This window comes from Stenotrophomonas terrae, assembly GCF_001431465.1.
In the GTDB taxonomy this organism is placed as follows: Bacteria; Pseudomonadota; Gammaproteobacteria; order Xanthomonadales; family Xanthomonadaceae; genus Stenotrophomonas; species Stenotrophomonas terrae.
Window position 1 is genome coordinate 55,676 of record NZ_LDJJ01000010.1, and the last position, 57,095, is coordinate 112,770.

General features: G+C 64.7%; 49 protein-coding genes and 1 riboswitch (2 of these 50 running past the window's edge). Of the genes, 35 read left to right on the forward strand and 14 right to left on the reverse strand.

Translation table 11 applies throughout. The features are described 5' to 3' along the window. From lldP to ABB27_RS04200, 5 genes are all read left to right on the forward strand, one after another. A protein-coding gene (gene lldP, locus ABB27_RS04180) for an L-lactate permease (protein ID WP_057626977.1) crosses the window boundary here: on the forward strand, window positions 1–209 show its end. It extends 1,450 nt beyond the left edge of the window; the window shows 209 of its 1,659 coding nt (coding positions 1,451–1,659); the start codon falls outside the window, past its left edge; its stop codon occupies window positions 207–209. 54 nt (window positions 210–263) lie between these two features. Further along, window positions 264–1,028: a transcriptional regulator LldR gene (lldR, locus tag ABB27_RS04185; RefSeq protein WP_057627043.1), complete on the forward strand. Its 765-nt coding sequence runs from the start codon at window positions 264–266 to the stop codon at window positions 1,026–1,028. Between the two features lie 3 nt (window positions 1,029–1,031). Continuing rightward, window positions 1,032–2,171, forward strand: a complete 1,140-nt coding sequence (gene lldD / locus ABB27_RS04190) for an FMN-dependent L-lactate dehydrogenase LldD (protein ID WP_057626978.1) — start codon at window positions 1,032–1,034, stop codon at window positions 2,169–2,171. Further along, window positions 2,168–3,865, forward strand: a complete 1,698-nt coding sequence (gene dld, locus ABB27_RS04195; RefSeq protein ID WP_057626979.1) for a D-lactate dehydrogenase — start codon at window positions 2,168–2,170, stop codon at window positions 3,863–3,865. The genes lldD and dld overlap by 4 nt, the downstream gene beginning before the upstream one ends. Before the next feature lie 586 nt (window positions 3,866–4,451). Then, entirely contained in the window at window positions 4,452–5,693 is a 1,242-nt protein-coding gene (locus ABB27_RS04200) for an MFS transporter (protein WP_057627044.1), read from the forward strand. A gap of 42 nt (window positions 5,694–5,735) precedes the next feature. Here the strand turns inward: ABB27_RS04200 and ABB27_RS04205 are convergent, their stop codons facing one another. Together ABB27_RS04205 and ABB27_RS04210 are read right to left on the reverse strand one after the other, a co-directional pair. Next, on the reverse strand, window positions 5,736–6,644 hold the full coding sequence (locus tag ABB27_RS04205; protein WP_057626980.1) for a LysR family transcriptional regulator: 909 nt from the start codon (window positions 6,642–6,644) through the stop codon (window positions 5,736–5,738). Window positions 6,645–6,710: 66 nt separating this feature from the next. Continuing rightward, window positions 6,711–7,679: a LysR family transcriptional regulator gene (locus tag ABB27_RS04210; protein ID WP_057626981.1), complete on the reverse strand. Its 969-nt coding sequence runs from the start codon at window positions 7,677–7,679 to the stop codon at window positions 6,711–6,713. Window positions 7,680–7,787: 108 nt separating this feature from the next. On the opposite strand from ABB27_RS04210, the gene aceB reads away from it, so the two are divergent. From aceB to ABB27_RS04230, 4 genes are all read left to right on the forward strand, one after another. Further along, a complete protein-coding gene (gene aceB / locus ABB27_RS04215) occupies window positions 7,788–9,431 on the forward strand; it encodes a malate synthase A (protein WP_057626982.1) in 1,644 nt (547 codons plus the stop codon). A 41-nt stretch (window positions 9,432–9,472) separates the two neighbouring features. Next, on the forward strand, window positions 9,473–10,804 hold the full coding sequence (aceA, locus tag ABB27_RS04220; protein ID WP_057626983.1) for an isocitrate lyase: 1,332 nt from the start codon (window positions 9,473–9,475) through the stop codon (window positions 10,802–10,804). Window positions 10,805–11,060: 256 nt separating this feature from the next. Beyond that, window positions 11,061–11,993, forward strand: a complete 933-nt coding sequence (locus tag ABB27_RS04225; RefSeq protein ID WP_244479132.1) for a GGDEF domain-containing protein — start codon at window positions 11,061–11,063, stop codon at window positions 11,991–11,993. Window positions 11,994–12,024: 31 nt separating this feature from the next. Further along, the gene (locus ABB27_RS04230; protein WP_057626984.1) at window positions 12,025–14,538 is read left to right on the forward strand and encodes a putative peptide modification system cyclase; all 2,514 of its coding nucleotides are present in this window, start codon (window positions 12,025–12,027) and stop codon (window positions 14,536–14,538) included. Here the strand turns inward: ABB27_RS04230 and ABB27_RS04235 are convergent. Further along, complete coding sequence (locus ABB27_RS04235) at window positions 14,524–14,817, reverse strand: NHLP-related RiPP peptide (protein ID WP_057626985.1); 294 nt, start codon at window positions 14,815–14,817, stop codon at window positions 14,524–14,526. The genes ABB27_RS04230 and ABB27_RS04235 overlap by 15 nt on opposite strands. 224 nt (window positions 14,818–15,041) lie before the next feature. Here ABB27_RS04235 and ABB27_RS19230 point away from each other — a divergent pair, with 224 nt between their 5' ends. Beyond that, complete coding sequence (locus ABB27_RS19230) at window positions 15,042–15,353, forward strand: NHLP-related RiPP peptide (protein ID WP_083491138.1); 312 nt, start codon at window positions 15,042–15,044, stop codon at window positions 15,351–15,353. A 153-nt stretch (window positions 15,354–15,506) separates the two neighbouring features. Further along, the gene (locus ABB27_RS04245; protein WP_083491139.1) at window positions 15,507–16,676 is read left to right on the forward strand and encodes a putative peptide maturation dehydrogenase; all 1,170 of its coding nucleotides are present in this window, start codon (window positions 15,507–15,509) and stop codon (window positions 16,674–16,676) included. 28 nt (window positions 16,677–16,704) lie between these two features. Here the strand turns inward: ABB27_RS04245 and ABB27_RS04250 are convergent, their stop codons facing one another. The 3 genes from ABB27_RS04250 to ABB27_RS04260 all read right to left on the reverse strand — a co-directional run bounded on the left by ABB27_RS04250 (window position 16,705) and on the right by ABB27_RS04260 (window position 22,011). Then, the gene (locus ABB27_RS04250; RefSeq protein WP_057626987.1) at window positions 16,705–18,675 is read right to left on the reverse strand and encodes an acetyl/propionyl/methylcrotonyl-CoA carboxylase subunit alpha; all 1,971 of its coding nucleotides are present in this window, start codon (window positions 18,673–18,675) and stop codon (window positions 16,705–16,707) included. Window positions 18,676–19,068: 393 nt separating this feature from the next. Further along, the gene (locus ABB27_RS04255) at window positions 19,069–20,679 is read right to left on the reverse strand and encodes a carboxyl transferase domain-containing protein (protein WP_057626988.1); all 1,611 of its coding nucleotides are present in this window, start codon (window positions 20,677–20,679) and stop codon (window positions 19,069–19,071) included. Window positions 20,680–20,847: 168 nt separating this feature from the next. Beyond that, a complete protein-coding gene (locus ABB27_RS04260; protein WP_057626989.1) occupies window positions 20,848–22,011 on the reverse strand; it encodes an isovaleryl-CoA dehydrogenase in 1,164 nt (387 codons plus the stop codon). Between the two features lie 144 nt (window positions 22,012–22,155). On the opposite strand from ABB27_RS04260, the gene ABB27_RS04265 reads away from it, so the two are divergent. The 3 genes from ABB27_RS04265 (at window position 22,156) to ABB27_RS04275 (ending at window position 25,269) form a co-directional block, all read left to right on the forward strand. After that, the gene (locus tag ABB27_RS04265) at window positions 22,156–22,773 is read left to right on the forward strand and encodes a TetR/AcrR family transcriptional regulator (protein ID WP_057626990.1); all 618 of its coding nucleotides are present in this window, start codon (window positions 22,156–22,158) and stop codon (window positions 22,771–22,773) included. 136 nt (window positions 22,774–22,909) lie between these two features. Next, window positions 22,910–23,428, forward strand: a complete 519-nt coding sequence (locus ABB27_RS04270; RefSeq protein ID WP_057626991.1) for a c-type cytochrome — start codon at window positions 22,910–22,912, stop codon at window positions 23,426–23,428. A gap of 107 nt (window positions 23,429–23,535) precedes the next feature. Further along, a complete protein-coding gene (locus ABB27_RS04275; protein WP_057626992.1) occupies window positions 23,536–25,269 on the forward strand; it encodes an ExeM/NucH family extracellular endonuclease in 1,734 nt (577 codons plus the stop codon). Window positions 25,270–25,524: 255 nt separating this feature from the next. Here the strand turns inward: ABB27_RS04275 and ABB27_RS04280 are convergent, their stop codons facing one another. Beyond that, window positions 25,525–26,385, reverse strand: coding sequence for an EamA family transporter (locus tag ABB27_RS04280; RefSeq protein WP_057626993.1), 861 nt, complete (start codon window positions 26,383–26,385; stop codon window positions 25,525–25,527). Between the two features lie 62 nt (window positions 26,386–26,447). Between ABB27_RS04280 and ABB27_RS04285 the strand changes: the two genes are divergently transcribed. The 3 genes from ABB27_RS04285 to ABB27_RS04295 all read left to right on the forward strand — a co-directional run bounded on the left by ABB27_RS04285 (window position 26,448) and on the right by ABB27_RS04295 (window position 30,006). Further along, the gene (locus ABB27_RS04285) at window positions 26,448–27,119 is read left to right on the forward strand and encodes an alpha/beta hydrolase (protein WP_057627047.1); all 672 of its coding nucleotides are present in this window, start codon (window positions 26,448–26,450) and stop codon (window positions 27,117–27,119) included. Window positions 27,120–27,121: 2 nt separating this feature from the next. After that, on the forward strand, window positions 27,122–28,216 hold the full coding sequence (gene zapE, locus ABB27_RS04290) for a cell division protein ZapE (RefSeq protein ID WP_057626994.1): 1,095 nt from the start codon (window positions 27,122–27,124) through the stop codon (window positions 28,214–28,216). Window positions 28,217–28,545: 329 nt separating this feature from the next. Further along, the gene (locus ABB27_RS04295) at window positions 28,546–30,006 is read left to right on the forward strand and encodes a vWA domain-containing protein (protein ID WP_057626995.1); all 1,461 of its coding nucleotides are present in this window, start codon (window positions 28,546–28,548) and stop codon (window positions 30,004–30,006) included. A 195-nt stretch (window positions 30,007–30,201) separates the two neighbouring features. Here ABB27_RS04295 and ABB27_RS04300 read toward each other — a convergent pair whose 3' ends face one another. Further along, complete coding sequence (locus tag ABB27_RS04300; protein ID WP_057626996.1) at window positions 30,202–31,011, reverse strand: DUF2884 family protein; 810 nt, start codon at window positions 31,009–31,011, stop codon at window positions 30,202–30,204. A gap of 268 nt (window positions 31,012–31,279) precedes the next feature. Then, window positions 31,280–31,503: riboswitch (cobalamin riboswitch) on the forward strand. Window positions 31,504–31,773: 270 nt separating this feature from the next. Between ABB27_RS04300 and ABB27_RS04305 the strand changes: the two genes are divergently transcribed. The 5 genes from ABB27_RS04305 to ABB27_RS04325 all read left to right on the forward strand — a co-directional run bounded on the left by ABB27_RS04305 (window position 31,774) and on the right by ABB27_RS04325 (window position 38,091). Beyond that, on the forward strand, window positions 31,774–34,083 hold the full coding sequence (locus ABB27_RS04305) for a ribonucleoside-diphosphate reductase subunit alpha (protein ID WP_244479135.1): 2,310 nt from the start codon (window positions 31,774–31,776) through the stop codon (window positions 34,081–34,083). 145 nt (window positions 34,084–34,228) lie between these two features. Further along, window positions 34,229–35,248, forward strand: a complete 1,020-nt coding sequence (locus ABB27_RS04310; protein ID WP_057626998.1) for a ribonucleotide-diphosphate reductase subunit beta — start codon at window positions 34,229–34,231, stop codon at window positions 35,246–35,248. 382 nt (window positions 35,249–35,630) lie between these two features. Further along, window positions 35,631–36,035 carry an acyl-CoA thioesterase gene (locus tag ABB27_RS04315; protein ID WP_057626999.1) on the forward strand — a complete coding sequence of 135 codons (405 nt, stop codon included), beginning with the start codon at window positions 35,631–35,633 and terminating at the stop codon, window positions 36,033–36,035. A gap of 53 nt (window positions 36,036–36,088) precedes the next feature. Continuing rightward, on the forward strand, window positions 36,089–36,907 hold the full coding sequence (locus ABB27_RS04320; protein WP_244479136.1) for an NAD-dependent protein deacetylase: 819 nt from the start codon (window positions 36,089–36,091) through the stop codon (window positions 36,905–36,907). Between the two features lie 74 nt (window positions 36,908–36,981). Continuing rightward, on the forward strand, window positions 36,982–38,091 hold the full coding sequence (locus tag ABB27_RS04325; protein WP_057627001.1) for an NADH:flavin oxidoreductase/NADH oxidase: 1,110 nt from the start codon (window positions 36,982–36,984) through the stop codon (window positions 38,089–38,091). Window positions 38,092–38,137: 46 nt separating this feature from the next. Here ABB27_RS04325 and ABB27_RS04330 read toward each other — a convergent pair whose 3' ends face one another. Continuing rightward, on the reverse strand, window positions 38,138–39,076 hold the full coding sequence (locus ABB27_RS04330) for a LysR family transcriptional regulator (RefSeq protein ID WP_057627048.1): 939 nt from the start codon (window positions 39,074–39,076) through the stop codon (window positions 38,138–38,140). Between the two features lie 141 nt (window positions 39,077–39,217). On the opposite strand from ABB27_RS04330, the gene ABB27_RS04335 reads away from it, so the two are divergent. After that, window positions 39,218–39,484 carry a DUF2798 domain-containing protein gene (locus ABB27_RS04335; protein ID WP_057627002.1) on the forward strand — a complete coding sequence of 89 codons (267 nt, stop codon included), beginning with the start codon at window positions 39,218–39,220 and terminating at the stop codon, window positions 39,482–39,484. Window positions 39,485–39,576: 92 nt separating this feature from the next. After that, a complete protein-coding gene (gene purU / locus ABB27_RS04340; RefSeq protein ID WP_057627049.1) occupies window positions 39,577–40,428 on the forward strand; it encodes a formyltetrahydrofolate deformylase in 852 nt (283 codons plus the stop codon). Here the strand turns inward: purU and ABB27_RS04345 are convergent, their stop codons facing one another. Together ABB27_RS04345 and ABB27_RS04350 are read right to left on the reverse strand one after the other, a co-directional pair. Then, window positions 40,429–41,049, reverse strand: a complete 621-nt coding sequence (locus tag ABB27_RS04345) for a nicotinamidase (RefSeq protein ID WP_057627003.1) — start codon at window positions 41,047–41,049, stop codon at window positions 40,429–40,431. 366 nt (window positions 41,050–41,415) lie between these two features. Further along, window positions 41,416–41,748 (reverse strand): SMR family transporter, encoded by a 333-nt coding sequence (locus ABB27_RS04350; RefSeq protein ID WP_057627004.1) that lies wholly within the window; start codon window positions 41,746–41,748, stop codon window positions 41,416–41,418. Window positions 41,749–41,925: 177 nt separating this feature from the next. Between ABB27_RS04350 and ABB27_RS04355 the strand changes: the two genes are divergently transcribed. The 4 genes from ABB27_RS04355 to ABB27_RS04370 are packed head-to-tail and all read left to right on the forward strand — an operon-like array spanning window position 41,926 to window position 47,774. Beyond that, window positions 41,926–43,344, forward strand: a complete 1,419-nt coding sequence (locus ABB27_RS04355; RefSeq protein ID WP_161809608.1) for a tetratricopeptide repeat protein — start codon at window positions 41,926–41,928, stop codon at window positions 43,342–43,344. 11 nt (window positions 43,345–43,355) lie between these two features. Beyond that, the gene (locus ABB27_RS20420) at window positions 43,356–45,164 is read left to right on the forward strand and encodes a FecR family protein (RefSeq protein ID WP_083491141.1); all 1,809 of its coding nucleotides are present in this window, start codon (window positions 43,356–43,358) and stop codon (window positions 45,162–45,164) included. Next, window positions 45,164–47,389, forward strand: a complete 2,226-nt coding sequence (locus ABB27_RS04365; RefSeq protein WP_057627006.1) for a CHASE2 domain-containing protein — start codon at window positions 45,164–45,166, stop codon at window positions 47,387–47,389. Before ABB27_RS20420 ends, ABB27_RS04365 begins: the two co-directional genes overlap by 1 nt. 37 nt (window positions 47,390–47,426) lie before the next feature. After that, window positions 47,427–47,774, forward strand: a complete 348-nt coding sequence (locus ABB27_RS04370) for a DUF3307 domain-containing protein (RefSeq protein WP_057627007.1) — start codon at window positions 47,427–47,429, stop codon at window positions 47,772–47,774. A gap of 18 nt (window positions 47,775–47,792) precedes the next feature. On the opposite strand, the gene ABB27_RS04375 is transcribed toward ABB27_RS04370, so the two are convergent. Further along, the gene (locus ABB27_RS04375) at window positions 47,793–49,619 is read right to left on the reverse strand and encodes a cyclic nucleotide-binding and patatin-like phospholipase domain-containing protein (protein WP_152984436.1); all 1,827 of its coding nucleotides are present in this window, start codon (window positions 49,617–49,619) and stop codon (window positions 47,793–47,795) included. A 324-nt stretch (window positions 49,620–49,943) separates the two neighbouring features. On the opposite strand from ABB27_RS04375, the gene dusA reads away from it, so the two are divergent. The 4 genes from dusA to ABB27_RS04395 all read left to right on the forward strand — a co-directional run bounded on the left by dusA (window position 49,944) and on the right by ABB27_RS04395 (window position 53,747). Continuing rightward, window positions 49,944–50,957 carry a tRNA dihydrouridine(20/20a) synthase DusA gene (gene dusA / locus ABB27_RS04380; protein ID WP_057627050.1) on the forward strand — a complete coding sequence of 338 codons (1,014 nt, stop codon included), beginning with the start codon at window positions 49,944–49,946 and terminating at the stop codon, window positions 50,955–50,957. Between the two features lie 198 nt (window positions 50,958–51,155). Then, window positions 51,156–51,542 (forward strand): PepSY domain-containing protein, encoded by a 387-nt coding sequence (locus ABB27_RS20290; RefSeq protein ID WP_057627009.1) that lies wholly within the window; start codon window positions 51,156–51,158, stop codon window positions 51,540–51,542. A 73-nt stretch (window positions 51,543–51,615) separates the two neighbouring features. After that, entirely contained in the window at window positions 51,616–52,299 is a 684-nt protein-coding gene (locus tag ABB27_RS04390; RefSeq protein ID WP_057627010.1) for a response regulator transcription factor, read from the forward strand. A 20-nt stretch (window positions 52,300–52,319) separates the two neighbouring features. Continuing rightward, window positions 52,320–53,747, forward strand: a complete 1,428-nt coding sequence (locus ABB27_RS04395) for an ATP-binding protein (protein WP_057627011.1) — start codon at window positions 52,320–52,322, stop codon at window positions 53,745–53,747. 310 nt (window positions 53,748–54,057) lie between these two features. On the opposite strand, the gene ABB27_RS04400 is transcribed toward ABB27_RS04395, so the two are convergent. Together ABB27_RS04400 and ABB27_RS04405 are read right to left on the reverse strand one after the other, a co-directional pair. Continuing rightward, the gene (locus tag ABB27_RS04400) at window positions 54,058–54,804 is read right to left on the reverse strand and encodes a M90 family metallopeptidase (RefSeq protein ID WP_057627012.1); all 747 of its coding nucleotides are present in this window, start codon (window positions 54,802–54,804) and stop codon (window positions 54,058–54,060) included. A gap of 8 nt (window positions 54,805–54,812) precedes the next feature. Next, entirely contained in the window at window positions 54,813–55,097 is a 285-nt protein-coding gene (locus ABB27_RS04405) for a hypothetical protein (protein ID WP_083491147.1), read from the reverse strand. 126 nt (window positions 55,098–55,223) lie between these two features. Between ABB27_RS04405 and birA the strand changes: the two genes are divergently transcribed. The 3 genes in view from birA to ABB27_RS04420 are tightly spaced (at most 9 nt apart) and all read left to right on the forward strand, a layout consistent with a single transcriptional unit that may run on beyond the window. Beyond that, entirely contained in the window at window positions 55,224–56,189 is a 966-nt protein-coding gene (gene birA / locus ABB27_RS04410) for a bifunctional biotin--[acetyl-CoA-carboxylase] ligase/biotin operon repressor BirA (RefSeq protein WP_057627014.1), read from the forward strand. Next, the gene (locus ABB27_RS04415) at window positions 56,186–56,923 is read left to right on the forward strand and encodes a type III pantothenate kinase (protein WP_057627015.1); all 738 of its coding nucleotides are present in this window, start codon (window positions 56,186–56,188) and stop codon (window positions 56,921–56,923) included. Before birA ends, ABB27_RS04415 begins: the two co-directional genes overlap by 4 nt. A 9-nt stretch (window positions 56,924–56,932) precedes the next feature. Then, window positions 56,933–57,095, forward strand: partial view of an SPOR domain-containing protein gene (locus ABB27_RS04420; protein WP_057627016.1) — the start only. 647 nt of this gene lie beyond the right edge of the window; only the first 163 of its 810 coding nucleotides appear in the window; the start codon lies at window positions 56,933–56,935; its stop codon lies off the right edge, out of view.

Sequence of the window (57,095 nt, forward strand, 5' to 3'; positions counted from 1 at the left end):
TGCTGCTGGTCGCCGCCAATACCACCGGTGGCGTCACCGGCAAGATGATCTCGCCGCAATCCATCGCCATTGCCTGCGCGGCCGTGGGCCTGGCCGGCAAGGAATCGGACCTGTTCCGCTTCACCGTCAAGCACAGCCTGATCTTCACCGTGATGGTTGGCCTGATCACCACCGCGCAGGCCTATTGGCTGACCTGGATGATTCCCTGAGCCATGGCCGCGCGCATCCGCCAACGCCGCGCAGCTTCGGGCCACAATGTCGGCATGAGTACGCAACGCATTTCCGACAAGGTGGCCGCGCAGTTGCGCGTGCTGGTGGACGAACAACAACTGCAGCCCGGTGACCGGCTGCCTTCCGAGCGCGCCCTGGCGGTACAGCTTGGGGTCTCGCGTACCGCGCTGCGTGAGGCGATTGCCCAGCTCGGCAGCCAGGGCCTGCTGGTGGCGCGGGTGGGCGGCGGCACCTATGTGGCCGAGCCGGCCGCGCGCGCCCGGCTTGCCCTGGATGAGCCGCTGGCGCCGTATCTGCCGCTGTTCCAGGGCGATCCGGAGTACCGCTTCGACGTGCTGGAGATCCGCCACGCGCTGGAAGGCGCTACCGCCTGGCATGCCGCGTTGCGGGCAACCGACGAGGACCGTGCGCGCATAGCGCAGGCCTTCCAGACCATGATGGATGCGCACGGCAAGGATGATCCGGCCGGTGAGGCGCGTGCCGATGCCGCCTTCCATCTGTCCATCGCCGAGGCCTCGCACAATCTGGTGCTGCTGCAGGTGATGCGGGGTTTGTTCGAGCTGCTGCAGACCAACATCTCGCAGAGCCGCGAGAAGCTTTACACCGCCTCGGCCACGTTTTCCCCCTTGTCCGACCAGCACCGCGAAATGATGGATGCGGTATTGGCCGGCGACCCTGAGCGTGCGCGTGCCGCCGCGCATACCCATCTTGAGTTCGTGCACACCACGCTGCGCACGCTCGATGAAGACGAAGCCCGGCGTGCCCGTGCTTCGCGGCTTCCTTCCCCCCACGGTTGACCCATGATCATCTCCGCCTCCACCGATTACCGTGCGGCCGCGCAGCGTCGTCTGCCGCCGTTCCTGTTCCACTACATCGATGGCGGCGCGTATGCCGAACACACGCTCAAACATAATGTTTCCGACCTGTCCGACATCGCGCTGCGCCAGCGCATCCTGCGCAACATGTCCGATCTCAGTCTGGAAACCGAGTTGTTCGGCGAAAAGCTGGCCATGCCGGTGGCACTGGCACCGGTCGGCCTGACCGGCATGTATGCGCGCCGCGGCGAAGTGCAGGCCGCGCGTGCGGCTGACAGCCGCGGCATTCCGTTCACGCTGTCGACCGTTTCGGTGTGCCCGATCGAGGAAGTAGCACCGGCGATCAAGCGGCCGATGTGGTTCCAGCTGTATGTATTGCGCGACCGTGGCTTCATGCGCAACGCGCTGGAGCGCGCGCAGGCAGCCGGCGTCACCACCCTGGTGTTCACCGTCGACATGCCGGTGCCGGGCGCGCGCTATCGCGATGCGCATTCGGGCATGAGCGGTCCGAATGCCGGCATGCGCCGTATTGGTCAGGCCATGACCCATCCGCGCTGGGCCTGGGATGTGGGCTTGCGTGGGCGCCCGCACGACCTGGGCAATATCTCCGCCTATCGCGGCAGCCCAACCGGCTTGGAGGACTACATCGGTTGGCTGGGCAGCAACTTCGATCCGTCGATTTCGTGGAAGGACCTTGAGTGGATCCGCGAATTCTGGAAGGGCCCGATGGTGATCAAGGGCATCCTCGATCCAGATGACGCCCGCGATGCAGTGCGCTTTGGTGCCGATGGCATCGTGGTGTCCAACCATGGTGGTCGCCAGCTCGATGGCGTGCTGTCCACCGCGCGCGCCTTGCCGGCCATTGCCGACGCGGTGCAGGGCGATCTGAAAATCCTGGCCGACTCCGGCATCCGCAATGGCCTGGACGTGGTGCGTATGCTGGCGCTGGGCGCCGACAGCGTGCTGCTGGGCCGCGCCTTTGTCTATGCGCTTGCCGCCCAGGGCGAGGCCGGTGTTGCCAATCTGCTCGACCTGATCGCCAAGGAAATGCGCGTGGCGATGACACTGACCGGCGCACGCCGCATTGCCGATATCAGCCGGGACTCGCTGGTCAATCTGGCATGAGTACGAATGAAACGCTGTTGACGCAGTTGCGCGCCGCCGTTGGCGATGCGCAGGTACTGACCGGCGACAAGGCGACGCGACGTTTCCGCAAGGGCTATCGCTTCGGTGATGGCGCGGTGCTGGCGGTGGTGCGGCCGGGCAGCCTGCTGCAGATGTGGCAGGCATTGCAGGCTGCCGTGCAGGGCGGGGCGGCGATCATCCTGCAGGCAGCCAATACCGGCCTGACCGGCGGCTCCACGCCGGACGGTGACGACTACGGCCGGCCGATTGTATTGATCAGCACCTTGCGGCTGAGCGGCGTGCAGCTGCTTGATGAAGGGAGGCAGGTGTTGTGCCTGCCTGGCGCAACCCTGGATCGGCTGGAGCAGACCCTGGCGCCGTTGGGGCGGGAGCCGCATTCGGTGATTGGCTCCTCCTGCATTGGCGCCTCGGTGCTAGGAGGCGTGTGCAACAACTCCGGCGGCTCGCTGGTGCGGCGCGGCCCGGCCTATACCGAGATGGCGCTGTATGCGCAGGTCGACGCGCACGGTGAGCTGCAGCTGGTCAATCATCTCGGCATCGCCCTGGGCGATACGCCGGAGGAAATCCTGCAGCGCCTGCAGGCAGGCGACTACACGGCCGCCGATGTGCAGGTTGATGGGCAACGTGCGGGCTCCGATCCGCGCTACGCCGAACAGGTGCGGCAGGTGGATGCGGCAACGCCGGCGCGCTTCAACGCCGATCCCAGCCGCCACTATGAAGCGGCTGGTTCGGCCGGCAAGCTGGCGGTGTTCGCGGTGCGTCTGGATACCTTTGCCAAGGAAGCGGCCGAGGTTTTCTATATCGGCAGCAACCGCACCGACAGCCTCACCGCCATTCGCCGGCAGCTGCTGACCGGCTTCGAGCGGCTGCCGATTTCCGGCGAATACATTCACCGGGTTGCCTATGACATAGGCGAGCGCTACGGCAAGGATACCTTCCTGCTGATCGACAAGCTGGGCACCGCGCGGGTGCCGGCGGCGTTTGCGCTCAAGAGCAGGGTCGATGGCTGGTTCGAACGGCTGGGCCTGCGTGCGGTCACCGACCATGCACTGCAGCTGCTGACCGGCTTGTTGCCTGCGCATCTGCCCAAGCGCATGGGTGAGTTCCGCCAGCGTTATGAGCATCATCTGCTGGTGAAGGTATCGGCGCAGGATGCCGCGGCAACCGAAAGCTGGTTGCGTGGCTTCTTCGCCGAGCACGAGGGCGGCTATTTCCATTGCACACCGGACGAAGGCCGCAAGGCCTTCCTGCACCGCTTTGCGGTTGCCGGTGCGGCGGTGCGTTACCGCGAAGTACACCGCGCACAGTTGCAGGACATCGTCGCCCTGGATATCGCGCTGCGGCGCGATGACCGTGATTGGTTCGAGCAGCTGCCCACCGAACTGGATGCGCGGTTGTTGCACAAGCTCTATTACGGCCACTTCCTGTGCCATGTTTTTCACCAGGACTACATCGCCCGCAAGGGCGAAGACCCGATGGCGATCGAGCATGCCATGTGGGAGCTGCTGGATGCGCGTGGCGCCGAATACCCGGCCGAGCACAATGTTGGCCATCTGTACCCGGCCAAGCCGGCGCTGGCGCAGTTCTACCAGCAGTTGGACCCCAGTAATACCTTCAATCCCGGCATTGGCCAGACCAGCAAGCAGCCGGGTTGGAAGGGTTGTGATTGCTGAGGCGCAAAGCGCCTGCTGAGGCTTTTGATCAGGCTGAGGCTTTTGTTCTTGCTCTTGCCTTGCTCAAGCTTTTGCTCAGGTTTTTGCTCGGGCTTTTGCTCAGGCTTTTGCTAAAGCCCCTCTCCCGCTTGCGGGAGAGGGGCTGGGGTGAGGGGAAGCTTCTAGCTAAAAGAGCCAAAAGCCAAAGCAAGAAACCAAAAGCCAAAGCTCCCCTCGTCCGCCCTTCGGGTACCTCGCTCCGCACCCCGGCCCCGCGCAGTGCGCGTGGCGTACGAACAGCCACGAGCTTTCAGCTCGTAAACGACTGTTCTTAACCCCGCAGGCGGGAGAAGGGATGCTTCTCGCCCCGCTGCTTGACTGCGGCGGCTGTGCAGTTCCATGCAGGTTCTTCCGGCAGCGCTCTCCTTACCCGCCGAATCGATACATTCAAAGTATCAATCAGTACACAGCAGGTTATGGATCGACTCGTTCCGCAGGTTCAAGCTTTCCCGCATCTCCACTCAAGCGGCCCGCCAACGCAGGCCCAGATGCAATGCAACGCGAACCGAACAACACACCGGCCTGCAATGAATCCCTTGCGCCGGTCATGCCGCCAAGCGCGATAAGCGAACAAGCCCACATCCGCCAAGGCAGCCCCGAATTCCGGCGTGCCGTGCTGGCGCTGTTCATGGCCGGCTTCGCTACGTTCGGTGTGTTGTATTGCGTGCAGCCTTTGCTGCCGGGCTTCAGCAGCCACTTCGGTATCAGTGCCGGCAACAGCGCGCTGGCGCTATCGGTCAGCACGGGCGTGTTGGCGGTTGCGATGCTGGTCGCGGGCATGGTTTCCGACCGGGTGGGGCGGCGCCCGGTGATGGTGGTTTCGCTGTTGAGTTCGGCGTTGCTGACGCTGGCCATCGCCCTGGTCGATGACTGGAGCACGCTGCTGGTGCTGCGCACCTTGCTGGGCCTGAGCCTGAGTGGCGTGCCGGCGGTGGCGATGACCTGGCTGGTCGAGGAGATGGACAGCCGTTCGCTGGGCCTGGCCATGGGTTTGTATATCGGCGGCAATGCGGTCGGCGGCATGAGTGGGCGTTTGATTGCCGGGGTGGTGGCCGATCATTGGGGCTGGCGTGCGGGCATTGCCGCGGTCGGCGTGATCGCGTTGTTGGCGACGCTTGCACTGTGGACCCAGCTGCCCGCCTCGCGTCACTTCCGTGCACAGCGTGCCGAGCCTATGCAGATGCCGGCGCGCTTTGCCGGCGTGTTTGCCGATGCAGCGCTGCCCTGGCTGTTTGCCTGCGGCTTCCTGCTGTTGGGCGTGTTCGTGACGCTCTACAACTATCTTGGCTATCACCTGTTGGCGCCGCCGTATGGGCTGAGCCAGACCGTGGTGGGATTGATTTTCAGCGTCTACCTGGTGGGCAGTGTCAGCTCGGCGTGGATGGGGCAGTTGGCCGGGCGGGTGGGGCGCGGGCCGGTATTGGCGCTGTCATTCGGCTTGGTGCTGGCGGGCATCGTCTTGCTGACGATGCCGTGGTTGCCGGCGATGGCGGCGGGTATCGCGCTGGCAACGTTTGGATTCTTCGGCGGCCATTCGGTGGCCAGCAGTTGGGTGGGTGTACGTGCTGGCGCGCTGCGTGCGGAAGCCTCGGCCTTGTATCTGTTTTCGTATTACCTGGGTTCCAGCGTGCTCGGCGCCGCAGGCGGGGTGTTCTATACGCATTGGGGCTGGGCGGGAGTTTGTGTTTTCTGCCTGCTGCTGACGTTGGGTGGGTTGGCTGCGGCTTGGCGTTTGTGGCATCTGCTGGAAGGGGGTGCGCGTTCGGAGCTGCTGGAGGCGAAGGGCTGAGCACCTGGCTGTTGTCGTTAGTCCTTGCTGTTGCCCTGGCCCTCAACCGCCCACTTCCCGCTTCAACAACGCAATGAACTGCCGCAACAGCGGCGTCACCGCCTCGCGTCGCCAGGCAAGTTGAATCTCCGATGCAGCGCCGCGGTCGGCCAGGGCGACAAAACATGCGCCATCAACCTGGATATGGCTGCACGAGGAAGGCAGCACGCAGACACCCAGGCCGGCTGCGACCAGGCTGATCAGGGTCGAGGACTCGCCGGCCTCCTGCACGATGCGCGGGTTGAAGCCGGCGTTGCGGCAGAGGCTGATCACATGGTCATGGATGCCCGCGCCCGAGTCGCGCGAGAAGCCGACGAAGGGATCCAGCGCGAACGGCTTCAAGGACAGGCGCGCCGTTGCCGGGTCCTTGCCGCGCAGTGCCGGGTGACTGGCATGTACCACCAGGGCCAGCGGGTCATCGAACAGGTGCTGGGCAACCAGTTCGTCCGGCAGTACCCGTTTGCGGATGATGCCAACGTCCAGCTCATCGGCCAGCAGGGCGTCGATCTGGCGCAGGCTGTTCATTTCGCGCAGCTGCATCTGCACCTGCGGGTGTTGTTGGCGGTAGGCGTAGATCGCGCGCGGAATCTGCGGTGACAGCGGGGTGGCGCGGGTCAGGCCAATGCGCAGTTCGCCGCTCTCGCCGCGTTGTGCGCGTTGCACCGTGTCGACGGCCTTGTCCATGCGCTGCAGGATGTCGCGGGCCTGCTCCAGCAGTACCTCACCGGCGGGGGTGAGCTGCACGCGGCGGTGGCTGCGCACGAATAGCTGCGCGCCGAGCAGGCTTTCCAGTTGCCGGATCTGCTGGCTGAGTGGCGGCTGCGACATGCCCAGGCGCTCGGCGGCGCGGCCGAAGTGCAGGGTATCGGCGACGGCCAGGAAGTAGCGCAGGTGGCGGAGTTCCAGAGACATGACGGCAGTCTAGGCGGCTGCGGTGGTGTCGACCAACTGCGGTGCTGCCCGTTGCCGATGCAAAGTCTAGCGCTCCGAATGCCCGGTATCGTCATACTGCCGTGGTGCGAACAGGTCCGGCTGGATCAGCTCGACAAACGCCCGCGCCTGCGGCGACAGCACCTTGCCTCGCCGCACCACCACGCCGTAGCTGCGCGCCGGAAAGTAATCACTCATCGCCCGCGTGGCCAGCTTGTCGCGGTCACTGTCGTTCAAGCACAGCGCGGTGACGATGCTGATGCCCATGCCCATCGCAACGTATTGCTTGATCACCTCCCAGCCGCCCACTTCCAGCGCCACGGTGTAGGGCACGCGGTGCTGCTGGAATACCAGGTCGACCAGCCGCCAGGTGATCTGCCGGCGCGGCGGCAGGATCAGCGGCCACGGCGATAGATCCTCCAACGTCAGGTTCTTCTTCTTGGCCAGCGGGTGGTCGGGTGGGGTGATCAGCACCTGGTCGAAGCGGTAGACCGGCGCGTAGCTGAGGTCGGCCGGCACATCCATCATCGAGCCGATGGCCAGGTCGGCGGCGTCGCTGCGCAGCAGGTCGGTGCCGTCGGCGCTGATAGCGTTGTGCAGGGTCAGGCGCACATCAGGATGCAGCTTGCGGAAGTTTTCGACGATCTTGGGCAGGAGATACAGGATGGTCGACGAATTTGCGGCGATATTGAGCTCGCCTGCGTCCAGCCCGCTGACTTTCTCGCGGAACCGCGGCAGCAGCCCGTCCAGGCTTTCCACCAGTGGCTGGGCCATGTCGTACAGCAACTGGCCTTCGCGGCTGGGCACCAGGCGGCGCCCGCTGCGCTCGAAAAGCACCACGCCCAGCTCCCGTTCCAGCGCCTGCAGCTGCAGGCTCACTGCCGGTTGGCTGACAAAAAGCGCCTCCGACGCACGCGAAACCGAGCCCAGACGCACCGTCTGCAGGAACGCCCGCAGCGGCTTGAGCCGGTCAGACTTGTAGGAAAAACGTGGGGTTACGGGCGGTTTGCTGGGCATGATGTGGCAAGTATTAGCACAACTTATAGATAACATTGCAAAAACTGTTTTGTTAAATAAGATCCCGCGGCCGCACGTTGGAGTCCCCGACACCCGCAGGAACTTCCGATGTCCGCCGTCGCCCACGCTGTCGCTACGCCGCAGTCCGCCCCCCGCCCGACCCCGGGCATCACCCTGACCACCCAGCTTGCCGGCCAGTCCGCGCTGCTGCCGGCCGGCGTGCTGGGCCTGCTTGTATCGCTGCACCGTGCGGTCGAGCCGGGTCGCCAGGCCCGTTTGGCCGCCCGCCGCGAGCGGCAGGCCTTCTTCGACCAGGGCGGCCTGCCGGACTTCCGCACCGATACCCGCGCCATCCGTGAAGAGGACTGGAGCGTGGCGCCGATTCCGGCCGCGCTGCAGGATCGCCGCGTCGAGATCACCGGCCCCACCGACCCGAAGATGGTCATCAACGCGCTGAACTCCGGCGCCAAGGTGTTCATGGCCGACTTCGAGGATTCGACCTCGCCGACCTGGCGCAACGTGCTGGCCGGCCAGCAGACGATGAAGGCGGCGGTGCGCGGTGACCTGGACTTCACCGCGCCGGCCACCGCCAAGGGCCCGGGCAAGCACTACACGCTGCGCCCGGCTGACGAGCAGGCCGTGCTGATCGTGCGCCCGCGTGGCTGGCATCTGGACGAGAAGCACGTGCTGATCGATGGCCAGCCGATTGCCGGTGGCCTGTTCGACGCGGCGCTGTTCGCCTTCCACAACGCGCAGACCCTGATGGACAAGGACCGCGGCCCGTACTTCTACCTGCCCAAGCTGCAGTCGATGGAAGAGGCGGCGCTGTGGGAGACTGCGCTGTCGCATATCGAGGGCATGCTCGGCCTGCCGCATGGGCAGATCAAGGTCACCGTGCTGATCGAGACGCTGCCGGCGGTGTTCGAGATGGACGAGATCCTGCATGCGCTGCGCGAGCGCATCGTCGGCCTGAACTGCGGCCGCTGGGACTATATCTTTTCCTACCTGAAGACCTTCCGCCGGCACGCCGACAAGGTGTTGCCCGAGCGCGGCCAGGTGACCATGACCCAGCCGTTCCTGAAGGCGTACTCGGAGCTGCTGATCAAGACCTGCCACCGCCGCGGTGCGCATGCGATGGGCGGCATGGCTGCGCAGATCCCGATCAACAACGACGCCGCCGCCAATGAGCAGGCGATGGCGCGGGTTCGCGCCGACAAGCTGCGCGAAGTCACTGCCGGGCATGACGGCACCTGGGTGGCGCACCCGGCGCTGATCCCGGTGGCGCGGGCGATCTTCGACGAGCATATGCCCGGTGCCAACCAGCACAACGTGCTGCGCCGTGATGTGCAGGTCAGCCGTGGTGACCTGATCGCGCCGTGCAGCGGCACCGTCACCCGCGCAGGCTTCGAGAACAACGTTGAAGTCTGCGTGCGCTACCTGGCCGCCTGGCTGGACGGTAACGGCTGCGTGCCCATCCACAACCTGATGGAAGACGCCGCCACCGCCGAGATCAGCCGTAGCCAGATCTGGCAGTGGCTGCACGCCGGCAACCAGCACCTGGACGACGGCACCGCGATCGATTTCGCCCTGTTGGCAGCCACCCTGCGCGCGCTGCCGACGCGGCTGGGCGATACCTCCGCGCTGCCAGGTGGCGGCCGCATCACCCAGGCCATTGGCCTGCTCGACCAACTCAGCCGCGCTGATGAGCTGGCCGAGTTCCTGACCTTGCCGGCCTACCGGCAGATCGATTGACCCTCCCCTTGGCACCGACTATTTCTTTCGAGGACGACACGATGAGCACCTACCAGCAACAGATCGACGCCCTGCAGCAGGACTGGGACAGCAACCCGCGTTGGAAGGGTTTGGAGCGCACCTACAGCGCCGCCGACGTGGTGCGCCTGCGCGGCAGCGTGCAGCCGGAACATACCCTGGCCAAGCGCGGCGCCGAGCGCCTGTGGGAGCTGGTCAATGGCAGCTCGAAGAAGGGCTACGTCAACGCCTTCGGTGCGATCAGCGCCGGCCAGGCCATGCAGCAGGCCAAGGCCGGGCTGGAAGCGGTGTACCTGTCCGGCTGGCAGGTGGCGGCCGATGGCAACACCTCCGAAACCATGTACCCGGACCAGTCGCTGTATGCCTACGACTCGGTGCCGACCATGGTCCGCCGCATCAACAACACCTTCCAGCGCGCCGATGAAATCCAGTGGAAGAACATCATCGACGGCAAGGTCAAGGCCGAGGACGCGATCGATTTCTTCCTGCCGATCGTTGCCGATGGCGAGGCTGGCTTCGGCGGCGTGTTGAACGCCTATGAGCTGATGAAGAACATGATCGTGGCCGGCGCCGCCGCGGTGCACTTCGAGGACCAGCTGGCGGCGGTGAAGAAATGCGGCCATATGGGTGGCAAGGTGCTGGTGCCGACCCAGGAGGCGATCCAGAAGCTGTCGGCCGCGCGCCTGGCTGCCGACGTGCTGGGTGTGCCGACCATCGTGCTGGCCCGTACCGACGCCGAAGCCGCCAACCTGCTGACCAGCGACTTCGACCCGAACGACACCCCGTTCATCACCGGCCAGCGCACCGCCGAAGGCTTCTACAAGGTCAAGAACGGCTTGGAGCAGGCGATCAGCCGCGGCGTGGCCTATGCCCCGCATGCCGACCTGGTGTGGTGTGAAACCGGCACCCCGGACCTGGGCTTCGCCCGCGAATTCGCCCAGGCCGTGCATGCCGCCAGCCCCGGCAAGCTGCTGTCCTACAACTGCTCGCCCTCGTTCAACTGGAAGAAGAACCTGGACGACAAGACCATCGCCAGGTTCCAGGACGAGCTGGCCGCCTTGGGCTACAAGTACCAGTTCATCACCCTGGCGGGCATCCACATCAACTGGTTCAACACCTTCAAGTTCGCCCACGACTACGCCCGCGGCGAGGGCATGCGCCACTACGTGGAGCAGGTGCAGGAACCGGAATTCGCCGCCCGTGAAAAGGGCTATACCTTCGTCTCGCACCAGCAGGAAGTGGGCGCGGGCTACTTCGACGATGTGACCACGGTGATCCAGGGCGGCGCGTCCAGTGTGACCGCGCTGACCGGCTCCACCGAGGAGGAGCAGTTCCAGGCTGAAAAGGCTGCCTGAGGGCGCTTATAAGGTCGTTTCAAAGGGGCTCTTACGAGCCCCTTCTTTTTTGCGCCCGGGTCCAGCCAAAAATGCCTGTGTGGGTCACAAAACCATTAATTTTGGTGATAGGCTCGTGAGATTACTCGTCTGCCATGACGAGCAGTCCATGAGGCAGGGAATGAGCGGCATGGGAACAGGGGGTCTGGCACTGGAGTCTGAACTTCCCGCCGCTGCGTCGGCCGGGGGGGCCGTACTGCGTGCGCAATTGTCACCGGTGGAATTTGCACTGTTTGCCCAGTACGGCGTCCGCCGCACGCTGCAGGCCGACCAGGTGCTGTTCCGCCGTGGCGATCTGGGCAGCTCGATGTTCATCATTGTCAGTGGCACCGTCAGCCTGGACTTCGGCGCCGGCCTGGCGCCCAAGCCCATGGGCTGCAACGACTTCTTTGGCGAGCTCGGCCTGTTGATCGAGCGCCACCCGCGTTCCTGTGATGCGCGCGCCAACTGCGACAGCGTGCTGCTGGAAATCACCCATGCCAACTTCCACCGCCTGATCGACCAGGATCCGGCGATGGTGGTGTTCTTCCTGCGCCGGACCCTGTCGCGGGTGGTGTCCAGCGAACAACGCCTGATCGCCCAGCTCAGTCGCCGCAACCACGAGCTGGAAACCGCGCTCGGCAATCTCTACAGCGCCAACCACGAGCTGCACCACACCCGTGAGCTGGTCTATGGCGATGACCTGACCGGGCTCAGCAACCGGCGTGCGCTTACCGCCTACCTGCAGAAATCACACCGTTCCGGTCACCGCCCGCGCGGCCTGTTGCTGATCGACTGCGACGACTTCAAGGGTTTGAACGACTCTTACGGTCACCTGGCTGGCGATCATGCGCTGCAGTGCTTCGGCCGCATCTTGGCTTCGGTGACCGGCAAGGACGATATCGCCTGCCGGCTGGGTGGCGATGAGTTCTGCGTGCTGCTGATGGACGCCGATGCCGAGAGCCTGCCGCGCACTGCCGATTTCGTGCTCGAAGCGGTACGCCACCTGATCGCCTACCCGGGCGCAACGGTGGGCGCCTGCTCACTCAGCATCGGCATGGTGTTGATCAATGAAGACCATCACTGGAACGATTCGTATTCCCGTGCCGACCAGGCCCTGTACGAGGCCAAGCGCGAAGGTGGCAATCGCGCGCATTGGTGGCAGGGCTGATCCGATGACCGCGGCTTGCCCGGTGTAGTGCATGACCAACGAGACTGACGCGCTCTCATCCGATCGCCAGCTCAAGACGCTGGTGCTGACCGATCTTTGTGATTCGGTGGCACTGACGGCGCGGATTGGCGATGCGGCAGCGGCTGAACTGTTCCGGACCCTGGACGTGCGCGCACTGCAGCTGCTGCAGCGCTGGAAGGGGCAGTTGATCGACCGCTCCGATGGCATGTTCCTGCTGTTTGACGTGCCTGCGCAGGGGCTTGGTTTTGCCCTGGATTACCTGGACGCGTTGGCGGAGATAGGCAAGCAACGGGAGCTGCCGCTGCAGGCACGGGTCGGCATCCATGTCGGCGATGTGTTGTTCTGGCGCAACGATGAGGATGCGGTTGCGGCCGGCGCCAAACCGCTGGATGTGGAAGGCGTGGCCAAGCCCACTGCCGCCCGCTTGATGGCGCTGGCGCGACCCAATCAGATTCTATTGTCGGCGGTTGCCGAAGCCTTGTTGCGTCCGAGCCAGCGAGAATTGGGCGAACGCGGTGCACACCTGCAATGGAAATCGCACGGGCGCTGGTACTTCAAGGGCCTGCCGACGCTGCAGGAAGTGTTCGAAGTGGGCGTAGCCGGCAACGCACCGTTGCGCATGCCCGCGCGTTCCAACAAAGCCTGGCGACGCCTGCCATTGTGGCGGCGGCCGGTGGCGCTGGTCGCCGAGTTGCTGTTGGTGGTTGCGGTGGGGGCGATGGCGTGGATATTGGTACGCCCTGAGCCGGCGATCGCTTTTGCCGAGCGCGATTGGGTGGTGTTGGGAGACGTCAATAATCTGACCGATAACCAGCTCCTGGGTGACGGCTTGAATCGTGCGTTTCGTATCGGCCTGGAGCAATCGCGCTATGTGAACATCCTGAGCGAGCTCAAGGCGCGCGATACCTTGACCCGGATGCTGTTGCCCGAGGGGAGCGCGATTGATCGAGTGACGGCATCCGGTATTGCGGTGCGTGAGGGCGCGCGTGCAGTGCTGATACCTGTGGTGCGCGAGTCGAGTGGAAAGCTGCAGGTATCGGTGGACGTGGTTGAACCCGAGTCCGGCAGGGTTGTTTATACGGTGCATTCCAGTGGCATTGGAACGTCCACAGTGTTGCAATCGATGGACGATGTCATCGGGCAACTGCGTGGTCGTCTGGGTGAGGCACTTGCCGATGTGGAGAAGTCCTCCGCTCCGCTGCCAAAGGTAGCTACCGCCAATCTTGACGCATTGCATGCCTATGCCGCCGCGCAAGCTGCCTATGCAAGCGGCGAGGCAGAAAAATCAATTCAGTACTTTGATGTGGCGACGCGCGTCGATAGTGGCTTCGCCATGGCGCGTCTTGGCAAGATGCGCGCGCTGGTCAATCTCGGTAGATACGAAGAGGCACGCCACGAGCTTGAGTCGGCGGCGGAGTTTCGTAGCCGTTTGACGACGCGTGAGGCGCTTTACATGGATGCATGGAGCGCCGACCTGCTTTCGGGAAGTGATAGTGAGGCGTTCCAGGCATGGGCAGTGCTGGCTGAACTGTATCCGGATCATCAGGGCGCCAGCGTCAACGCCGCGGCTGCGGCACTATTGTTGGGGCGCTATACAGAAGCTGCGAAGTTCGCCTCCAGGGCTGATATTCCTCAAAGTGGACAGCGGGGTGGCGTTCTGCGGTTGTTGGGCCGGATCCGTTTGGCGCAGGACCAGGTTGATGCGGCGCTGCTGCTGCTGCGTGACCCGGATGCGCTTCCAGCTGCTGGCATGAGTCGCTATCTGGTGACCGCGATGGCGGCCAGCGGGGACAAAAATGGCGCGCACGAGGTGCTGCGCTTGCTTCCAACCGGGGATCCTGGGCTCAAGTTGGATGCGGCTGCGCTTGCTTTGGACCAGGGACGGAATGCGGATGCGTTATCCATTTCGGAAGCGGCAGCTGCGGCTTGTCCAGGATCGTCCTTCATGTGTGATTTCATGCACGTTGCCGGCTTGGTGACCAAGGCTGCAGCTGGTAGCTGTGCCTCAAGCAGGGAAGTTGGGCGGATACTTGATCGTGTCGTACAAGGACGTGGTGACGGAGATGCAGGAGATGCCTCCGGGCGGCGTTTTCTCGCTGGTGCTGCCATCTACGCGGCCCAGCGCATGGGCAGCGGTATCAATGTCACGGAGAAGCTGCCATTGCTGAAGCGTGCTGCACGAGAGTCCAATGACGCATCAGCACTTCGAATTATTGAGTTGGTCGAAATCAATCAGCTGAGGATGTCTGGTGACGCGGCAGGGGCTGTCGCGCGGCTTCAGCCCTTGGTCAACGGCGAAGAGCTATTCCAGGTGCACAGTTTGCTGGCTCAGGCATATGCCGATGCGGGGGACAAGGGTGGGCAACAGCGTGAAGCGTCCTGGATGCAAAAACATCGCGGGCGCGCCTATGCCGAGTGGATAGGATCCGCGCCCTTGCAGGCTTTGAATGTCAGGGACAGTCTGGGGACGCCGTTGGCCGGAGGATGCCTGCGGCCAACGGCAGAAAAATCAATTCTGCGGTGACTTCGGCTCTGCCGCAAACATGTAAGGCTGATAGAACAGGCCGCGTTCGGTCAGCTCGGATGCAATAAGAAGTTTGGTCGAAGAAAGCTTCTCTGCTGATGCCAGGCGGCCAGGTACTTTGCACAGTTTTCCGGCTTCAGCGGCCTCAGCGCTGACCTTGAGCAACGCGGTTGCAGGATCCTGTTCAAACTGCGAGCGGAAGTCTTCGTCGCTGATCAGTAAGTCAAGGAGCTTGATCGCGTCGAGGTGTGAAAGCGGGCTCTTTTCATTGGATGTCATGGAGCGACCTCGGTTGATGGTGATATCACAAAGAATGACGATGGCTGGCTTGCGTTAACAACGGATTGGTAGCGGCAGCATGGAGGCTAACTTTAGGTGGGGCCCGGGCGTTTGAATCCAGTCTGCTTGGTGCCCGTGTTCGAGCGTATGTCACGCGTTGCCGCTGGTCGACTCATGCGAGTTGAATGATTTGACACTCTATCCAAAGCGAAGGAAAAGTGAGCATGCATCTGGTCATGATGGGAAAGTCACCACTGAGCTTTATCGACGCGACGAAGCTGATGGATCTGTTGACGTCCGATGAGGGTTTTCGCGAGACTTTCCAACGGTGTCCATCGGAAGCCATGCTGAGGATCAGTCCAGAGGCAGCGGCCGCCACAAGCCACTGTTCAATGCCGGGAAATATCGCTTCCATTGAAGTGCTTTCCAGTACGAGAGATCGAATGATGGAGTCTCTGACGTCAAGCAGCATCTTTTCGATCGCGTTCTGTTTCGTTGATGGAGCGCCTGAGCGGAAGCTTGCAGCTGTTGCCTGAGTTCCGATGGCGGCACCATGGGCGTAGTCCGGTGTTGCTTTGTCGCAGCAACTTGCCAGAATGCCGCGTTCGCTATCCAGTTTGGAGCTGGCGAACCGAGGTGTTTCGTTGGCTGAAGTTGTTAAAGACGCAAGAAGCGAAAGAAGAGAACCAATGAAGTATCGTCGTTGTCATGCAGTCGCTGTTCTTCCGGAAGAGCAGACAGTGTTCTCATTGGAGTCGCTGATATCCGGAGGCGATGGTATCGAGTACGAGCGTCGTATTCGTATCTATGCCGCACATCTGGATGCTATATGCACGTTGGAGCTGCCAGCATGTATGTTGCTGCTTGAGAGCAGTGCCGAGGAATGGGCGCCAATGCCGGAAGATCCAGAGCGCGGTGCACTGGTAGCGCACTTGGTTGAACTCGGGTTGTTGATGTTGGATGAAGAGCCTGACGATAGCGCAGTCGAGTCCGATCGTCACATCCGCAACAACCATTGGTGGCCGCTATCAGCCATTCATTACCGGCACTCCAGGTGGGATGGAATAGATAGCGTCGGTGAGATGGAAAGCAATCAGATGCTCACCGCACAGGATCTTGTGCGTAAGCTTGGCGCACCACCGCCAGAGGCGCCGTCCAGGCAACCTGGAGCTGTCGCATTGCCGCGTCTGCCTGATGATGCTGTGTGCATGTTGCCGGCGCAGCGGGTCACCTGTAGGAACTTCGACCGTTCGCGCGCGCTATCTTTGAGTTTGCTCGCAGAAATGCTGCAGAGCGTACTGATGGCCCAGGCGGTGGTTGAGAGCGGATACGACGCGCGGTTCCTGAAAAAGAATGTTCCCTCAGGTGGAGGCTTGCATCCTTTGGAGGCTTACATCATCGCCCGTGATGTCGAAGGACTGGCGCCAGGCATCTATCACTATCATGCAGTTGCTCACGAACTCGCGCGGATTGCAGCGCAGCCGGCTGATCTGGATGGCTTCTCGCAGCGCCTGCTTGCTGGACAGCACTGGTTTGTCAACGCCCCGGTGATGGTTGTGCTGGTGTGTCGCTTCGAGCGCAACTTCTGGAAGTACCGCAGGCATGTAAAGGCCTATCGCGCTGTAACCCTGGATGCTGGGCATATATCTCAAGCCTTTTATACTGCGGCAACCGAACGCGGCTTGGGCGCGTTTGTGACAGCTGCCATCAACGAAGTTGAGATGGAACAGGCACTGGCATTGGATCCGATGGAGCAAGGGACTCTGGCTGCGTGCGGATTCGGCTGGCGCGCCCCGGTAATGAGCATGGCGGAACTGGATCCTGCTCAGCATGTCTGGAGGAGCGCGCCGGCTGCTTGATAGCGGGTGCTCGCGTTGTTGACGTAGCTCAGTCCGCCTCGAAATCCACCAGCACTGCGCCATCGGCCACCTGATCGCCGGCCTTGGCGCGGAAGCCGTGCACGGTGCCGTCGGCTGGCGCCTGCAGGGTGTGCTCCATCTTCATCGCCTCCATCACCAGCAGCGGCGTGCCGCGACTGACCGTGCTGCCCGGCTGCACAAGCAGGGTGACGACGCGGCCGGGCATCGGTGCCAGCAGGCTGCCACCGTGATCGTTGCTGCTATCGGCTTCGGCGACCGGGTCATGGATGTTGAAGCGCTGTTGCTGTTCGGTGCCGAACACATACAGCGTATTGCCTTCGCGGATCGCCTGGCCGCGCTGCAGACGCTGGCCAAGCTGCAGGGCGTAGTCGTCGTTGTCAGCCTTGCCGACAAGCTCGATCAGCGCGTCGCCGAGCCGTACCTGCCAGCCCTTGGCGGTGTCGCGGACGTGCAGTTGCTGGCGCTGCTCCAGATGTTCGAGCGTCACCGCCCGTGCCGCCGGTCCGGTAAGCCGCCAGCTGTCGGCGATTGCCCAGGGTGAAGCGTCACCACTGCGTGGCTGCTCGCTGCTGACGGCAAGCACGGCGGCCAAAGCCCAGTCTTCGTCACTCGCCGCGATGTGATGGATATCCAGCGCCTCACGCTCGCGCTCGATCAAGGCGGTATCGAGGTTGGCGCTGCGGAAAGAACCGGTCAGTACCAGCCGGCGCAGGAAGGCGGCATTGGTGGTCACGCCGACCACCTGGCATTGCGCCAAGGCCTGCTGCATGCGCTGCAGGGCGCTGTCGCGGTCCACGTCCCAGACGATCAGCTTGGCGATCATCGGATCGTAGTACGGAGTAATTGCGTCGCCCTGCTCAACACCTGCATCCACACGCACATGGGCGCTGGGCTGTGGCAGGCGCAGATGGCGCAGGGTGCCAGTGGAGGGCAGGAAGCCGCGGTCGGCGTCTTCGGCATACAGGCGCGCTTCGATCGCGTGACCGTGGATCTGCAGCTGCTGCTGGGTCTTTGGTAGCGGCTGGCCTGCGGCCACACGCAGCTGCCATTCAACCAGATCGGTGCCGGTGATCAGTTCGGTGACCGGGTGCTCAACCTGCAGGCGGGTGTTCATTTCCATGAAATAGAAATCGCCATCCGGCCCGGCAATGAACTCCACCGTACCCGCGCCGACATAGCCAACCGCACGCGCCGCATCGGTAGCGGCCTTGCCCATCGCAGCGCGGCGTTCAGAGGTCATGCCGGGCGCGGGGGCTTCTTCCAGCACCTTCTGGTGACGGCGCTGCACCGAGCAGTCGCGTTCGAACAGATAGACCACGTCACCGTGACTGTCGCCGAACACCTGGATCTCGATATGACGCGGACGCTCGACGTACTTTTCCACCAGCACATGCGCATTGCCGAACGATGCCTGCGCCTCGCGCTGACAGCTGGCCAGCGCAGCTTCGAAATCGGCGCTGGCCTCGACCTTGCGCATGCCCTTGCCACCACCACCGGCGCTGGCCTTGATCAACACCGGATAGCCAATCGCGTCGGCCTGCGCCCGCAGAAACGCCGGCTCCTGCCGCTCACCGTGGTAACCCGGCGTCAGTGGCACGTTGGCCGTCTGCATCAGCGCCTTGGCCGAACTCTTGTCGCCCATCGCATCGATGGCACTGGCCGGCGGCCCGATGAAGACGATGCCGGCCGCATCACAGGCACGCGCGAAGCCCGCGTTCTCGGAAAGAAAGCCATAACCCGGATGAATGGCCTGCGCACCGCTGCGCCGCGCAGCATCGAGAATGACCTCGGCGCGCAGATAGCTCTCGGCAGCCGGCGCTGCACCAATATGGATGGCCTCGTCAGCCAGCCGCACATGCCGCGCATTGCGATCAGCATCCGAGTACACCGCGACGGTAGCGATGCCAAGGCGACGGCAGGTGGCAATAACGCGGCAGGCGATTTCACCGCGATTGGCGATCAGGATCTTGTTGAACATTGTCTTATCCACGATGTGCCGCGCGGGCAGGGAAGGAGCCGAGGGCTTTCGCCGTTGCTGTTGCGGTTGCTCTTGCTCTTGCATTGGTTGTACGGGCCCCTTCCGCAGCGACGGAGCCGGTCGGAAATACCCGAAGGGCGACGTGCAAGGATGCACGTCGTTTTTCCCCACGACAGGGATGTCGTGTCGAAAAATCCCATCGGTGGAGTGAACCCGGCGCGCGCAGCGTGCTGGGCGCGGAGGCAGGGTGTGCTTGACCAGCTATTCGGCTGTTGAACAAGCGCTTCTTTTGGTTACTTCTTCTTTGCACAAGCAAAGAAAAGTGACTCGCTCCCCGTAGGGGAGTGAAAGCTCTTGTTCCTGGCATTGTCTTGAGAGGAGACTGCATGTGCATCACATACGGAACACACCAAACCGTGTGTCCTGCACCGGCGCATTGAGACTTGCCGCCAGCGCCAAACCAAGAATGCGGCGCGTATCAGCCGGATCAATCACCCCGTCATCCCACAACCGCGCACTCGCGTAATACGGATGCCCCTGCTGCTCGAACTGATCACGGATAGGCTGCTTGAACGCATCCTCTTCCTCGGCCGACCACGCACCACCCTTGGCCTCGATACCATCGCGCTTGACCGTGGCCAACACACTGGCCGCCTGCTCACCGCCCATCACCCCGATGCGCGCATTCGGCCACATCCAAAGGAAGTGCGGCGAATAGGCCCGCCCGCACATGCCGTAGTTGCCAGCACCGAATGAACCGCCAATCACCACCGTGTACTTGGGCACCCGCGCATTGGCCACCGCCATGACGAGCTTTGCACCGTCCTTGGCAATGCCGCCGTGCTCGTACTTGCGGCCGACCATGAAGCCGGTGATGTTCTGCAGGAACAGCAGCGGGATGTTGCGCTGGCAGCACAGCTCGATGAAGTGCGCGCCCTTGAGCGCCGACTCCGAGAACAGGATGCCGTTGTTGGCAATGATGCCGACCGGATGACCGTGCACATGGGCAAAGCCGGTGACCAGGGTGTTGCCGTAACGCGGCTTGAACTCATCGAAGCGCGAACCGTCGACGATGCGTGCGATCACCTCGCGCACGTCGTAGGGCTTGCGCGTGTCGCTGGGAATCACTCCGTACAGTTCCTGCGCATCGAACAAGGGTGCCTCGCTTGCCTGCAGCGCAACACCTGCATCCGGCTTGCGCCAGTTCAAATTGGCGATGATGGCGCGCACCCGTGCCAGCGCCTGCAGGTCGTTGTCGGCCATGTGGTCAGCCACGCCGGAGATGCGCGTATGCACATCGGCACCGCCCAGTTCTTCGGCGCTGACCACCTCGCCGGTCGCCGCCTTCACCAGCGGCGGGCCGCCGAGGAAGATGGTGCCTTGCTCCTTGACGATGACGGTTTCATCGCTCATCGCCGGCACATAGGCGCCGCCTGCGGTGCAGCTGCCCATCACGCAGGCGATCTGCGGAATGCCCTGCGCCGACAGATTGGCCTGGTTGTAGAAGATGCGGCCGAAATGATCACGGTCGGGGAAGACTTCATCCTGCAGCGGCAGGAAGGCACCACCGGAGTCGACCAGATAGATGCAGGGCAGGCGGTTCTGCTGGGCAATTTCCTGCGCGCGCAGATGCTTCTTGACCGTGACCGGATAGTAGGTGCCGCCTTTGACGGTGGCATCGTTGGCGACGATCAGGCATTCCACCCCGGACACGCGACCAATACCGGCAACCATGCCGGCACCGGGCACCGGATCGGCGTACATGCCGTGCGCGGCCAGCGGTGCAACTTCCAGGAAGGCGCTGCCCGGATCGAGCAGAGCATCGATGCGCTCGCGCACCAGCAGCTTGCCGCGCGCGGTGTGCTTGGCCCGGGCAGCATCGCTGCCGCCGCGGGCGGTGGCGTCGAGGGTTTTACGCAGATCATCGACCTGCAGCTGCATCGTGGCGCGGTTGGCTTCGAAGCTGTCACTGCCGGGTTGCAGCTGGGAGGTGAGTATGGTCATGGCGGCCAGGTCCTGGGTTTTTATCTTCCCTTCTCCCTTTGGGAGAAGGTGCCCCGGAGGGGCGGATGAGGGTAAGTGCGAAGCACTGCGAACATAAGGTTCTGCAGTGGCTTCGCCGCTAGCCCTCACCCCAACCCCTCTCCCGGAGGGAGAGGGGCTCAAGCGGATTCATGCGGTCTTCTGGAACAACTCCCGCCCGATCAGCATGCGGCGGATTTCCGAAGTGCCCGCGCCAATTTCATACAGCTTGGCATCGCGCCACAAACGGCCGGCCGGGTACTCGTTGATATAGCCATTGCCGCCAAGGATCTGGATGGCTTCGCCCGCCGCCCAGGTCGCCTTCTCGGCCGAATACAGGATGGCACCGGCGGCGTCCTGGCGGGTGGTGCGGCCCTGGTCGCAGGCCTTGGCCACCGCATATACATAGGCGCGGCAAGCATTGAGGCCCACATACATATCGGCCAGCTTGGCCTGGATCAGCTGGAAAGTGCCGATCGCTTCGCCAAATTGCTTGCGCTCGTGCACGTAGGGCAGCACCACATCCAACGCCGCCGACATCAAACCCAGCGGGCCGCCGGACAAGACCACGCGTTCGAAGTCCAGCCCGGACATCAGCACCTTGACCCCACCACCAACGCTGCCCAGCACGTTCTCGGCCGGCACTTCGCAATCCTGGAACACCAGCTCGCAGGTGTTGGACGAGCGCATGCCGAGCTTGTCCAGCTTCTGCGCGGTGGAGAAACCCTTCATGCCCTTTTCGATGATGAAGGCGGTGATGCCGCGCGAGCCGGCGTCCGGGTCGGTCTTGGCATAGACGATCAGCACGTCGGCATCGGGACCGTTGGTGATCCACATCTTGTTGCCGTTGAGCACGTAGTGATCGCCGCGCTGCTCGGCGCGCAGCTTCATCGACACCACATCCGACCCTGCGCCCGGTTCGCTCATCGCCAGCGCACCGACGTGTTCGCCGCTGCACAGCTTGGGCAGGTATTTGTGCTTCTGCGCCTCGCTGGCATTCTTGCGCAGCTGGTTGAGGCAGAGGTTGGAGTGCGCGCCATAGGACAGGCCGATGCCACCGGAGGCGCGCGAGATCTCCTCCATCGCCACCACATGTGCCAGGTAACCCATGCCGCTGCCGCCGTATTCTTCTTCCACGGTCATGCCCAGCAGGCCTTGTTCGCCGAGCAGGCGCCAGAGCTGGTTGGGGAAGTGGTTGCTGGCGTCGGCTTCGGCAGCGAGCGGGGCGATGTGCGCGGCGGCAAACTGCGCCACGCTCTCGCGCAGCATGTCGATTTCTTCGCCCAGATCAAAGGACAGGGTAGGGACGTGCATGACTGGCTCCGGTACGGCGTGGCAATAGGGGTCGCACCGGGATGGGGTGACGGGCAGGCCGTCGGCACGGGCGTTTGCCCGCAGCCTAGCGGCTCCCGGGTAAAAAGTGAATACAAATTCAAAAATTGAACATAGAATCAACAAATGGCTTACAAGCGCTCGGAATTGATGGAAAAACGGCTGGCGGGCAACCGCGAGCGGATCTTGGTGGCGGCCCGCCGGCTGGTCGCAGCCGGTGGCTACAGGAATGCGCCGATCACCGCGGTGGCAGCCGAGGCGGGGGTGTCTACCGGCCTGATTTACCGGCATTTCCCGTCCAAGGCCGAGCTGTTCGTGGAGGTGCTGACCTTCGCCGTGGAGCACGAGCTGGAGATCCTGGCCGCCATCGCCGGCGAGCCCTTGCCGGCACCGCAGCGCCTGCAGCGGGCGGTGGCCTCGTTCGTGCGCCGTGCCATGGCCGGCCCCGGGCTGGCCTATGCCTTCATCGCCGAGCCGGTGGACCCGGAAGTGGAAGCCGAACGTATCCGTTGCCGGCGTCTGTTCGGCGATGTGTTCAAGCGCATTCTCGAAGACGGCGTGCGCGCAGGCGAGCTGCCGGCGCAGGATCTGGACATCAGCGCTGCCTGCATCGTCGGTGCCTTCACCGAAGCACTGGTCGGCCCCACCGCGCCCAGCCGTGATGGCCTGCGCGATGGCGAACACTTGGTCACTGCAATCAGCGCACTGTGCCTGCGCGCTGCAGGTGCCACGCTGTCGCACTGAGTGCCTGCAGCGGCGTCGGATGGTGCGATGCCGCAGATGTGCGCATGTTGAAGGGCATTGCGGGGGCGGGCGGACGCTGGTCTATACTCGCCCAGCAGCTGCTGGTCCACCGACAACTCGCCCGGGGTGATGAGACGTGCGGAATTACGACCTTGAATTTCTGAAGCGCTTTTCCATCGTGATCGCCATCCTGGCCATCATCACGATTGGCTTGATCATCTTCGCGTCTTTCCTGCAGCACGCCATTCCCAAGGAAGTCTCGCCGACCGCGACCAAGCGCATCGAGCAGCGCATCGCGCCGATCGGTGCGGTATACGCCGGCGCTACCGGTGCCTCTGCGCAGGCCGCCGCCTCCGCTGCGGCCGCCGCTGCAGCTGCAGCCAGCGGCGCCTACGGCGGCACCCTGGACGGCAAGACCATCTTCGACAACCTGTGCACCGCCTGCCATACCAGTGGCGTCGGCAACGCCCCCACGCTGGACCACAGCCATTGGGACAAGCGTCTGGCGCAGGGCAAGGACACCCTCTACAAGCACGCCATCGAGGGCTATACCGGTCCGGACGGCGGCATCATGCCGCCCAAGGGTGGCAATGCCGGGCTCAGCGAGGAGCAGATCCACGCCGCCGTGGATTGGATGACCTCCAATCTGAAATAGAAAGCCGCCAGACTCACGCAGCTGGCAACCGACCCGATTGCTGCAGAATAGCCAGCGCCGCCCGAGCAGGGCGGCGCTTCTGTTTCCGTCTTTCCCGGAGTGCGTCCATGCGTTGTACCCGTACCCTGCTTGCCCTGGCCTTGGCTGCCGCTTGTTCCGGCGCGGCGCTGGCAGCCCCTTCCAAGCCCGTCGTGCTGCCGATCGGCAGCGTGCAGGGCGCCACCGAGCGCAGCCCCTACGCGGGCAAGACCGTCACCATCGAGGGCGCAGTGACTGCCGACATGCGCGATGGGCTGGGTGGCATCTTCGTGCAGGACGCCGGTGACGGCGATAGCAACACCTCCGACGCCGTATTCGTGCGCGTGTCCAAGGAACAGGCGCTGCAGGTAGGGCAATGGCTGCGCATCACCGGTACCGTCGAAGAGCAGGCCGCCGGCAAGAGCGAGCAGAGCCTGACCACGCTGCAGGCGCAGAACATCCAGCCGGCCACCGCGCGGCCGCTGCCGGCAGCGCTGGTGTTGAGCGAGGCGCCGGCCAACTGGGAGGCGCTGGAAGGGATGCAGGTGCGCATTCCTGGCGGGCTGACCCTGGCCGGGCAGGACCAGCTGTCGCGTTACGGCGAGCTGACCGCGGCCTTCGGTGGCCGCCTGTGGCAGCCCAGCGAAGTGGCCGCCGCCGGCAGCCCCGAGCAGGCGGCGGTGATCGCCGACAACAACCGCCGCCGGCTGCGTTTGGATGATGCCAACGGCAAGCGCGAGCCGGGCGCGGTGTCCTATCTGCCGGCGCAGGCGCTGCTGCGCAGCGGCGCCCAGCTGCGCGACGTGCAGGGCATCGTCGACCAGCGTTTTGACGGTGGCTACCGGCTGCAGCTGACCGCGCCGCTGCAGGTGGATGCAGAGCGCCCGCAGCAGGCGCCGAGCGTACCGGGCGGCCTGCGTATTGCCGCCTTCAACCTGGAGAACTATTTCAATGGTGACGGCAAGGGGGGCGGCTATCCGACCCTGCGCGGCGCCAAGACCGCCGAGCAGCAGGCCGCACAGCAGGCCAAGCTGATCACCACCATCGGCAGCCTCAATGCCGACGTCGCCGCGCTGATGGAACTGGAGAACGACGGCTACGGCCCGGGTTCGGCGATCGATCAGCTGGTGCGTGCGCTCAATGCGGCGCAGGGCAAGGACGGCGACTGGCGCTTTGTCGATGCCGGCCAAGGCCCCGGCGACAATCCGATCCGCGTCGGCATCATCTACCGCGCTTCAAAAGTAAGCCCGCTCGGCAAGCCGGCGGTGCTGGAGCGCGAACCCTTCGGTGAGCGCAGCCGCGTACCGCTGGCGCAGGCCTTCCGCATGGGCCGCAAGGGCACGCCGTTCGTGGTGGTGGCCAACCACTTCAAGTCCAAGGGCTGCTCGGAAGCAAGCGGCGCCGATGCGGATCGCAATGATGGCCAGGGCTGCTGGAATGCGACCCGGGTCGAGTCGGCCAAACTCTTGCACACCTGGTTGCAGGGCGACCCCACCGGCAGCGGCAGCCGCGACGCGGTGTTGCTGGGCGACTTCAACGCCTATGCGATGGAAGACCCGATCCGCACCTTGAATGCCGACGGTTGGCAGGATGCGTTCAAGGTGGCCGGCGTGCAGCAGCCTTACAGCTATGTCTACAACGGCCTGACCGGCCGCCTCGATCATGCCTTGTTGAGCCCTGGCATGGCCGCGCGGCTGAAGGGCGCAGCCGAGTGGCATATCAATGCCGATGAGGCCGACGAGATGGGTTACCAGGGCCGCAACGTGCCGGGTCCGTGGCGCAGCTCGGATCATGATCCGCTGTTGCTGGGATTTGAGCCTTGATGGCAGGAAGTTGAGGGTAGGAGCCAGGAACGAGTGGTGATTCTGGCGACGTGTTCGTTTTCGCTGGCTTGATGGAAGTGCCAGGAGAGGGTGAGCAGATGGGCTTTGCCCCCTCTCCCCTTGCGGGAGAGGGTTGGGGAGAGGGGTAGCTCTTCGCAGGCAACCTTACTCAAGCAAGCGGCTACGCCGCCCCCTCTCCTGCCTTCGGCATCCTCTCCCACAAGGGGATAGGAGAAGATCCGCAGCTGCAGTCCCTCAAAGTGTCCCGCGTGCAATCAAGGCAATCGCCAGCACCGCCAATGCCAGACCCACGCGGTTCCACATGCTGGTCTTCTCACCGAACACCAGCACGCCGACCAGTGCGCCCAGGCACACCACACCGATATTCATGCTGGCAAAGATCGTTGCCGGGCTATCCGGCAGCGCCTGGTGCGCGCGCACGTAGAACAGGATGTTGCCGAAGTTGAGCAGGCCGAGCAGCAGGCCGTAAACCAGATTGGCCGGGGTCAGCTGGCTGCGGCCGCTGAGATGCCGTTGCAACTGCCAGCCCAGCATCAGTACGAAGGCGATGCCGAAGCTCACCAGCAGCGCGGCAGTGGAAGGCGTCCCGGCCGCAGCCACCTGCTTCAGCAGGATGTCGATCAAGGCAAAGCCTGCCCAGACCCCAAGCAACCAGCGCCAGCCTTGTGTCGCAGCGGCCTTGCCGTCGCCGCTGCGCGCGCTCACGCCAACAATGGCCAGCAGGCCCAGCCCGAGGCCGGCCAGCTTCCAGCCATTGGCCTGTTCGCCGAACAGCAGGAAGGCGGCCGCCAGCGACAGCAGCAGGGACAGCCGCTGGGCCACGTCGCTGCGCACGATGCCGGCCTCGCGCACCGCGCCGGCCAGCACCAGGAAGATGCCGGGCAAGGCCACGGCCAGGCCAAGCAGGGCCAGCCACGGTGTATGCGCGCTCTGCAACGACTGCAGCGAAGGTTTGAGCAACAACAGCGACAGCACCGTGGCGGCCAGATAGTTCCAGGTCACCGCCTGGGGGATGTCGATGCCTTGGCGCGGCGCCAGTTTCAGCAGCACCGATACCAGAACGCTGCAGATCACACTCAGGACAAGGAAATGCATGGATTTGGACAGTTGTGAAGGGCAGGCGTGAAGCCGCCGGACGGGGCCGCTATTATGGCCGCATGCAAACTCTCCCATTCCCCCACGAATCGGCGACGCTGATGTTGGACGGCCCGGCCGGTCCTCTGGAAGTCGGTGTCGACCTGCCTGATGGCGAGGCCGCTGCCCGTCCCATCATCGCGGTCATCTGCCACCCGCTGTCCATCGAGGGCGGCAGCATGCACAACAAGGTGGTCACCATGGTCTCGCGCGCGCTGCGCGACCTGGGCATCACCACCGTGCGTTTCAACTTCCGCAGCGTCGGCGCCTCGGCCGGTACCTACGACAACGGTGAAGGCGAAGCCGACGACCTGCGCGCGGTGGTCAACTGGGTGCGCAGTGAGCGCCCGGACGCCGCGCTGTGGTTGGCCGGCTTCAGCTTCGGCGCCTATGTGTCGCTGCGTGCCGCCGCACAACTGCAGCCGCAGGCGCTGATCTCGATCGCGCCGCCGGTTGGCCGCCGCACCTGGGATTTCTCCGAAGTACAGCCGCCGGCCAACTGGTTGGTGGTGCAGGGCGATGCCGACGAGGTCGTGGATGCACACAGCGTGTACCAATGGCTGGAGTCGCTGCCCAATCCGCCGCAGCTGGTGCGCATGCCCGATACCTCGCATTTCTTCCACCGCAAGTTGATCGACCTGCGTGGCGCGATCCAGCATGAAGTGCGGCGTTGGCTGCCCGACGGCAGCAACTGAGCATGGATGCAATGACCCCCTCACAACGCTACGCCGCCGGCGTGGCCCGCGGCGACTGGCGCGATGATGTTGCCCAGCATGCGGCCCTGGCCGAACTGGACCGCATCCACCTGGCCATCGTCGACAGCGCGCAGGAAGGCTGGCTGGACCGGCTGTCGGCGTTCTGGAAGAAGCCCGAGCCGGTAAAGGGGCTGTACTTCTGGGGTGGCGTAGGCCGCGGCAAGACCTTCCTGGTCGACCTGTTCTACGACGGCCTGCCGATCGAGCAGAAGTACCGCACCCACTTCCATCGCTTCATGCGCGGCATCCATGAGCAGCTGCACCTGCATCAGGGGCAGAGCGATCCGTTGGCCAAGATTGCCCAGCAGTGGCGCGACAAGCTGCGCGTGCTGGTGCTGGATGAGTTCTTCGTCACCGACATTGGTGATGCGATGTTGTTGGGGCGGCTGCTGGAGCGCCTGTTCGCCGAGGGCGTGACCCTGGTGACCACGTCCAATACCGCGGTTGAAAACCTCTACCTCAACGGCCTGCAACGCGACAGCTTCCTGCCGGCCATTGCGCTGCTGCAGAAGCATTGCGTCGAGCTGTACGCCGAAGGCACCGAGGACTACCGCATGCGCGCGCTGACCCGCTCGCCGGTGTACCGCGCACCGCTGGATGAAGACAGCGATGCCTGGTTGGCCGGGCGCTGGAAGGAGCTGAGCGGTGCCGAGGAGGCACGTGGCGGCAATATCCAGATCGAAGGCCGCAAGATCCCGGTGCGTGGCCGCGGCAAGAGCATCGCCTGGTTCGATTTCGCCGCCCTGTGCGAAGGCCCGCGCGGTCCTGCGGACTACATCGAGATCGCGCGTGAGTTCACCACGGTGCTGCTGGGTGGCATCCCGCATTTCGATCGCATGAACGAAGACGCGGCACGTCGTTTCGTCAACCTGATCGACGAGCTGTACGACCGCCAGGTCAACCTGGTCTGCACCGCGCAGGACGCACCGCCCCTGCTGTACAGCGGTACCCGCCTGGCCGGCGCCTTCGAACGCACCGCCAGCCGCCTGATCGAGATGCAGAGCGCCGAGTACCTGGGCACCGCCCACCGCCACTGAGCCGGTAGTGCCGAGCCATGCTCGGCAAGCAAGCCCCTGTAGTGCCGAGCCATGCTCGGCAAGGGGCATTCCCGATAAAGCATCCCTGTAGTGCCGAGCCATGCTCGGCAATGGGCATTACCGGGAATGCTTCTGCCGAGCATGGCTCGGCACTACCATGGGCTATCGGTAAAGCCTCTGCCGAGCATGGCTCGGCACTACGGAGTGCCTGCTTTAACCCCACTGCCCATCCACATCCGTTCCTATCCGCGTACGCCGCATCACGCGGCTCGCATGGAGCAGGAATCATGGGTAGCTCGAAGCTTGTAAACAGGCCGGCAGTTCGCAGCATGGCGCTGGCCGCCGCAGTGACGTTGTTGCTCGGCCTGCCGGTGGCAGCGGCGGTTCGCCATACCCCGTTCCCGGTCGCGGAGAGCAGCGGTGATCTCAAGGCGCCGGCCACGCAGCGCGCTCGCCAGACTCAACCCAACTTCCACGCGCCCGCTGCCACCATCTGCAGCGATACGCCGGTACTGCGCGAGGTCGCCGATCCCAGCCCGAAGCCGCAGCAGCACAACATCGCTGCGGGAGAATCCCGGCTGCGGCGTGGTGATGGCACCCATGCGGTGGCGAAGATGATCGCGCCACCTTCTCCACCGGCACCGCCCGCACCTTCGCCTGTTGCAGCCGTCGTCGAAGCGGCCGCTGACGCCAGCTACGCCGCTGCGGAAATGCCGATGGCGCCGGTTTCCGGCAGCAGTGCCGTGCGCCAGCAGCAGGTGGCGGTTACCGCCGGTGTGGTCGACGACAACGCCGACTTCGCCGCCTTCCAGCAGTTCCTGCAAGGTCACGAGGAAGCAAACAACCTGGGCCGTGATGTCAGCGTGCGCCAGCGCCTACAGGTGGTGGATGCGCAGGGCCGCCCAGTGCCGGATGCGGAGGTGGCGGTAAGCGCCCGCAATGGTGCACGGATGTGGGCGCGCACCGACGCCGGTGGCCAGGTGTGGGTGCACCCCAACGCTTTCGATGACCGTGATTCGGACAGCTATCAGGTGCAGGTGCGGCGCGCCGGCAGGACGGTGACCGCAGCCCTGCAGCGCGGGCAGAAGAATGCATTGCAGGTGATAGTGGCCGATGCGCCGTTGCCAGCGCGGGCAAAACTCGATCTGGTGTTCATGGTCGACGCCACCGGCTCGATGGCCGATGAAATCGACAAGCTGCGTGACTCCCTGCAGGGGATCGTGCGCGATATCGCGAAGCTGCCGTCCAATCCGGATATCTGCCTGGGACTGGTGACCTACCGTGACCGTGGCGACGAATACTTCGTGCGCGGTTGGGACCTGAGCAACAACGTGGCTGCCTTCCAGAAGGCGCTGGATGGCGTGCAGGCCAATGGCGGTGGCGACTATCCGGAAGCGATGAACGAGGCTTTTGATCATGCGGTGCAGTCGATGAACTGGCGCGGCACCTCGACCACGCGTCTGCTGGTGTCGCTGGCCGACGCGCCACCGCATATGGATTACCCGCAGCCGCGTTACGAACAGACCATGCTGGCGGCGTTGGGCAAGGGCATCAAGGTGTTGAGCGTGGCCGCATCGGGCCAGGACACGACCGGCGAGATCGCGCAGCGGCAGATCGCCCAGTACACCGGTGGTCGTTTCATCTTCCTCACCTACAAGGATGCAAGTGACCCCTCAAGTGGGCCGGGCAGTGAGACCGTGCATGAGGTGGAGAACTATTCGGTCGATACCCTGGACACGCTGGTGGTGCGGCTGGTGCGTGAGGAGCTGGCGCAGTTGCCGAAGGGGTGAGGCTGCGCTCCCTCCCTTTGGCGTAGCCAAGGGGAGGGTTGGGGAGGGGTTGGCTTTTTGCGGCCTCTCAGGCAATGCCAGCTTCGCGGCTTACGCCGCTCCTACAAGACCAGGCCCTGTAGTGCCGAGCCATGCTCGGCAGGGGCTCTACCGGTAACGCCTCTGCCGAGCATGGCTCGGCACTACGGTGGGTCTTCAGCGCGATGGCGGTGCGATGCTGTTGTCCTGGACATCTTCACTCGCCGTCATCATCGTGGCATCACCAGTCAGGCGCATCATCTGCAGCGCCTGTCCCTGCAGGCGGAACTCCAATGCCGATTGCAGCCGGTCCAGCGCCTGCACTTGCGCGCACAGCGACAAGGCGTGCTGCTCCAATGCACGGGTGCGGCCCTGCAGCCGCTGTTCCAGTTCTGCATCGAGCTTGTCGGTGCGCCGTTCCAGCTTGTCCTCGCCACCGGTGAACACCGCCCACAACACGCTGCGGGCAATCGAGCCGCTCAGGCTTTCGGCCGCTTCCTCCACCCGTGCGTCGAAGCCTTCGTCGAACAGGTCCTGCTCCCAACGGCCACGGCCGATGGTGTTGTCGACAAAACGCTCGGCTTCCCTGCGCAGCTTGCGCACCTTGCGTGAGTTTTTGTCGCCGGTCAGTGCGGCGTAGACCGCATCCAGCGTGTCGAAGCTGATGCCCACCGATTCCCTGGCGATGCCGGTTACCGCCGGCATCAGTTGGCGCACGCCGTTCTCCAGTGCGCGCAGGCGTTGTGCATCAGCGGCCGATACCGTCTGCATGTGGTTGTCGATGCTCAGCTGGCCATCGTGGAACACGATCTCGCGCATCGGCAATGCATCGCGGCGCAGCCAGATGCCGCCGCCGTCGACCAGTACGTTGTAGTCGGTGGACACACCGCATTGATCGGCGGACAGGTCCGGTGCCTTGACCGGGCCGGCCTGTACGGCCAGCGGCAGCAGCAGGGCCAGTGAACTGGCAATGGGCAGCAGGCGCATGGCGGGAATCTCGTGCCGGGGATTGTGTCCAGCTTGGCCATTCGCGCGGCTGACGGCGTCGGCCGGAAGTCACGTCGGCCGATTTCATCTGGAATTTACGTTGTTCAGGCAGTCACGACGCCGGCAAAAAAACTGCGCGGAACGCTTGACTGCGCAGTCCAATCCGGCAGTTGGTCCGGCCGCTTTGGCAGCCCGCGACAGCCAGCCCTTGTGCCGCAAGGCTTGGCGCATTTTTACTAGATTTGGTGTTGACCCTGTCATACACCCCCACTATCTTGTGCCTCGTCGGTTCCAGCGGGGCGTGCCTCGTTGGATTGAAAGGGAAGCCGGTGACGCCGTTAAGGCCATTCCGGCACTGCCCCGCAGCGGTAATTGGGAACGACCCCGCCACACAGCACTGAGGCAAGCGGCCTTGGGAAGCGGCGGAGTAGGAAGAAGGCCACGGCCTTCGCGCCCATGAGTCCGAAGACCTGCCGACAGCCACGCGATGCACACCGCGTGGTGCCGGCTGCGGTGTCTTCGAGGGGAAGACGGCTGGTGACGTGGTGCCGTGGCTGCTGCGACCGTCGGGTCGTGGGCCGTCGCGGCTGCTGCGACGCCGTCCTTCCATGCTCGCGTCTCCGTACCGGCTCTGCTTTCTGCGCGGGCAGGAGCTGCGTGCATAACGTTTGCAAGGACACCATCGTCGTGACTGCCACTCATACTGAAGTCGCTCCGGCTGAAGCCGGTTTTGAACTGACCCCGCCGCCGACCGCCACCGCCATGAGCGTGACCAAGCGCAATGGCAGCACCGAGCCGGTAGACCTGAACAAGATTGTCCGCGCCATCCAGCGCTGCTGCGAGGGCCTGCATGCGGTGGACCCGATGCGCGTGGCCACCCGCACCATCTCCGGCCTGTACAACGGCGCCAGCACCCAGGAACTGGATGAGCTGTCGATCCGTACCGCCGCGCTGCTGATCGGCGAAGAGCCCGAATACGGCCGTCTGGCCGCGCGCCTGCTGGCCAACTTCATCGGCAAGGAAGTGTCCGGGCAGGAGATCCATGCGTTCTCGCAGTCGGTCGGCCGTGGCCACGAAGTGGGCCTGATCAACGACCGCCTGCTCAACTTCGTGCAGGTCAATGCACGCAAGCTCAACGATGCGATCGATCCGGGCTACGACCTGAACTTCGATTACTTCGGTCTGCGCACCATGTATGACCGCTACCTGCTGCGTCACCCGCATACGCGCAAGGTCATCGAGACCCCGCAGCAGTTCTTCCTGCGCATCGCCAGCGCGCTGAGCGAGGACGTGCCCGAAGCATTGGCGCTGTACCAGCGCCTGGGCAGCCTGGACTATCTGCCGTCCAGCCCGACCCTGTTCAACGCCGGCACCAGCCACGAGCAGCTGTCCTCGTGCTTCCTGCTGGATTCGCCGCAGGATTCGCTGGAGTCCATCTATGACCGCTATGCCGATATCGCGCAGCTGTCCAAGTTCAGCGGCGGCATCGGCGTCAGCTATACCCGCGTGCGTTCGCGCGGCTCGCTGATCAAGTCGACCAACGGCCACTCCAACGGCATCGTGCCGTGGTTGAAGACGCTCGATTCCTCGGTGGCTGCGGTCAACCAGGGTGGCAAGCGCAAGGGCGCGGCCTGCGTGTATCTGGAAACCTGGCACGCCGACATCGAGGACTTCCTCGAGCTGCGCGACAACGCCGGTGACGATTCGCGCCGCACCCACAACCTCAACCTGGCCAACTGGGTGCCGGACCTGTTCATGCAGCGCGTGGAAGCGGACCAGGAATGGTCGCTGTTCGATCCGCGCGTGGTGCCGGAGCTCACCGACTTGTACGGCCCGGCCTTCGAGCAGGCCTACCTGCAGGCTGAAACCCAGGGCAAGGCGCGCAAGAGCGTGTCCGCGCGCAAGCTGTATTCGCGGATGATGCGCACCCTGGCCGAGACCGGCAACGGCTGGATGACGTTCAAGGACAAGTGCAACCTGGCCAGCAACCAGACCCTGCGCGCCGGCAACGTGATCCACCTGTCCAACCTGTGCACCGAGATCCTGGAGATCACCTCCAACGATGAGACCGCGGTCTGCAACCTGGGCTCGATCAACCTGGGCAACCACCTCGACGCCCACGGCGACTTCGATTTCGAGAAGCTGGCCGAGACCGTGCGCCTGGCCGTGCGCCAGCTCGACCGCGTCATCGACCTGAACTTCTATCCGATTGAAACCGCCCGCCGCGGCAACCTGCGCTGGCGCCCGGTCGGGCTGGGCTGCATGGGCCTGCAGGACGTGTTCTTCCGCAAGCGCATGGCGTTTGATTCGGACGAAGCCCGCGCGCTGTCGGCCAGGATCGCCGAGGCCATCTACTTCCACGCACTGGAAGTGTCCTGCGAACTGGCTCAGGAACGTGGCAAGCATCCCTCGTTCAACGACACTCGTGCCGCCCATGGCGAACTGCAGTTCGACGCCTGGAACGTGGTGCCGGCCGACGTCGAGCGCTGGGACGCGCTGCGTGAGCGCATCAAGCAGCACGGCCTGCGCAACTCGCTGATGATCGCCATTGCGCCCACCGCCACCATCGCCTCGATTGCCGGTTGCTACGAATGCGTGGAACCGCAGGTCTCCAACCTGTTCAAGCGCGAAACCCTGTCCGGTGACTTCCTGCAGATCAACCGTCATCTGGTAGGCGAGCTGAAGCAGCTGGGTATGTGGACCGCGGAGATGCGCGATGCGATCAAGCTGGCTGACGGTTCTATCCAGAACCTGCCGCAGATCCCGGAAACGCTGCGGCACATCTACCGCACCGCTTGGGAACTGCCGATGCGTTCGCTGATCGACATGGCCGCTGACCGCGGCGCCTTCATCGACCAGTCGGCCTCGCTCAACCTTTTCATGGAAAGCCCGAACATCGGTGCGATGTCGTCCATGTACATGTACGCGTGGAAGAAGGGCATCAAGACCACCTATTACCTGCGTTCGCGTCCGGCCACCAAGATCGCCAAGACCACGGTCAGCAGCTACACCCCGGTTGAGGCCGTGGCCTGCTCGCTGGAAAACCCGGAAGCCTGCGAAGCCTGCCAGTAACCGCTCAAGCCCCTCTCCCGCCCGCGGGAGAGGGGTTGGGGTGCGGGCGCTCTGCAAGCAAGCAAACCCAAGCCTCCCAGTACCAACCCTCATCCGGCGCTACGCGCCACCTTCTCCCGCAGGGAGAAGGGAATGGAGATCCAATATGTCCGAGTCCCCCCGTCAAATGCTGCTCGATCCCGGTTTCGAGCTGACCCTGCGTCCGATGCGTTACCCGGACTTCTACGAGATGTACCGCAACGCCATCAAGAACAGCTGGACGGTGGAGGAGATCAATTTCCAGATCGACATCACCGACCTGCACCAGAAGATGTCGCCGGCCGATCAGCACCTGATCCATCGTTTGGTGGCGTTCTTCGCCACCGGCGATTCCATCGTGTCGAACAACCTGGTGCTGAACCTGTACCAGCACCTCAATGCGCCGGAAGCGCGCATGTACCTGTCGCGCCAGCTGTATGAAGAAGCGCTGCACGTGCAGTTCTACCTGACCCTTCTGGACAACTACCTGCCGGACCCTGAAGAACGCTTCAAGGCCTTCGCGGCGGTGGAGAACATCGACTCGATCAAGAAGAAGGCCGACTTCTGCTTCAAGTGGATCGACTCGCTGCAGGAAACCAAGCGCCTGGAAACCCGTGAGGACCGCCGCCAGTTCCTGCTCAACCAGATCTGCTTTGCCGCCTGCATCGAAGGCCTGTTCTTCTTTGCCGCCTTTGCCTACGTGTACTACTTCCGTTCGCGCGGCCTGCTGCCGGGCCTGGCTTCGGGTACCAACTGGGTGTTCCGCGACGAGAGCTGCCACATGGAATTCGCGTTCGAGTGCGTGCGCAAGATCCGCGCCGAGGAACCCGATCTGTTCGACGCGAAGATGGAGCAGGAGGTCTACCAGATGCTGGAAGAGGCGATCGAGTGCGAAGTGCAGTTCGCCGAGGACGTGCTGTCCGGTGGCGTGGCTGGCATTTCCACCCGCGACATGCGCCAGTACCTGCAGCACTGTGCCGACAACCATTTCCTGAAGCTGGGCATGGCCAAGAAGTACAACGTGCGCAACCCGCTACCGTTCATGGAATTGCAGGACGTGCAGGAACTGACCAACTTCTTCGAACGCCGTGCGTCTGCCTACCAGGTCGGCGTGCAGGGTGAAGTAGCGTTCGATATGGCGTTTTGATTTTCTCCCTCGCGTGCGCCAAGCGCGCTGGTCTCCCTCCCTTTCACCGCAGGTGAAGGGGAGGGCTGGGGAGGGGTGCTTCAGGCTCTACACGCAAAGCCTGTTCGCTTTTTTCAGGATGCTCAGGCAACAGCAACAGCATCGCTCCCCAACCCTCCCCTGCGCGTTGCGCAAGGGAGGGGGTAGAGCGGAGCGTCGCGGCTGCGCTTGTCTCCCTCCCTTTCACCGCAGGTGAAGGGGAGGGTTGGGGAGGGGTGCTTCTGAGCTTCTGAGGCTTTATCGGCTTCGCGGCTTGCGCCGCTCCTGCAAAGCCTTGGCTGCATACACAAGCCGCACAGCTTGGCGGGCGTATCATCGGCGCCAACTTACAGGTGATACCCCCATGACCCCTATCGTCGAAACCAATCCGCCGGTCGAAGTCCGCATGGCGGAAATCGTATTCCCCAACCACACCAACCATATGGGCACGCTGTTCGGCGGCCAGGCGCTGGCGTGGATGGACAAGGCGGCCTTCCTTGCCGCAGCCCGTTATTCGCGTTGCACCGTGGTTACCGCGCGCTCGGACCAGGTCGATTTCAAGCTGCCGATCCGCATCGGACAGATGGTGGAAACCATCGGCCGGGTGGTCAAGGTCGGCCGCAGCTCGATGCATGTGGAAGTGGAGCTGATTGCCGAAGACCTGCACAACGGCGAGCGTGCGCTCTGCACCAAGGGTACGTTCGTGATGATCGCGCTCGATGGCGAAGGTCATCCGACCACCGTGCCGGCGTTGCCGACGCAGGCCTGAGCCGCACGGCGATGAGCACTTCTTCGGTACAGGCCGGGCGTTTGTCACCTGCAGTGATCACCGAGCTGCCAGAGTTCATCGCCGGCCATCGGCGCCTGTTCGTGGTCACTGGCGCCGGTTGCAGCACCGACTCCGGCATTCCCGATTACCGCGACAGCGACGGCCAATGGAAGCGCACGCCGCCGGTGACCTACCAGGCCTTCATGGGCGAGCAGGCAACCCGCCAGCGTTACTGGGCGCGCAGCCTGCTGGGTTGGCCGCGTTTCGGCCAGGCCCGGCCCAATGCCACCCACCACGCGCTGGCGGCGTTGGAGGCCGATGGTCGTATCGAGTTGCTGCTGACCCAGAACGTGGACTGCCTGCATCAGCAGGCCGGCAGCCATACCGTGATCGACCTGCATGGTCGCCTCGACCAGGTACGCTGCATGGGCTGCGAAGCCCGCTCCTCACGGGCATTGCTGCAACAACGGCTGCTGGACGCCAACCCGGGCTGGGAGACCTTGCAGGCCGGCATCGCGCCGGACGGTGATGCGGACCTGGAGGCCGATTTCTCCAGCTTCAACGTGCCCACCTGCGAGGTCTGTGGCGGTGTGCTCAAGCCGGATGTGGTGTTCTTCGGTGAGAACGTGCCGCGCGAACGTGTGGCGGCCGTGCATGAGCATCTACAGCGCTCGGATGCGGTGCTGGTGGTGGGCTCGTCGCTGATGGTGTATTCGGGTTTCCGCTTCGTTGATGCTGCCGCCAAGGCCGGCCTGCCAATAGCAGCGGTCAATCTGGGCCGGACCCGCGCCGATGCCTTGCTGTCGTTGAAGGTGCAGATGCCGTGCGCGCAGGCGCTGGCCTTCCTGCTTGATGGTGCCAAGACGCAGTGATCCATCACACCGGTTGAATCGGCGGCTGCGGCAGCGTGCAATGGGCGCCTTTCCCGTTTGATGGAACGCCCCACGTGAGTCAGCTTTTCTCACCGTTGTCGCTAGGCCCGCTTGCCCTATCCAACCGTATCGTCATCGCGCCGATGTGCCAGTACTCGGCCGATGAGGGCGATGCCACCGATTGGCACACCATCCATCTTGGCCAGCTGGCGCAGTCCGGCGCCGGCCTGCTGATCATCGAGGCGACTGCGGTGTCGCCACGCGCACGCATCAGCTGGGCCGATCTGGGCCTGTGGGACGATGCCACCGAAGCCGCGCTGGGCAAGGTGCTGGCATCGGTACGGCGCTGGTCGCCGATGCCGATCGGTGTGCAGCTCGCGCATGCCGGACGCAAGGCATCTACTGCCCGGCCATGGGAGGGTGGCGGTGCCATCGCGCCGGAGCAGGCGCATGGCTGGCAGGTGCTGGCGCCATCGCCGCTGCCGTTCAAGGCCGGCGATCCCACGCCCGAGGCACTGGATAGCGCGGGCATCGATGCGGTGGTGGAGGACTTTGTCGCCGCCGCCCAGCGCGCCGTGCGGCTGGGATTGCAGTTGATCGAGCTGCATGCCGCGCATGGCTACCTGCTGCACCAGTTCCTGTCGCCGCTGAGCAACCAGCGCGATGACGCCTATGGTGGCTCGCTGGAAAACCGCATGCGGCTGCTGCTGCGGGTATTCGATGCGGTACGCGCGGTGTTGCCGGCGGATGTCGCGCTGGGCGTGCGCATCTCCGCCACCGATTGGGTGGAAGGCGGCTGGGATGTTGCGCAGAGCATTGAGCTGGCCAAGGTGCTGGAGGCGCGCGGCAATCACTTCCTGCATGTTTCCAGCGGTGGCTTGGACCCGCGTCAGCAGATTCCGCTTGGCCCGGGTTACCAGGTGCCGCAGGCGGCGGCGATCAAGGCCGCGATCAGCACGCCGGTGATCGCGGTGGGCTTGATCACCGAGCCAGCGCACGCCGAAGCCATCCTGGTTGAAGCCAAGGCCGATGCCATTGGTCTTGCCCGCGGCATCCTGTACGACCCGCGTTGGCCATGGCATGCCGCCGCCGCGCTGGGTGCTCAAGTGAGCGCATCGCCGCAGTACCTGCGCTGCGAGCCACACGAGCTGCGTGGCCTGTTCAAATCCGCCGAGCAGGGCTGAGCGGGCTTGTCATGGCAAGCGTCGGCGGGCATGTCGCAGCCGACGCTCAGGCGTGGTCGCTGTCGGCGCGCCACGCCGGCGGCAGGGCGGTAACGATGTGCTGCAGCAGCGAGCGTACTTTCGGGGTCAGGTCACGGCGGTCGCTGACGCACAGGAACAGGTGCATCGGCTCAGGTGAGGCATGTGCATCACCGGCCGCCTCGCTCTGGAACAAGGCCTGCAGCTCGCCGCGCGCGATATAGGGCGCGGCGACGAAGGCGGTCAGGCGGGTGATGCCGCCGTCGTTGGCGGCCATGGCCGCCAAGGCATCGGCATCGTCGCTGACCATGGCCGGGCGGACGTCGGCATTGAAGCGCAGGCCGTCGCGGACGAAACGCCAGGGCAGGTAGCGGCCATCGGTGGGGTAGCGGAACAGCAGGCAGCGGTGCTCGTGCAGCTCTTCCGGTGCCTGCGGAGTGCCCGCACTGGCCAGGTAGGCCGGCGAGGCACAGAACAGCAGCGGCACCTGCGCGAGTGGGCGTGCCACCAGCCCTTCCTCCAGCTGCGGTTCGATGCGGATGCTGACATCCACGTTCTCGTGGGCGTGGTCGACACTGCGGTCGGCCAGCAGCAGTTCCAGTTCCAGGCGCGGATAGCGCTGCTGCAGGCCGGGCAGCAGCGGCGCCAGCACATGCCGCCCGAAGGCGGCGGTGCTGGCGATGCGCAGGCGGCCGCTGGGCTGCGCGTCGGGGTCGGTCACCGCCGCGTGCGCCCGCTGCAGGTCGCGTTCGATATGACGCACCTGTGCCAGGTACAGCGCGCCGCGCTCGGTCAGTGCCAGCTGGCGGGTAGTGCGGTTGAACAGGCGCACGCCCAGATGGGCTTCCAGGCGGGCGATGTTCTGGCCCACGGCGGCGGCGCTGATGCCCAGGGTGCGGGCAGCACCGGCCAGGCTGCCGGCGTCCGCGGTGCGGATGAAGCTGCGAATGGATTGGAGGCTATTCATGCTGACCGGCATTTTCCGGGTTGATTGCAAAGAAATTCTTTATAAAGCGCCAAGCCTGCCCTGCCTAGCCGAGCGGCGGGCCGCTGCCTATGATGCCGGCCCTGCAATCGCCTGATTGCGTCGATGAATGGAGGCCGCCGAATGAGCGCATCATCCCGCCCAGCTGCCGTGGGACGCAGGAAACTGCATGTCCGCGCCACCCCCTATGTGTTCGCCTTCTTCATGTCCTCGATCATGGCCATGCTGATGTGCATCGTGATCACCGCCGCCAATTCCAATATTGATGGCCAGTTCGTGCGACGGGTGTTGTCTTCCTACAGCCTGGCGATGCCGATCGCCTTCTTCTGCGTGCTGCTGGTACGGCCGCTGGTGATGCGGCTGGTGGCGCTGACCGTGCATCCGCACTGAGCCGGAGGCGACGGTGTCAGCTGCAACTGTCTTTGGCGGGTAGTGACCGGAACGGTTACTTTCCACGACCCGCCTGTTAGATGTCGTTGACCATGCGTCCTGATTTCATCCTCACCCTTTCCTGCCCGGACCGTACCGGTATCGTCTATGGCGTGTCCGGCCTGCTGTTCGAGACAGGCTGCAACATCCTCGATGCCCAGCAGTTCGGTGACGATGAAAGCGGTCGGTTTTTCCTGCGCGTGCACTTCGACATGCGCAGGGCCGGTGATGAGCCGCTGGTACGCGCGCGCCTGCAGGAGCTGGGCGCATCGTTTGCGATGGACTGGCAGCTGCATGATGCACGCCGGCGTGCGCGCCTGCTGGTGCTGGTCAGCAAGCAGGGCCATTGCCTCAACGACCTGCTGTTCCGCACCCATAGCCGCCAGTTGAAGGTGGATATCGCCGCGGTGGCCTCCAACCACAACGACTTCGCCGCCCTCTCGGGTTCCTATGGCGTGCCGTTCCATCACCTGCCGGTGGATGCCGACAACCGCGAGCAGCAGGAGCAGCAGATCATCGACCTGGTGGAACGTGAGCGTATCGATCTGGTGGTGCTGGCGCGCTACATGCAGATTCTGTCGCCACGGCTATGCCAGGCGCTGTCGGGCCGCGCCATCAATATTCATCACAGCTTTCTGCCCAGCTTCAAGGGCGCCCAGCCGTATCACCAGGCGCATGCGCGCGGGGTCAAGATCATCGGCGCCACCGCGCATTACGTTACCTCGGACCTGGACGAAGGCCCGATCATCGAGCAGGACGTGGCGCGCGTGGATCACGCCATGACGCCGCGTGACCTGGTGCAGCTGGGCAGCGATACCGAATCGCAGGTACTGGCGCGCGCGGTACGCCGGCACGTGGAGCACCGCATCCTGCTCAACGGCCACCGCACGGTGGTATTCCGCTGATCAGCCGATCTGGATCCCGCATTCGCCCAGGGCAATGCGGGTGACGGCATCGTTGTCGGCGCTTACCGGGCGGGTCAGATCCCACAGGAAGCGCACGGCAAAGCCGCTGATGGCGGCGTCCTGCGCGCTCCACAGCACGCAGTAGTCGCGCGCCAGGCCGCAGACATGCACCTCGCGGATGCCGCGTTCATGCAGCCAGCCGGCCAGTCCGGTGGGTGCACGCGTAGCCTGTGGGCCGATGTTCTCGCGGAACGCGCTATACGAATCCACGTCGCGCTGCGTGCCTTTGCGCAGGATCAGGTCGGCATGCTTCCAGTCCACGCGCGCGTCCAGGCTGGCCCGGGCGCTGCCTTGCACGCAGTGGTCCGGCCACAGCGTCTGCGCCTGGCCATGCAGTTCAATACTGTCGAACGGCTTGCGGCCGGCATGCTGACTGGCAAACGAGGCGTGATCGGCCGGGTGCCAATCCTGGGTGGCCACCACGGTGGCGTAGTGGCGCGCGTCCAGCAGCGCGGCAATGGCGGGCACGATCGCATCGCCGTGTTGGCAGGGCAGGGCGCCGCCGGGCATGAAATCCGGTTGCAGGTCAATGACCAGCAGCGCAACGTCTGTTCCGTACATCGGCAACTTCCTGACGCGGGGGATGCACAGTTTACGGCAGCGGCAAAAAACCAAGGTAATGTCGAGCCGTGCTCGGCAGAGGGAGCGGAACTGTAGTGCCGAGCCATGCTCGGCAAGGGGCGTTCCCGGCAATATCGATAGGAGCGGCGTAAGCCGCGAAGCGAGCAGAGCCAAAGCACCCCTCCCCAACCCTCCCCTTGGCCTTCGGCCAAAGGGAGGGGGCGAAGCTGTAGTGCCGAGCCATGCTCGGCAGGGGCTTTCCCAACAAAACGCGTAGGAGCGGCGTAAGCCGCGAAGCAGACAGAGCCAAGGTGCTCCTTCCCAACTCGCCTCTTCGCTACGCGAAAGGGAGGGAGCGAATGCAGATCAATGCGCTGACGAACGCGAGAACAGGTTGATCACCAGCACCCCTGCGCAGATCAGGCCGATGCCGACGACAGCGGCCAGGTCGAGCTTCTGCTTGAACACGAACAGGCCGATCAGCGAGATCAGCACGATGCCCACGCCGGACCAGATCGCATAGGCGATGCCGGTAGGTATGGTTTTCATCACCAACGCCAGCAACCAGAAGCACACGCTATAACCCAGCAATGCGCCAACGGTGGGCCACAGCCGGCTCATGCCGTCGGAGGCCTTGAGCAGCGAGGTGGCGGCCACTTCCAGGGCGATGGCGCAGGCCAGCAGGGCATAGGCGTTCATTGAACAGGCTCGGTGGGGCGGACGGGGCATGGATTCTAGCGGGGACGGTCTTCGGCCTGGGTGATGCGAGCGGGCTGGCGTCTTACGGTGCATGGATACACTCCGAGCACGTTGCGCCTGGGCTGTCGGCCGTCAGCCGGTACCGCGATGCAGGAGGCCGCTGTGGAATCACGGAGCATGGGGGGGCAGTACCGTCGCCTGGGTGGGCATGTGCAGGACGCGCGGCGGGGACGCGCGCGCCTTGCTGTCCTGGCGGCGGTGCTGTGTTTTTTGCCAGCCGTGACGGCACTGGCGCAACACCGGTCCTACAACGTGCCGGCGGCGGTGCCGAGCGCGGAGGTCGCGCAGCTTGAAGCGGAACGGCGGCAGCTGTTCCAGAAGATCCTCGAGCAACCGGCGGATCTGGATGCCGGCTTTGCTTATGCGGTGCTGTCCACCCGCGTTGGCGACTATGAGGCGGCCATCGCCACCTACGAGCGCATGTTGATCCTGCGTCCGGGTACTCCGCGCCTGCAGCTGGAACTGGCGGCACTGTACTTCCGTCTGGGTGCTTACCCACGTGCGCGGCAGTTGTTCGAGCGGGTATTGGCGTTGCCGGAAACACCGGACACGGTGCGTCGCCGGATTGCCGGCTATATGGCCGTCATCGAAGGCGAGCGGAAGCAGCGGGGTGGCTTCAGCGGCATGCTGAGCCTGGGTACGCGCGTGGAAAGCAATGCCAACGGCGCGCCGGACCGCGACAGCATCAGTTTGAATGGCCGTGATTTCGAACTGGCGCCGGACTCGCGCGCGGCCAGTGACAGCAGCCTGCAGTTGGGTGCCTTGCTGCGCTATCGGCAGCCGGTGTCAAAGCAGGGCGATGTGCTGGATGTGTCGCTGGCGGCCGCGTCCAGCCGCTACCGGGAACTTGCTGATCTGGGCAGTGATGGACTGGAACTGCGGCTGGGGCCGGATTTCTCGCTCAATCGTTGGGGGCTGCGCGATGGCCGCGTCGCGCTTGCCGGATTGTTCGGCCAGACCTGGCTGGATGGCACGCGCTACATGCATTCCGCTGGCCTGGCCGTTGCCTTCCGCAAGCCGGTGGGGCGCGAATCATTGATCGCCGCCAATATCGACTGGCGGGACGAGCGCTATACGCCGGCGCCGGAGCTGGCCAGTGCCAAGGGCTATTCCGGTGATCGCTACCGCGCCAGTGTCAGCTACAGCCGCCAGCTTGCCGACGATTGGCAGCTGTTGCTCAGCCCCGGGGTGGAGCGGCGGCAGGCGCGGGTGGACTTCAACAGTTACTGGGAGCCGCGTTTCAACCTCGGCGTGAACTACCGCTACCCGGCGTTGCTGGGCAAGCGCAGCCAGCCGTGGATGCTCGCGCTGAGCGCGCAGACGGCGCGCCGGGTCAACGATGTGCCGATGGCGGTGATCAGCCGCGACCAGCGCCAGCGCGGTAACGAACTGGTGCTGCAGGCGGTGCAGACCATTCCCCTGCGCAGCAGCACCGATCTGCAGTTGTACGCGGGCTACCGGCGGCTGCATTCCAACTATGAGCTGCGCGAGTACAGCAACCGGTTTGCCGGCTTTTCACTGATTCAGGCGTTCTGAGGATTCCCGCGATGCGCATCCATCTTCCGGTATTGGTGATTGCAGGGCTGTTGCTGGCGGTGGCGCCGGCGGCGGCCGAGAAGGTCGGCACCGCAGCAGCGGTGGCGCCCGATGCGCAGAGTTATTTTGGCTCGGCCGCGCCGCGGGTGGTGCGGCTCGGTGACAACGTGCTACGCGACCAGCGCTTCCAGACTGATGCCAAGGGCGTGGTGCAGGTGCTGCTGGTGGATGGCTCCAGTTTCACCATCGGCCCGCGCTCGTCGCTGGTGATCGACCAGTTCGTCTACAACCCGGACAAGGGCACGGCGCAGTTGGCCGGCAGCATGTCGCGCGGGGTGATGCGCTTCATCGGCGGTGCGGCCTCCAAGAGCGCGGACGGGGTGAAGATCAAGACGCCGGTCGGTGTGGCCGGTATTCGTGGCGGCATTCTGGGCTTGTGCGTGGATGATGCGGCGGCCGGTTGTGCTGGCAGCGCCATCGGGCAGTTCGAGTTTGGCGATGAGGCACGCTTCGAACCCGCGCAGGGGCCGGCGGTAGTCCTGCACCAGCCAGGTACGGGCTTCAGTTCCAGTGGCGATGGCGCCTCGATCAACAATGGCGGTGGTGCGCCGGTTGATCCGGCGGCGGCGCTGCCAGCGGCGCAGGGCCAGGACCAGGATGTCGGCGGGCTGGCGGCACAGCCAAACGAGCGCGCCGGTTTCAGCGGCGCGCCGATGGGTCCGGCGCTGGGTGTGCCCGGCGTTATGCCGGGGCAAGGGCCGTCGGCATTGCTGCCTGCTGCGCAGGGCGACAGCCCCGGGCAGTCGCAGATCGAGACCGAGCTGGAGCGCAGCGGCACGCCGCCGGATCCGGTGACGCCGGTAGATCCTGTAGGGCCAGTGGATCCAGTGGATCCCGTAAATCCGGTAGATCCGGTAGATCCCGTGGATCCGGTAAATCCAGTAGATCCCGTGGATCCAGTAGATCCCGTGGATCCGGTAGATCCGGTAGATCCGGTAGATCCAGTAGATCCCGTATTGCCCAAAACCTTGAACGGCACGCTGCAGGGCTTCGCCTCGGCGTATGCCGGTAGCGCGCCGATGTCTTCGGGGGCTGCGGCCACGTTCCAGTTTGACGCTGCCGCCGGCACCTTCACCGCTACCATCACGCCGGAATCCTGGGGCGGTGCCTCGCTGTCTGGCGACGGTGACTACCTGCATGATCGCAGCTATCAATTCGAGAACAGCCAGGGCAGCCTGCGGGTGGACGGAACACCGGACCTGCTGTGCAATTGCGACTACCTGAGCTGGGGCCATTGGGAGGCGATCAATGTGCCGGGCGTGTCGGATATACCGGGGACGGAGGTGCCGCCCAACAGCGCCCAGAACGGTTACTGGATCATCGGCAACCTCACCCCGCTGGCGGACCTGCCGACCAATATCGTCGCCAGTTACTCGGGGATGGCGATTGGTGCTACATACAGTGGCAGCAACATCACCGAAGGCGTGACCGGTGATTTCACCGCGACGGTGAATTTTGCTGCGGGTAGCGGCAGCATCAATATCGCCAATTTTGGCGGGCACAGTTTCGGCAGCGATTTCGATCTTGGTGCCGCATCTACCGGCATGCCGGACACGGCCATCTCCGGTAGCTTCGAATCCACCATGGACGCACCGTATGTCGGCAGCTATAGCGCCGGCTTCGCCAGCGATGGCAGTGATGGCACGGCGGCCATGCTGGGCACCTTCAACGTGAAGGAGGAAAGCTCATCGGGGTGGTCGGCCAGCGGCATCTTCGCCGGCAAGAAAACCTCGGAGACGCCGGTTACCGGCAGCCCTTGATGAGCGCGAACTTGCGCCGTGGCAACAAGCAGCAGCCCAGGCGGCCGCGCAGCTTCAAATTGCTGCTCGGTGGTGTGGCCGTTCTGCTGTTGGCGCTGTGTGTGGATACCGTTTTCCGTGACGGCCTGTCACGCTTGTCGGACCTGGTCTTCGATGGCTTCCAGCGCGCCGCACCGCGTGCGGCCACGGCCGACCCTGGGGTATTGGTGGTCGATATCGATGAAGCCTCGCTGGCGCGCGTTGGGCAGTGGCCCTGGCCGCGTGACCAGATGGGCCAATTGGTCGATACCGTTGGCAGCCTGGGCGCGGCCGCGATTGCCTTCGACATGGTATTCACCGAGCCGGACCGCACCTCGTTGGGGCCGCAGTTGAAGCGCCTGCAGGCGCAGGGCATCGCCATCCAGGTTGCGCCCAACGCGCCCTTGGACAACGACCAGTTGTTTGCCGAAGCCATTGCCCGCAATCCAGTGGTGATGGGGGTGGCGCTGTCCAGCGAAACAGGGCGCGCGCTGTCACCACCGCTGGCAGGCCTGTCCTTTGCCGGCAGCGACCCGCGTGCCTATCTGCCTGCCTTCGAAGGCGGTTTGTCCAATTTGCCGGTGCTCACTGCGGCGGCAACGGGCATCGGCAGTTTTTCGTTTCCGCCGGCGCGCGACAACATCATCCGTGCGATGCCGCTGGTGGCCTCGGCGGACGGCCAGCTTTACCCCGGTCTGGGCGTGGAAGCGTTGCGGGTCGCGCAGAGCGCTTCGGGCCTGTTGCTGCGTTCCAGTGATGCCAGCGGCGAACGTGCCGCCGGCCCGCTGGCGCTGACTGCGGTGAAGGTGGGCATGCTGGAACTGCCGGCCGCTGCCGATGGCCGCTTCCGCATCCATTACTCTGCCATGCCGCATATGACGGTGATCCCGGCGTGGCAGCTGTTGCAGGGTGACGCGGCGGCTTGGGCCGACAAGGTCGAAGGCCGTGTTGTGTTGATCGGCACCTCGGCCATCGGCTTGCGCGATATCGTCGCCACGCCGCTGGCGGCGGCCGAGCCCGGCGTCAACGTGCATGCCGAGCTGATCGATCAGGCCTTGAACCAGCAGTTCCTGCAGCGTCCGGATTGGGCGCGTGGCGCCGAGGTGCTGGTCGCGGTGGTCAGCAGCCTGCTATTGCTGCTGGTATTGGCCGGTGCGCGACCGTTGCTGTCCTCGCTGGCCTTCGCGCTGCTGCTGGGTGGCGTGTTCGGCCTGGCCTGGTGGGCCTATACGCGGCATGCCTGGTTGCTGGACCCGCTGCCGGCGTTGCTGTGCCTGCTGGCGGTGTTTGTCAGCATGATGCCGACCCTGCTGTTTGTCGGTAACCGCGAGAAGCGCTTCGTGCGCTCGGCGTTTTCGCGCTACCTGTCACCGGCGTTGGTGGAACGCCTGTCGCATGATGCGCAGGCCCTGCAGCTCGGTGGTGAGACGCGGCAGATTACGGTGTTGTTCTCCGATATCCGTGGCTTCACCGCGCTGTCGGAGAACCTCAGCCCGGATGCATTGACCACGCTGCTCAATGACTTCCTGACGCCGATGACCGATGTGCTGCTTGCCCACGAAGCGACCATCGACAAATACATCGGCGACGCGATCATGGCGTTCTGGAACGCACCGGTGGATATCGCCGCGCACCCGCGCAAGGCCTGCCTGGCCGCACTGGGTATGGCAGCAGCGGTGGACGCGCTGAACCGCGAGCGGGGCAGTGCCCTGCGTATTGGTGTCGGCCTGAACATGGGCGAGGCCTGCGTGGGCAACCTCGGTTCACAGCAGCGCTTTTCGTATTCGGCCATTGGTGACACCGTCAACCTGGCCTCGCGCGTTGAAAGCCTGACCAAGTATTACGGCGTGACCTTGATGGTGACCGACGCGGTGCGCGCAGAAGCCGCTGACCTGGCCTATGTCGAAGTGGACCGCGTGCGTGTTGTTGGCCGCAACGAGCCGGTGCAGTTGTTTGCGCTGCTCGGTGATGCACAGCTGGCGCAGCAGGCTGAATTCGCAAGCTTGGCGCAGGCCCATGCGCAGGTGCTTGCGCTGTATCGCGGCGGCGAGTTCTGCGCGGCGCTGAATGCGCTGCAGCTGTTGCGCATGCAGACCTGTGCCGCTTCACTTTCTGCGTTGCATGCACTTTACGTGCAGCGACTTGAGCAGTTGATCATACATCCGCCAACGCAATGGGATGGCATCTTCACGGCGACCTCCAAGTAGTGCCAGACTCCCTTCCAGACTTGAAACCTGCCAGCACATGTCCCTGATTCCGTCGTTGACCACGTTTGTGCTGTTGATCGTCGGCCATGCGCTGGCGGATTACCCGCTACAGGGCGAGTTTCTGTCCCGGGCAAAGAACCGCTTCACCCCGATGGCCGGTGTGCCGTGGTACCAGGCGCTGGGTGCGCATGCGGTGATACACGGTGGTGTGGTTGGCTGGGTTACCGGCAGCATGTTGCTGGGCCTGCTGGAGGCGCTGAGCCATGCGCTGATCGACGATCTCAAATGCGGCCACCGCATCAGCTACAACGTTGACCAGCTGCTGCACGTGTTGTGCAAGCTGCTATGGGTGATGCTGCTGCTGGTGTTCGGCCCGCTGCCGTAAGCGTTGCGGGCGCGGTGCTCAGTCTTCGAACTCGGGCATCACTTCGCCACGGCGCCAGGCGTTGATGCCGTCCAGGCCGCCGGCCTTTTTCAGGAAGCGCAGTGTGTATTCATAGCCGGCCTGTTCCTGCGCGCGTCCCAGCTTGAAGGCGAGCAGGCCCATGCCCGGCACGGTTGGTGGCTTCAGCAGCAGATCGCTGCCCAGGCCGGTGCCACGCAGCATGCGCCCGGAGGTGATCTGCATCGAGCGCGCGGCTACCTCGCCAATACGCGGGAAATCATCGCCCTTGCGCCGCCCGCGCAGCAGCTGCCAGGCCAACGCCAGGCGCGACGGTACGCCGCCGTAAGCACTCTTCACCCGCCACTCGTTGCCGTGCGAAAGCATGGACACCATGTTCGGCCCGTTCTTGATCGCGCGCATCACCGAGATCGGCACGTTGTTCATCACGCCGCCGTCCACCAGCACCTGGCCTTGCTCATTGATCCACGGCGGCAGCGCCACCGGGATGGCGGTAGAAATGCGAAGTGCCTGCCAGGTCAGGCCGTGACGCACCACTTCCAGCTCATTGGTGGACAGGTTGGCGCCGACCGCAAAGTAGTTCAGCGGCAGGTCTTCCAGGCGCGCATCGCCGAGCTGGTTCTGCATGCAGGTATCCAGGTGGCGGTGGTCGAGCAGGCTGTACCAGGGCAGGGTGAACCGGCCCAGCGCCTTGCTGCGCAGGAAGAACTGTTCGTAGTCGAGCATCATCGCCTCGGCGTCGTGGCCGGCCGCATAGGCATGGCCAACCACCGAGCCGATCGAAGTGCCACCGATGATGTCCAGTTCGATGCCGGCTTCGGACAGGGCGCGCAAGGTGCCGATATGGCCAGCGCCCAGTGCGCCACCACCGCCAAGTACCGCGCCCAGTGCACGACCGGTCAGCAGTCGCGCCACCCGCGCATAGTCGCCAGGCTGCTCCAGCGCCAGATGGTGGTGCAGGTGCAAGGGCCGCTCCTGCAGCCAATGACGGGTCTGCCGGATCGCATCGCCGCTGTGTGTGCGCCATAGCAGCAGGCCGATCTGTCGCGGCCGGAACAAGGGCAGGGCATAGGCTTCCAGCGCGCTCAGCGGCACCGGGCCGGCGTGGGCCTGATCCTGGCGGCCGCATAACAGCAGCTGGTCGCAGTGACGCAGCGCGGCGCGGTCCCAGGCGGTATTGCCGTCACCGGCCACCAGCACCAGCTTGCTGCCGGCATGTTCCTGCATACCCAGCCACTGCGAGAGCTGTTGCTCGTTGTCGGCAGCCACGTCCGCTGGCAGGTCACGCGCGCGCAACGCGACGGCCGCAGTGCCACTGGCCTGCAGGGCCTGCAGCAGGCGTTCAACCAGCATTTCCGGCACAGGCACGTTGCCGGCTGGGCACAGGCCGATGGCATCGGCGATGCGTGGCGCCATCGCTGCTGCCGCCGAGGTGGTGGCGGCCAGCCGCCGGCCCAGCACGCGCAGGATCGACTGGACGAAGTCCGGCTGGGCGGCGGCCACGTGGTCGAAGCTCTCGCGGCTGAGTTCCAGTACTTCCGAGTCGCGGCTGGCCACCACGTCGGCGGTGCGGCTGAGCCCACCGAAGAAGGCGATCTCACCGACCGGCTCACCCGCGCCGATCTCGGCCACCAGGTGACGGCCATTGAGCAGCACTTCAAAGCGCCCACGCAGCACGTAATAGACATGGTTTGCGGCCTCGCCCTGGCGCACCAGGTGCTCGCCCTTGCGCAGCTGCAGCCGCCGCATCTGTGCCAGCAGGCCCTCGCGTTGCGACTCGGAAAGCCCGGCCAGCAGGTCGGAACGGGGGGCGGTGGCAGTATCCAAGAGGCGGCTCACAAGGGGGAACGGTGACGTTTACCCGCCTGTTATCGCCGCAGACCGTAAGAGCGCGCTGAACCGGGGTGTTGCCGGGTCCAGCTGGCGGCCAGAGCCGTGCTGCGCGGGCCATGACAGGCCGAGGCCGAGCGTGCTGGCAACGCCTGGGCAGCGGACCTTTGCCTGGCTGGTTTTCAGTGCAAGGGCGGGATTCAAACGCTGCGATGGCGGCCCCGGCACGGCGGGGTTCAGCCCGGTCGTTTACTCTTTGCAGCCCCGTTCCCCCGCCGGCGCCCATTGCGGCCGCGCAGCCACCTGACTTCCGACCCGATCATGTCCCTGCTTTCCGCCACGCCCGACACCCGCTACGCCGACTCCCTGCGCCTGTCCGTTGCGCCGATGATGGATTGGACCGACAGGCATTGCCGGGTTTTCCACCGGCTGCTGGCGCCGGGTGCGCGGCTGTATACCGAGATGGTGCATGCCAACGCGGTGATCCATGGCGACCGTGAGCGGCTGATCGGCTTCAATCCGGTCGAGCAGCCGCTGGCGCTGCAGCTTGGTGGCAGCGATCCGGCCGCGCTGGCGCAGGCCGCGCGGATTGCCGCCGATTGGGGCTATGACGAGGTCAACCTCAACTGCGGCTGCCCCTCCGACCGGGTCCAGGCCGGTCGCTTTGGTGCCTGCCTGATGCGCGAACCTGAACTGGTGGCGGACTGCGTCGCGGCAATGGTGGCGGCGGTGGATATCCCGATCACGGTGAAGTGCCGGCTGGGTGTGGACGAGGACAAGGACTACGAGGTGTTTGCCGGTTTTGTCGACCGCCAGGCCCAGGCCGGTGCGGCGATGGTGGTGGTGCACGCCCGCAATGCCTGGCTCAAGGGGCTCTCGCCCAAGGAGAACCGCGAAATCCCGCCGCTGCGTTATGAATGGGCCTACCAGCTCAAGCGTGAGCGCCCGCAGCTGCCGGTGGTGATCAACGGCGGCATCGCCACGGTCGAGGCCGCCCAGCAGCATATGCAGCACCTGGATGGCGTAATGCTCGGCCGCGCGGCCTACCACGACCCCTACGTGCTGCACGCCCTGGACTGTGCCCAGACTGGCCAGCCGCTGCGTGGCCGTGAGGAACTGCTGCTGGCGCTGCGTCCGTATGTGGAAGCACAGCTGGACGCCGGGCTGGCCCTGAAGCACATCACCCGGCATCTGCTCGGCCTGTTCCATGGGCAGCCGGGCGGGCGTGGCTTCCGCCAGGTGCTCAGCGAGGGCGCGCACCTGCCCGGCGCCGATTGGACACTGCTGGAGCAGGCGCTGCAGGTCACCCGCCGCCAGGCTGCGCGGGTAGCCTGAGCGCGGGACACCGGCGGCGGTTCGCTGTTTGTCCGGTCATTTTGCTGAACAGGTGTGCGCGGCAGGGGCAGGGTTCAGATCGGATTCACCCCTAAAAATCAAGAATTTGGCTCAATTTCGTAAGGTCCATGGAAAATCTTCCCGGGCTGGCGTTTACGAATTTTGAACGTTGCCTCGCCGTCCGCTAGGATCTGTCACATGCACTCGCTTTCCCGTCGTCGTCTGCTCGTCGCTCTGATTGCCGCGCTGGTCGTGGCCGGTCCGGGCGTGGTCGTGGCGTCGGCGCAGCAGCCGCAGCCATCGCGGGGCGAACACGCCCGCGGGGTTGAAGGTGGCGAGCGCGTCGCACGCGCCGGCCGCCCGGCCAATGACCGCTCGTTGTCCGATGCGGTGCGGCGTGTGCAGCGTGAGACCGGTGGGCGCATTCTTGGCGCTGAGCGCGTGCCGTATGACGGCCGTGACATCAATCGTGTCAAATACATGGATGACCGTGGGCGCGTACGCTACATGGACGACCCTTCGCCTTCACGAGACCACCCGCGCGACCAGCGGGCGGAGCTGCCACCACGCGGCGATAACTCCTGAACAGCGATAGTGGTTGTGGTTTTTGAATACACACGCTGGCCGCCTGGCCGGCCCAAAGTACTAGGGAGAGTTCATGCGTATCCTTCTGGTTGAAGACGAAGCCCCGCTGCGGGAAACCCTTGCGGCCCGCCTCAAGCGCGAAGGTTTTGCCGTGGATGCCGCTCAGGATGGCGAGGAAGGCCTGTATATGGGCCGCGAAGTGCCGTTCGACGTGGGCATCATCGATCTGGGCCTGCCCAAGATGTCGGGCATGGAACTGATCCGCGCGCTGCGTGACGAGGGCAAGAAATTCCCGGTGCTGATCCTGACCGCGCGTTCCAGCTGGCAGGACAAGGTCGAGGGCCTGAAGCAGGGCGCCGACGACTACTTGGTCAAGCCGTTCCACGTCGAAGAGTTGCTGGCCCGCGTCAACGCGCTGCTGCGCCGCGCTGCTGGCTGGTCCAAGCCGACCCTGGAATGTGGCCCGGTGGCGCTGGACCTGGCCGCACAGACGGTGAGCGTGGCCGGCAGCAATGTCGACCTCACCAGCTACGAGTACAAGGTGCTGGAGTACCTGATGATGCATGCCGGTGAGTTGGTCTCCAAGGCCGACCTGACCGAACACATCTATCAGCAGGACTTCGACCGCGACTCCAACGTGCTGGAAGTGTTCATCGGCCGCTTGCGCAAGAAGCTGGATCCGGACGGTGAGTTGAAGCCGATCGAAACCGTGCGTGGCCGCGGCTACCGTTTCGCGATTCCGCGCAACGAGGGCTGAGCCCCTAGGGGCATTGCGTCATGACGGGCCGTCAGTGGCTATTGAAGCGTTGGCGGCCCCGCTCCCTGCAGGCCCGCCAGCTGCTGGCTGCCTCGGTGGGCCTGGTGGCCTTCCTTGCGTTGGCCGGCTATGCGCTGGATGCCGCGTTCGGCCAGACCGCGCGTGACAACCTCAGCGAGCGCCTGAAGAACTATGCCACCGCCTATGCCGGTGGCATCGATTTCACCCGTGATGGCTCGCTGTACATCCGCGAACAGCCACCGGATCCGCGCTTTGATGTGCCTGGCAGCGGCCTGTATTTGCAGGTTGTGATGCCCGGCCATGTCGCCAACTCGATGTCGGCTGAAGGCCCGATGCTGCCGGACGTGAGCGACAGTACGCTCAAGCCGCGCGAGGAGGTCTTCGAAGGCCCATTGCCCATCACCCAGATCGACGGTACGCCCGGCGAGGTCTATCGCTATGGCATAGGCCTGGTGTGGGGCGGCGATGGCGCGCCCGAATCCGAATTTCCGTACACCATCTACGTGCTTGAGGATTCGCGCGCGCTGGGCATGCAGCTGCGCAGCTTCCGTGCCGCGGTGTGGTTCTGGCTGGGTGTCACCGGCCTGATCCTGCTGTTGCTGCAGACCCTGGTGCTGCAGTGGAGCCTGCGTCCGCTCAAGCGCGTGATCAACGAACTGACCCGCGTGCAGCGCGGCGAACGCGAGCGCATGAGCGAGCTGCATCCGCGCGAGCTGGAGCCGCTGACCGAAAGCATCAACGCCTTCATCGAAAGCGAGCGCGAAAACCTCGAGCGCCAGCGCAACACGCTGGCCGATCTGGCGCACAGCCTGAAGACGCCACTGGCGGTGCTGCGCACGCAGCTGGAAAGCGGCACCAGCAACGAGGCCGAGCTGCGCGAGGAAGTGGGTGTGCAGCTGCAGCGCATGAACAACCTGGTGTCCTACCAGCTGGCGCGTGCCGCATCGTCCGGGCACAAGCTGTTCTCCGCACCGGTGCCGATCGAGACCACGGCCGAAGAGATCGTGCGGGGGCTGGAAAAGGTCTACGCCGCCAAGGGTGTGCTGTGCGAGTTCGAAGTGACGCCGGGGGTGAACTTCTACGGCGAGCCGGGTGACCTGCAGGAGCTGCTGGGCAATCTGCTGGAGAACGCCTTCAAGTGGGCCAACCGGCGGGTACTGCTGACGGCGCGGCCGATTACCGCAGGCAACGGCAAGCGTGCCGGCCTGATGCTGGCGGTGGATGACGATGGCCCGGGCATTGCCGAGGACAACATCGCCAAGGTGTTGCAGCGTGGCGTGCGTGGCGATGAGCGCGTGCAGGGCCACGGTATTGGCCTGTCGATCGTGCAGGACCTGATCAAGGCCTACCGCGGCGAGCTGCAGGTCAAGCGTTCCGAGGAACTGGGCGGCGCCCGTTTCGAAGTGACCTTGCCGCCGGGGATCTGATCCCGGAAAGGCCAAGGATTCGTTGGCCGTGTGCGTGTTCTCCGTGTTGCTGCGCGAAGTAGCCCCAAAGCCAAAGTCAAAAACAAACCCCTTCCCAACCCTCCCCTTGGCTTGCGCCAAAGGGAGGGGGCGAAAGCGCGCGCTCTTCTGCTCCCTCCCCTGCGCACGTATTGCGTAGGGGAGGGCTGGGGAGGGGTTTGCTTTTGATCCTGCGTAGCCCGGGTAAGCGCAAGCGCACCCGGGGCAAACATCATTCCGTAAAGGGACAGCCAACAGCTCAGTCTTTGCCGTTTTCGACTACGCGCCCGAACTACGGAGCGTCAGCGCCCGTCGGCCCATAAAATCGCCGCAGATGCTCCGCCACCGCCGGCATCGTCTGCACCAGCAGTTCCGGCGCGGAGAAGTGGTACTCGCTGACCACCGCAAAGAACTCCTCCGGCGCTTCCGCCGCATAAGGGTCGATCACGGTTTCAACATCCGCATCCACCTGTGCGCAGAACGCGTCATAGGCCTGCTGGAAATCCCGCGCCCATTGCCGCTGCCATTCGCGCGGCAGTGGCGGGGTGCCATCGATGACGCCGTCGAGCGCATCGATCTTGTGCGCCATTTCATGCACCGCCACGCAGTAGCCAGCCTGCGGCTCGGCAATATCGCTCTGCACATCCGCCCACGACAGTATCAACGGGCCACTGCCCCAGGCCTCGCCGATGAGTTCGTCGTCCCACTCATGCAGCACGCCGGCTGCATCGGTATGGCTGTGGCGCACGCGGAACGCATCCGGGTAGACCACCAGTTCCGACCAGCCATGCAGGCCTTCGCGGCCGAACTCGATCAGCGGCAGGCAGCACAGCGCGGCCAGCAGCATGCGCTGGCCGTCATCCAGTGCCAGCCCGGCAACCGGGGTGATGGTCTTGCGCTGCAGGAACAGCTCCACCAGGGCGCGCAGCTTGCGTTCGCGCTCGGCCGACAAACCGTGCAGCCAAGGGCATTGCTGGCAGGTCTGCTGCCAGAGGGTGTCATCAAGCGGTGGCGGTGTGCGCTGCAACCAGCGCAACAACGACTGGATCAGCGGAACATCCCGGGCAACAGGCGATGCCAGCGCGGTGCACGCAGGCGTGGCAGCAGGTCATCGTCGCTGCCGCCACCGGCACGCGGGGTGGCGGTTTTGGCCGGGGCCGGGGTTGCCGGCGGGGCGTTGGCAATGCCAACTGCGGCGGCCGGGGCAGCCACCCGCTCCACTTCGGCCGGCGCGTAGCTGCACGCACTTTGGCCAGCGCCGCCGAGCGCGTCCGAAGCCTGCGCTGCAACTGGCGCCAGCAACAGGATCAGGCAATGAGCGAGGTGGCGCATCGTCAACATCCAAGAGCGGGCTAATTCCCGATTCTAGCCTGCTTTTTCTCCCGGTTTGGGTGGCCGGTGCTGGGCGGCCTGTAAGCCTTGCCGCATAATTTCCGAGTCTGTCGTGAGGGTACTGCTGTGGATGACCGCCAATTGCTGGCCAAGCTGGGTGCCGGCGCGTTGTCCGGCGACGCGCTGGCGCGCGAGCTGGGGCTGACCCGGGCGGCCGTATGGAAGCGTATTCAAGGGCTTCGCGCTGCTGGCGTGGTGATCGAGGGCCGTGCCGGCGACGGTTATCGGCTGGCCCAGCCGCTGGAACTGCTGGACCTGGCACGCATCCGCGGCGGCCTGCCCGCGGCCACGCAGGCGCTGTTGTCCGAGTTGGAAATCGGCTGGACATTGAGCTCGACCAACACAGAATTGCTGCAGCGCAGCGCGCCTGAGCGCGGAACCGCCGTTCTGTTGGCCGAGCGCCAGACCGGCGGCCGGGGTCGCCGTGGCCGCCATTGGGCCTCGCCGCTGGCGGCGCATATCTATATGTCCCTCTCGCGTGGCTTTGCCGGCGGCCTGTCGCGGATGGGCGGGCTGAGCCTGGCGGTGGGCGTGGCGGTGGTAGAGGCCCTGCATGAATTGGGCTTCAAGGACGCCGGCCTGAAATGGCCCAATGACGTGGTCGTCGACGGGCACAAGCTCGGTGGCCTGCTGGTGGAGGGCGGTGGCGAGTTTGCCGGCCCGGCGCGGGCGGTGATCGGGCTGGGCTTGAATGTCCGCATGCCGGCGGCCAATGCCGCCGATATTGACCAACCGTGGACCGATCTGGATACGCTGGCCGGCACCGAGGTATCGCGCAATGCAGTGGTGGCGGCCTTGCTGGCGGCCTTGCTGCCGGCATTGCAGCAGTTCGAGCAGCACGGCCTGGCCCCGTTCCTGCCGCGCTACGCGGCGATGGATGTGTTGCGCGGGCGTGCGGTACGGGTGGAAGAAGCGGGTGTGCTGCACGATGGCGTGGCCTGCGGGCTGGCCGAGGACGGTGCATTGCGAGTGAGCATTGCGGGGCAGGAGACCTGTTTCCATGCCGGCGAAGTCAGCGTGAGGGCGGCATGAGCGATTGGTTGTTTGATCTGGGGAATTCGCGATTCAAATTTGCACCGCTGCAGGGCAACCGTGCCGGCAGCGTGCAGGCCTGGGCGCACGGTGCCGAGGCGATCACCGCCAGTGCGCTGGAGGCCCTGCCGAGGGGCGCCACCGCCTGGGTAGCCAGCGTGGCGGCGCCGGCCTTGACCGACGAAGTCATGCAGATCCTGCAAGGCCGCTTCGACAAGGTGCAGGTGGCCAGAACCCTGCCGCGCTGCGCCGGGGTGAGCGTGGCTTATGCGCGCCCTGAGAAGTTCGGGGTGGATCGCTTTCTCGGCTTGCTGGCCGTCGCGCCAGCGCAAAAATCGGTGCTGGTGGTCGGTGTAGGCACCGCGCTGACCATCGATCTGATCGATGCGGACGGCCTGCACCATGGCGGTCGAATTGCTGCCTCGCCAACCGTCATGCGTGAAGCCTTGCATGCGCGTGCCGTGCAGCTGCCTGCCAGCGGCGGCGATTACGCCGAGTTCGCCAACGACACCGCCGATGCGCTGGCGTCCGGTTGCGACGGTGCCGCGGTGGCGCTGGTCGAACGCAGCCTGCGCCAAGCGCAGAGTTTGCTCGGGACCCTGCCGCAGCTGGTGGTACACGGCGGCGGCGCCTTGCCCTTGCTGCCCTTGTTGGCGGATGCCGACTACCGGCCCGCACTGGTGCTCGATGGTCTGGCGCGCTGGGCGGTTCACCACGACGCGTGTGACCGGTAGGATCGCCGCATGCTGACCCGTCTTCTTATCGTTCTGCTGGCCATCCTCAACGTGGGTGTGGCGCTGTGGTGGATGGCGCCGCGTGCCGAACCGGTGGCCGCCGTGCCGCGCGCTGAGCCCGGCGTTGCCACCCTGGAAGTACTGCCATCGCCGGCGGTGGACAACGCTGCCG

Bases quoted from the DNA above. Each gene is read 5' to 3' on its own strand.
- ABB27_RS20420 (WP_083491141.1), top strand. From the start codon at position 43,356: ATGCGCATCCATCTTCCGGTATTGGTGATTGCAGGGCTGTTGCTGGCG.
- ABB27_RS04230 (WP_057626984.1), top strand. From the start codon at position 12,025: ATGACCAACGAGACTGACGCGCTCTCATCCGATCGCCAGCTCAAGACG.
- ABB27_RS04345 (WP_057627003.1), bottom strand. From the start codon at position 41,049: ATGTACGGAACAGACGTTGCGCTGCTGGTCATTGACCTGCAACCGGAT.
- ABB27_RS04295 (WP_057626995.1), top strand. From the start codon at position 28,546: ATGGCGCTGGCCGCCGCAGTGACGTTGTTGCTCGGCCTGCCGGTGGCA.
- ABB27_RS04210 (WP_057626981.1), bottom strand. From the start codon at position 7,679: ATGCCCAGCAAACCGCCCGTAACCCCACGTTTTTCCTACAAGTCTGAC.
- lldR (WP_057627043.1), top strand. From the start codon at position 264: ATGAGTACGCAACGCATTTCCGACAAGGTGGCCGCGCAGTTGCGCGTG.
- ABB27_RS04245 (WP_083491139.1), top strand. From the start codon at position 15,507: ATGAAGTATCGTCGTTGTCATGCAGTCGCTGTTCTTCCGGAAGAGCAG.
- dusA (WP_057627050.1), top strand. From the start codon at position 49,944: ATGTCCCTGCTTTCCGCCACGCCCGACACCCGCTACGCCGACTCCCTG.
- aceA (WP_057626983.1), top strand. From the start codon at position 9,473: ATGAGCACCTACCAGCAACAGATCGACGCCCTGCAGCAGGACTGGGAC.
- ABB27_RS04275 (WP_057626992.1), top strand. From the start codon at position 23,536: ATGCGTTGTACCCGTACCCTGCTTGCCCTGGCCTTGGCTGCCGCTTGT.
- ABB27_RS04310 (WP_057626998.1), top strand. From the start codon at position 34,229: ATGTCCGAGTCCCCCCGTCAAATGCTGCTCGATCCCGGTTTCGAGCTG.
- ABB27_RS04395 (WP_057627011.1), top strand. From the start codon at position 52,320: ATGACGGGCCGTCAGTGGCTATTGAAGCGTTGGCGGCCCCGCTCCCTG.
- ABB27_RS04250 (WP_057626987.1), bottom strand. From the start codon at position 18,675: ATGTTCAACAAGATCCTGATCGCCAATCGCGGTGAAATCGCCTGCCGC.
- ABB27_RS04280 (WP_057626993.1), bottom strand. From the start codon at position 26,385: ATGCATTTCCTTGTCCTGAGTGTGATCTGCAGCGTTCTGGTATCGGTG.
- ABB27_RS19230 (WP_083491138.1), top strand. From the start codon at position 15,042: ATGCATCTGGTCATGATGGGAAAGTCACCACTGAGCTTTATCGACGCG.
- ABB27_RS04415 (WP_057627015.1), top strand. From the start codon at position 56,186: ATGAGCGATTGGTTGTTTGATCTGGGGAATTCGCGATTCAAATTTGCA.
- ABB27_RS04350 (WP_057627004.1), bottom strand. From the start codon at position 41,748: ATGAACGCCTATGCCCTGCTGGCCTGCGCCATCGCCCTGGAAGTGGCC.
- ABB27_RS04265 (WP_057626990.1), top strand. From the start codon at position 22,156: ATGGCTTACAAGCGCTCGGAATTGATGGAAAAACGGCTGGCGGGCAAC.
- ABB27_RS04390 (WP_057627010.1), top strand. From the start codon at position 51,616: ATGCGTATCCTTCTGGTTGAAGACGAAGCCCCGCTGCGGGAAACCCTT.
- ABB27_RS04205 (WP_057626980.1), bottom strand. From the start codon at position 6,644: ATGTCTCTGGAACTCCGCCACCTGCGCTACTTCCTGGCCGTCGCCGAT.
- ABB27_RS04365 (WP_057627006.1), top strand. From the start codon at position 45,164: ATGAGCGCGAACTTGCGCCGTGGCAACAAGCAGCAGCCCAGGCGGCCG.
- ABB27_RS04305 (WP_244479135.1), top strand. From the start codon at position 31,774: ATGAGCGTGACCAAGCGCAATGGCAGCACCGAGCCGGTAGACCTGAAC.
- ABB27_RS04255 (WP_057626988.1), bottom strand. From the start codon at position 20,679: ATGACCATACTCACCTCCCAGCTGCAACCCGGCAGTGACAGCTTCGAA.
- ABB27_RS04315 (WP_057626999.1), top strand. From the start codon at position 35,631: ATGACCCCTATCGTCGAAACCAATCCGCCGGTCGAAGTCCGCATGGCG.
- ABB27_RS04200 (WP_057627044.1), top strand. From the start codon at position 4,452: ATGCCGCCAAGCGCGATAAGCGAACAAGCCCACATCCGCCAAGGCAGC.
- ABB27_RS20290 (WP_057627009.1), top strand. From the start codon at position 51,156: ATGCACTCGCTTTCCCGTCGTCGTCTGCTCGTCGCTCTGATTGCCGCG.
- ABB27_RS04300 (WP_057626996.1), bottom strand. From the start codon at position 31,011: ATGCGCCTGCTGCCCATTGCCAGTTCACTGGCCCTGCTGCTGCCGCTG.
- ABB27_RS04330 (WP_057627048.1), bottom strand. From the start codon at position 39,076: ATGAATAGCCTCCAATCCATTCGCAGCTTCATCCGCACCGCGGACGCC.
- purU (WP_057627049.1), top strand. From the start codon at position 39,577: ATGCGTCCTGATTTCATCCTCACCCTTTCCTGCCCGGACCGTACCGGT.
- ABB27_RS04235 (WP_057626985.1), bottom strand. From the start codon at position 14,817: ATGACATCCAATGAAAAGAGCCCGCTTTCACACCTCGACGCGATCAAG.
- ABB27_RS04405 (WP_083491147.1), bottom strand. From the start codon at position 55,097: ATGCGCCACCTCGCTCATTGCCTGATCCTGTTGCTGGCGCCAGTTGCA.
- ABB27_RS04370 (WP_057627007.1), top strand. From the start codon at position 47,427: ATGTCCCTGATTCCGTCGTTGACCACGTTTGTGCTGTTGATCGTCGGC.
- ABB27_RS04355 (WP_161809608.1), top strand. From the start codon at position 41,926: ATGGGGGGGCAGTACCGTCGCCTGGGTGGGCATGTGCAGGACGCGCGG.
- ABB27_RS04285 (WP_057627047.1), top strand. From the start codon at position 26,448: ATGCAAACTCTCCCATTCCCCCACGAATCGGCGACGCTGATGTTGGAC.
- zapE (WP_057626994.1), top strand. From the start codon at position 27,122: ATGGATGCAATGACCCCCTCACAACGCTACGCCGCCGGCGTGGCCCGC.
- lldD (WP_057626978.1), top strand. From the start codon at position 1,032: ATGATCATCTCCGCCTCCACCGATTACCGTGCGGCCGCGCAGCGTCGT.
- ABB27_RS04335 (WP_057627002.1), top strand. From the start codon at position 39,218: ATGAGCGCATCATCCCGCCCAGCTGCCGTGGGACGCAGGAAACTGCAT.
- ABB27_RS04260 (WP_057626989.1), bottom strand. From the start codon at position 22,011: ATGCACGTCCCTACCCTGTCCTTTGATCTGGGCGAAGAAATCGACATG.
- dld (WP_057626979.1), top strand. From the start codon at position 2,168: ATGAGTACGAATGAAACGCTGTTGACGCAGTTGCGCGCCGCCGTTGGC.
- aceB (WP_057626982.1), top strand. From the start codon at position 7,788: ATGTCCGCCGTCGCCCACGCTGTCGCTACGCCGCAGTCCGCCCCCCGC.